Raw genomic sequence first — 42,868 nt, 5'->3', positions numbered from 1 at the left:
GTGGGGGGGGGGGGGGCCCCGGGACCCCTACGGGTTGGGGTTGTTTTTGCTACTGCAGTTTTTTCCTTTTGGGGGGGGGGGGGGGGGGCCGTTTGGTGGGTTTTTTGTGATTATTGGTTTTTTTACTCCGGGCCTTAATTATCCCTGGGTTTTTTTTTTTTTTTTTTTTGGTGGCCGCCCCCCCCCTCCCCCGCCCCCCCCCCCCCCCACTCCACACTTTCTCAGCCGTACACCTGCGCGTAGAGGTCGCGGATCTCGGCGTCGGTCGGGATCAGGGGGTTGTTGTTCGGCGACCCCGAAGCCAGGGCCTGCTCGGCCATGAGCGGGATCAGTTCGTCCCACTCGGCTTTGCCGATGCCGTAGACCTTGGGCGTCGGGACCTGCACATCGCGGCACAGTTCGCGCAGCGCTTCGACGAGGTTGTTCGCGGCGGTCGTGTCGTCGTCGGTGAGTGTCGCGACCCCGAGCGCGCGGGCACAATCGGCGTAGCGGGCTTCGGCGGCGCCCACGGAGAACGCGGTCACTGCAGGGAAGAGCATTGCATTGGACAACCCGTGCGCCACATGGAAATGCGCGCCGATCGGGCGGCTCATGCCGTGTACCAACGCGACCGACGAGTTGGAGAATGCGATGCCGGCCTGGGTGGCGGCGAGCATCATCTGTTCTCGCGCTTCGGCATCGGTGCCGTCGGTATAGACCCGTCGCAGCACCTTCCCGATCGTGCCGATGGCGATGAGCGCGAGGCTGTCGGAGAACGGATTGGCCTTGCGGCTGACGTAGGCCTCGATGGCATGAGTGAGGGCGTCGACACCGGTATCGGCGGTCAGACGCGGCGGCATCGACAGGGTCAGTTCGTAATCGATCACCGCGGCGACCGGTAGGAACGCCAGGCCGGGGCACAGCATCTTCTCGTCGTTGGCACTGTCGGTGATGACGGTGAACTGGGTTGCTTCCGAACCGCTTCCGGCAGTGGTGGGTACGGCGATGATCGGCAGGGCAGGTCCGACGTTGTTGCGTGGCGCCTTGTAGTCGCGCATCCGTCCGCCCTGTCGCCCGAGAATGCCGAGGGCCTTGGCGGTGTCCATCGGACTTCCGCCACCGAACCCGATGACCGAGTCGGCGTCGTGTTCGGTGAGCGCGGAAACGCCTGCGTCGAGGGAGTCGGTGGTGGGGTCGGGCACAGCATCGGCGAACAAGCGGGGTGTGGCGCCTGCGGCTTCGAGGTCGTCGAGCATCTTCTGAGCGGCGCCGGTACCGACCTGGAACGAATCGGTGACGACCAGCGGACGGGACAACCCGAGGCTCGAGACGACGTCGCCGATGTCGCGGACGGCTCCGCCGCCGATACGCATGATGCGGGGGAGCGCGATGGGTGCAGTCATGTTCGGATCATGCCAAAACCGCCTTCCGGACGATACGTCTCCGGGGCGAACGGTGTCAGTTGCTGTCGGGCGACGTCCCCGGACGCGTTGGTGCACGGACCTGCTCGGCGAGCGTGCGAAGCTTGGACTCCGATTCCGAACCCGGCTCGGTGGTGTAGATGAACAGGGTCTGATCTGCTTCGCCGGTCACGTCGAGCGCTTCGTAGTTGACGTCGATGCGGCCGACGAGCGGGTGTTCGAAGCGTTTGATTCCGTCGCGACGCTCGACCACCCGATGATCGGCCCACCATGTGCGGAACTCGTCGCTGTGCTCGGACAGGTCGTCGACGAGCCGGGTGAGCAACTGGTCGTCGGGGTGGCGTCCTGCGTCGAGACGCAAGGTGCCGACCATCGACGACGCGGTCTTCTCCCAGTCGACGTAGCGTCGTCGGGCCTCCTCGTCGAGAAACACCCATCGGAGGAGGTTGCGGTCGCGGGCCGGTTTGGCAGGGAAGTCGGTGAGCAGGAGCGCAGCCAGGTTGTTCATGGCCAGTACGTCGGTACGACGGCCGCGGACGAACGCAGGGTGGTCGGTGAAGGACGTGAGCAGCCTGTGCAGGGACGGGCGCACGCGCTGGACGGTCGCTGCGGGAGTGCGCCGCCGCGGGGCTGCGACGGTCCGTGCGAGGTCGAACAGGTGCCGGGTGCTGAGGTCGTCGAGTTGGAGCGCGTCGGCCAGAGATCGGAGCACCGCTTCGGACGGACGTTTGTGGCGGCCCTGCTCGAGTCGGGTGTAGTAGTCGGTGCTCACTCCGGCGAGGGCCGCGACTTCCTCCCGTCGCAGTCCCGGAACCCGTCGTCGTGCTCGTCCACCCTCAGCGGGTGAAACGAGTGCACGCCTGACCTTGAGGAACTCACCGAGTTCGCTGTCTCCACTCAACGAGAACAATCCTCCGTTTCGGTACCTGCCCCATCATGCGCCAGTCGTCGCCTGTGCGCTTTGTCTGCGGTACTCGTGGCGTCGGGGGACCGATCCTGGGTATGGCATTCCCAGGATCAGCTGGGCCCGCTCCACGCCGATTTCGGGCCCGGGCTGCTGTTGAACTGGACGGGTCCCATTCGTCGACCCGGAGCGATCCATGTCTGTGACCACCCAGCCGACACCCTCTGCCACACCCGAGCGTAATCCGCTGCTCGAACGACCCGATGTACGTCCCGCCGGGGTGCGGGATGTTCTCCGCGACGTGGGCGCTCACTACGCGGCCAACGGTGTGATCGGCTTGATCTTCTCCGCGTCCGGCCCGATCGCGGTGACCTTGGCGGTCGGAGCGGCCGGAGGCCTGACCGCCGCTCAGCTGGCCTCGTGGGTTTTCGGGATCTTCCTGTCGGCCGGACTCGCCACCGTGGCGATGTCGCTCGTGTACCGTCAGCCGCTCGGTTTCGCGTGGTCGATCCCCGGAACGGTCCTGCTCGGTCCGTCACTGCAGCATTTGTCGTTTCCCGAGGTGGTCGGGGCATTCTTCACCGCCGGGGTGCTGATCCTTGCTCTCGGCGCGAGTGGGATAGTGCGCCGCATCATGGCGGCGATCCCGATGCCGATCGTGATGGCGATGGTGGCCGCGGTGTTCCTGCGCTTCGGCACCGACATCGTCACTTCCACCCGCGACAACCCCGTTGTGGCCGCTCCGATGGTGTTCGCGTTCGTCGCCCTCACTGCGATTCCGGTGCTGGGCCGGTTCGTGCCCCCGGTGCTGGGGGCACTCGTGGTGGGCGTGGTCGCGGTGCTGGCGAGTGGCCAGTTCGCGTTCGATTCCGACGGTCCGCTGTTCGCCAGTCCGGTGTTCACTGCTCCCGAATTCACCTGGGCAGCACAATTGGAGTTGGTGGTACCACTGGCGATCACAGTGTTGATCGTGCAGAACGGCCAGGGCATCGCCGTGCTCCGTGCGGCGGGGCACCGTCCGCCCGTCAACGTGTTCGCCGTGTCGTCGGGGCTCTTCTCGGTGCTCAATGCGGGATTCGGAGCCGTGTCGGCGTGCGTGACCGGCCCGACCAATGCCCTGCTGACGTCGTCGGGTGAGAAGCATCGCCAGTACACCGGCGCGGTCGTGTACGGCGTGCTCTCTCTGGTGTGTGCGTTGCTTGCACCCACGCTGGTTCGGTTCATGCTTGCGACGCCCGAGGCGTTCGTCCTGGCACTGGGTGGGATCGCGATGATCAAGGCGCTGCAGCAGGCGTTCGTCACGGCATTCGCGACCACCTTCACCCTGGGTTCGCTGGTCACGTTCGTGGTCACGATCGCCGACCTGAATCTGTTCAACATCCACGCCGCATTCTGGGGGCTTCTCGTCGGGTATGTCGCCTCACGACTGCTCGAACGCGATGACCACGACAAAGAAGAATCTTGATGCGGTTTCGGCAGCGTCAATTACCGGAGCTGCGCACGGGGGGCACGCTGTCGGTCGACGGCACGATGGAATGCGCGAGGGCCTGGACCAGGAACTCGAGCTCGGGTGTCGGGGTCGTGCCGGTGCGCACGACACCGCACACCGGCACCCTCAGTAGGTGTCTCTTCTCGCGCATGAACTTGAGCCCCTTGCTCGGGGTCTCGGACGCCGTGCTGGCGAACAGCACCGTCCAGGCACGCGGGTTGGTGAGGACCTCGAGTGTTGCGGTGTGGTCGCTCGCGATCGCCGGACCGAGACGGACGCGTCTTCCCACCTCGACGAAGGCGTCCTCGATGACGCGGTGGAGCAGGACCTGGCTGTTCCGGGGCGGGAGGAGCAGCGGGTAATGGGCCAGTTCACCGATGTCGACGGTCGAGAACGCAGACAGTGGATGGTGGCCCGAGGTGACGACCACCAGGTCCTCGATCCCGAGCCGCACGGTTTCGAGCCCCGGTCGGTCCACCTCCCCGCGGATGAGGGCGAGGTCGGCTTCACCGGAGGCGACAGCGTTGACGCGGTCGGTGAAGTCCTTGATGACGAACTCGACGTCGATGTGGGGGTGTCGCTCGCGAACCTGGGAGATCGCGTCGAGGCTCTGCGTCGCGAAGCTCATGTTCGCGGTGATCCGGATGCTGTCGCGAGGTTCGGTGGCCACCTCGAAGGCGCGTGCTTCGAGGCTGAGAACTTCCGATGCGATCGGCATCAGCCGCAGGCCGGCAGAAGTGAGCTTGACCGATCGGGTTGACCTGTCGAAGAGGCTCGTGCCCAGTTCCTGCTCCAGTTTCGCGATCTGGTGGCTGATCGCGGACTGCGAGATGAAGCACCGCTGCGCTGCACGGGAGAAGCTGGACTCCTCGCCGACCGCGAGGAAGTAGCGTAATTGTCGGAAGTCCATCGAACCCCACTTATGAGCGAAACAGATAACAGTTTTTCGAATATCCCAGGTTACTGGATACCAACGTCCCTGGAAACCTAGGTTTGTAGTCATACAAGAACTTCAATGTGGAGGTATCGGCAGCATGGGTGGTGCAGACAAGGGAGAGACGACCGTCGTCGACCGGACCGAGGTAGTGATCGTCGGGTCCGGGTTCGGTGCCCTTGCCGTGGCGAAGAAGCTCGGCAAGGCAGGCACACCGTTCGTCCTCATCTCGGAGACCACCGAGCACTTGTTCCAGCCCTTGCTGTACCAAGTGGCGACGGGTGTCATCTCGCCCGGCGAGATCGCCCCCTCCGTCCGTGCCATCCTCGCGAAGTACCCGAGCGCCGACGTGCGACTCGGCCGCGTGGTCGACGTGAACCCCGACGACAACACCGTCGTGTACGAGGCGGCAGGCAAGCGCCACACCCTCGGCTACGAGCACCTGGTCGCCGCGACCGGCGCCCGGCAGGCCTACTTCGGCCGCGACGAGTTCGCCGACCTGACCTTCGCCCTCAAGACGGTCAACGACGCCGAGCGCCTGCGTCGCCAGATCATCCGCTGCTTCGAGGAAGCGCACATCACGACCGACGCCGAGCTCCGCAAGAACCTGCTCAGCTTCGTCGTCGTGGGTGCAGGCCCGACCGGCGTCGAGCTGGCAGGCCAGATCAAGGAGCTCGCTCAGCGCTACTTCGCGGAGTCGATCGGCAACATCAAGGGCGAGGACGTCACCGTCACGCTCGTCGAAGGCGCCGACAAGGTCCTCCCGCCCTTCGGCGGCAAGCTCAGCGAATACTCGAAGGTGTCCCTCGAGAAGGCCGGCGTCGATGTCGTTGTCGGCACCATGGTCACCGACATCGACGAGCACGGCGCAACCCTGAAGACGGCGAGCACCGGCGAGACCCGTCGCCTCACGGCCGAGACGATCATCTGGTCGGCCGGAATCCAGGCCAACGATTTCGCCGACGTGCTCGCCGAGCGCACGGGCTGCAAGACCGTCCGGAGTGGGCGACTTCTCGTCGACAACGACTTCACCGTCGGACGCGCCGACAACATCTACGCCATCGGCGACATGGTCACGCTCGACAACCTGCCGGCGCAGTCGCCGTTCGCGATGCAGGGCGGCAGGCACGTCGCGAAGCTGATCCTCGGCAAGGTGCCCGCGGGAACCGCGTTCCAGTACCGCGATAAGGGCAGCATGGCGATCATCAACCGCTTCCGCGCGATCACCCGCGTCGGCAAGATCGAACTCACCGGGTTCATCGCGTGGGTTCTGTGGCTTGCCGTGCACCTGGTGTACCTCGTGGGATTCCGTAACCGGTACATCGCGGTGATGTCGTGGTGCGGTTCGTTCCTCGGCCACCGTCGTCCGCACTTCTACTACGCACAGGAACTCGAACCGGCAGCCCCTGCAGAAGCGGAGAAGCCGGCCGATGCGCCGAAGGCGGATGCATCGAAGGCCGATGCGTCCAAGACGGACGCGGCCAAGCGCCCGAGCAAGCGGGCGAAGAGGAAGGCCGCGGCTGCGGCGCGCGTGCCTGTCCCGGTCTCGTAGGAGTTCGGCGCCCGCACGAAAAGTTCCACGAACGAGGCCCACGACGTGGCAGCAAGAGGTTCCCGGTCGTTGGACGTCGATGCCTTCGAGTGCGACGTTGGGCAGGTCGGGGCCGAGCTGGGCTGGACGCGAGGGCGACGATGTGGACGCACGTGGCGCCCCGGCTACTTCGTCTCGTTCGGGTGGCTGGTGTGGACCTGCTCCAGAAAGACCGTGCCCTCGTAGACGTAGTACCAGATGCGAGCGGTGCCCTGCGCCGTCGGCTTGTGCTGCCAGCGCTCGTGGGTCGCGCCGTGGCGCGAGATCGTGCCGAGCTCGCCTTTGAGTCGGTAGTTCGTCGCCGTGGTGACCAGGGGCGTCTGCGTGAGGAAGTCCCACGTCTCGGTCATCGGGTTGCGGATCGTCGCGACGAGGTCTCGCCATCCCTTCTTGGCGTCGGTGGTGGCGAAGCGGATTTCGTACTCGATCTTCTTCGGAGGACGGGGGACCAGCTCGCCTTTCTTGGCGGCGGCCACGATTACGGACGCTCCACGGTTTCGTCCTCGTCGAGCCATTCGAGGTCTGCGCTGCCGAGTCCCGCGGCGATGGCCGTGGCGGTCTCCTTCCATGACGTCAGCTCGGCGATCGCCAGGTGCGGCTGATTGGTGGAGAACGAGGCGCGCGCCGCGTCCACGAGGTCCTGTGCGCAGGACTCTCGGTCTGCGGGCGACAGGGCGAGCATCCACGGGAAGGCCTTGGCCATGCGTTCGGCGAGCGAGCCGCTGTCGTCGAGGGTGACGGTGATGAGCTGCGCGGCGAAGTTCAGCAGTCGTGAGCGGCCCTCGGCCTCGCGTTGCGACATCAGGACCAGTGCCTCGCCGTCGCGGCGGGTCACGGTGACGGGGTGGTCCTCGGCCTCGGCGAAGACCTCGGCGGAGTGCTTGCTCAGGTCCGAGGAGCGCCGGGTCCGGGCGGGGAGGTCTGCTGCGATGGCCATGGATTCATGGTATTCGGAACGTGTTCGGAAGTCTAATATGCGGGGTCGCGGCACGTCACGATGCTGATTGGCGAGCACGTATCGACGGGGGTTGCGGGTGTAGTCGGTCGCGCTCGACCGCGGAGGCCTTGGGCGCGCAGCCGATTGGGAAGTGTTCGGGCCGGTGGTTGCTGAGTGGATCGAGAGTGCACGGTGACCGCTGCGGTGGTCGTGCACAGCAACGATGTGGTGTGCATGCCGCGACTGGAAGACGAGAACCTGGACGAGAGTGCCCCGCGGCCCATGTGGATCGGATGGGCGCCGCAGCGGCTGCGGTATAGTTTTACACATGTCAAATAGTGAAGGTGCACGGTTGCCTCCGGAAGAGCGTCGATTCCAGATCCTCGATGTCGCCGCCGAGCACTTCGCCAGACATGGTTACGAGAGTGCGTCCATGAGTCGCATCGCGGCAGACGCCGGAATCACCCGGGCGCTCGTCTATCACTACTTTCCCAACAAGGAGACCCTGCTCGACGCCGTGCTGCGGCGGGAGGGTCAGACGTTACTGGAGGCGACGGCCCCGCAGGGTGGGACGTCGGTGAGCGACGCGCTCGGGCGAGCCCTGAAGGCATATTTTTCGCACTTCGCCTCGAGCGCAGGCGATCTGCGTGATCTGTATGCCCCCACGGCCGTGTCACCATCTGTGGTTTGGGAGATCGCCGCGTCCAACCACGAGGTCCAGGTCGAGCGGCTGATCGCCGCCACAGGCCAGAAGGACTCACCGTCTACCCGATTGGCGTTCTCCGCGTGGCTGGCATTCGTCGAGACCGCCGCTCGCGGCGCGGCGCAGAGCGGCGGCGTCGACACCGACGAAGTCCTCCGGCTCTGCCTGACCGTGTTCGAAGCATCGACCGGCCTCGATCCGGCGGCGCTCGACGCGGAAGTCACCACCACCCATCCGAACCAGGAGCAGATATGAAAATCGCATTGCTCGGTGCCACCGGCAACGTCGGCTCGCGCACCCTCGCAGAGGCGGTATCCGCAGGACACGAGGTCGTCGCCTACGTCCGGCGTCCCGAGGCCGTCCCATCCGGTCCGGGGGTGACCGTTGTGAAGGGGGAACTGGACGACGGACCGGCCCTGACCCGCGCCCTCGAAGGGAGCGAGGTCCTCATTGTGGCGGTTACCGGATCGATGAGGGATACGAGCTTCACGCAGCGCATGTACCCCACGGTGGTGAAGGCAGCAAAGGACGCGGGCGTGGCGCGACTCGTCGTCGTGTCCGTGTTCGGTGCCGGTGACACGGCAGGCAAGGCGTCCGGTATCGCCAAGCTGGTCTACCGTACTGTCTTGCGAGGGTTCCTCGGAGACAAGGCGAAATCCGAGAGTCTCGTCGTCGAATCGGGACTCGAGTGGACGCTCGTCTATCCGGTGAATCTGAAGGACGCGCCTGTGCGCGCCGAGTGGACCGCCGTCCCACTCGATCGGGTCGCGAAAGTTCCCGGGATGCCGACACTCCCGTTCGGGAATGTGGCAAAGACCTTGGTCGACCTGGCCGGCGGACGCGGAGGCTCGGGGAAGCGGATCCTCGTCACGACAGCAGACGGCTGGAAGTCTGTCTGAGATGCGGGCTACTGCGCCGCCGCCAGGACCATGTTCGTGATCCGCTGCGACAATTCGTCGGCGTCCGTTGTGAACCGAGTCGGCGGCAGGTCTGCGAACAACGCGGATTGCTGCAGCAGCGCGAGTGCGGCGCGCACGGCGAAGTCCAGATCCCGCTCGGCTGTGTCCCTGACCTCGTCCTCGATGCTGGAGAGGAGCCGCGCCGCAAGGGATTCGGAGATCGCCCGGGCCAGCTCCGCCGCCTGTTCGTACATGACCGTGTTGTCGGCGAGCAGCACGCTGCGCAGCATGTGGTGGTGTGTGTCGTAGAGCTCGACGAGTTCGCTCACGGCGGTGGACACGAACTTCTCGTCGGTCCAGTCGGCCCGTTCGGGGGAGTCGAAGGCGACGGCGATTGCGTCGACGATGCGTTGCTTGAATCGCTCGTGCACTTCGAACAGTAGCGCGTCCTTGTCGGAGAACCGCGCGTAGATCGCGGTGGGCGCGCTGCCTGCACGCTTCGAGATCTCGGTGATCGTGATCTGCTCGAACGGCTTGAAGGCCAGCAGTTCCTCTGTGGCGGTCACGATGCGCTCCATCGTGGCGCGACTGCGTGACTGTCGCGGGGCGATGACTCGCGGGTCGGTCGACTTTCTGGGCATGGGATCACTCTAACCCCTTGACTGTAACGGTAATCTCATTACAGTTTCTCTCGACAGCACTGACTGCCGCGAACCGCAGAGGGCGGAGACGACATGACACAACCGGTGATAGTGGTGGGAGCCGGGCCTGTCGGCCTGGGAACGTCCCTGGAACTGGCTCGATTCGGCGTGCCCAGCGTGGTGCTCGAGCAACGGCCGGCTCCGTCCACGCATCCGAAGACCCGTAACTTCAACACCCGCACGATGGAGATCACGCGGGGGTGGGGGTCGCTGGCCTATCCGCGTTTCCGGGCCGTCGACACACCTCCGGGTTGGAAGAGCCCGATCCGCTTCTTCGACAACGTGACCTCCCGCGAATTCGGGCATCTGGACACCGCAGGATTCGAAGGACCGGGCCCGGCAATCAGTCCCGCGTTGCCGGTCATGTCGTCGCAGGATCGGTTGGAGGCGATCCTGCGCGACGCCGCCGCCGCGACCGGTCTCGTCGATCTGCGGCTCGGTCATCGCGTGACGGCACTGCTCGCGGGGAGCGCACCCACCGACGATCACGCGACCGTGCGCGTCGAAACCGGCGACTGCGAATACGAACTCACCGGATCGGCACTTGTGGCCGCAGACGGTGTCGACAGCTTCGTCCGGAATGCGATCGGCGTGCCACTCGAGGGGCCGCAGGGCATCCACCACTTCGTCAACTGCTACTTCCACGCCGATCTCGAATCACACCTCGGTGACCGCAAAGGCGTTCTCCTCTATGTCGCAGGATCCGCCGCCGCCGGAGTTCTCCAACCGCTCGACGCACGCGGCCGATGGCTGTGCCAGATCACGGTGCAGCCCGACGACTGGGACCGCGCCAAGTGGGGCGACGAACGTGTGACCGCGTGGGTGCGGGCCGCGATGGGCGTCGACGACCTCGAGGTCGACGTGCGCAGCGTCGGCACGTGGCGGATGAACGTCACCGTCGCCGAGCGGTTCGTGCACAGTCGCGTGGTGCTCTGCGGCGATGCAGCACACCAGTTTCCGCCGACCGGTGGCCTCGGGGTGAACACCGGAATCCAGGGCATGCACAACGTGGCGTGGAAGCTGGCACTGCACGTGCTGGGTATCGCGGACCACTCGTTGCTGGACACCTACGACGACGAGCGACGCGGCCCGGCCCGGCGCACCGCGGACCAGAGTTACGAGAATTTCCAGAACGTCGCTCGGCTGGGTGCGGCGATCTACGGTTTCGGCGAGCAGGGTCTGAGTGCGGATGCGATCCTGACCGAGACACGCCGCTACGGGAACCACCTGGGCGTCGAATTCGGCACGCGATACAGTTCGGCGGCCGTCGTCCCCGACGGAACCACGCCTCCCGCAGTCGCGGACGACTACTCGGACTACATCCAGAGCGCCACACCCGGATGCCGGGCACCGCACGTGTGGATAGGCCCGGATCACGCCATCTCCACCGTCGACCTGTTCACCTCGGGCGGGTTCACGTTGCTGACCGGGAGCGACGGCGGCACCTGGCTCGACGCGGTGGCCGAGCTCCGGAGGAACCTCAGGATCCCGCTCGCGGCCTACACGATCGGTTCGGTCGGGCTCGACGACGACGGCACATTCTTCGAGACGTACGGCATCGGCACCGGCGGGGCGGTCCTGGTCCGGCCGGACGGCTATGTGGCCTGGAGATCGTCGCGCGGCGGACCGGCGAACACGCTCGTCGACGCACTGATCACGATCCTGGGAAGGAACCAGCCATGAGCGACGTCATCATCGTGGGAGCGGGACTGGCAGGCCTGGTCGCCGCTCACGAACTCACCTCGCGGGGCCGTTCGGTGACAGTGGTGGACCAGGAGAACCACCGCAATCTCGGCGGACAGGCATTCTGGTCGTTCGGCGGCCTGTTTCTCGTGGACTCACCGGAGCAGCGCAGGCTGCGCGTACGGGACTCCTTCGATCTCGCGTGGCGAGACTGGCAGGGCAGTGCACAATTCGATCGACTCGCCGACGAAGACACATGGGCGGCGCGCTGGGCGCGCGCCTACGTCGAATTCGCTGCGGGCGAGAAGCGTTCGTGGATCTCTGAACACGGTATCGAACTGACGCCGCTGGTCGGTTGGGCCGAACGTGGTGACCTGCGCGCCGGTGGGCACGGTAACTCGGTACCCCGATTCCACGTGCCGTGGGGAACCGGCACCGGCGTGGTCGAGCCGTTCATCGCGAGTGCCCGACGCGCCGCGAACACCGGAGCGCTCACCTTCGCCCACCGCCACCGAGTCGACGAGATCGTCGTCACCGCAGGCACGGTCACCGGGGTTCGTGGCAAGATACTCGCCCCCGACGACTCACCGCGCGGGGTGGCCTCCAACCGGGACGAGATCGACGATTTCGAACTCACCGCACAAGCGGTGATCGTCACCACCGGAGGGATCGGCGGCAACCATGATCTCGTACGCAGATACTGGCCCGACGACCTCGGGACGCCACCGGCCCACATGGTGACGGGGGTTCCCGCCTACGTCGACGGGCGAGGTCTCGACATCGCGGCGGAAGCCGGTGCGCGACTGGTCAACCGGGATCGGATGTGGCATTACACCGAAGGGCTCCACAACTGGGATCCGATCTGGCCCGGCCACGGAATCCGCATCCTCCCCGGGCCCTCCTCGTTGTGGCTGGACGCGCTGGGACGGCGGCTACCCGCACCGTTCTATCCCGGCTACGACACCATCGGGACACTTCGCCATCTGCGCACCACGCCGGACATCGCCGGTTACGACCACTCGTGGCTGGTGCTCACCCAGCGGATCATCGAGAAGGAGTTCGCGCTCTCCGGATCCGAGCAGAACCCCGACATCACCAGTGGCAGTAAGAAAGCCGTACTGCGGGAGCGGATCTCCAGAGGTGCCCCCTCGCCTGTCGAGGCGTTCAAGCGACACGGAGAGGACTTCGTCGTCGCCGACACCCTCGCCGAACTCGTCGCCGGCATGAACGCGCTCACCGACGAACCGCTGCTCGACCTCGCACGCGTGAAGGCCCAGATCGATGCGCGAGACTCCCAGGTCGCCAATCCGTATGCCAAGGACGCGCAGATCCAGGGCATCGCCAACTCGCGACGGTTCCTCGGCGACAAGATCAGCCGTACCGTCCCGCCGCACCGTCTTCTCGATCCGGCCGCGGGACCGCTCATCGGTGTCAAGATCCATGTGCTGACCCGAAAGACACTCGGGGGCATACAGACCGATCTCGAATCTCGGGCTCTCGGCTCGGACGGCAACCCGGTTCCGGGTCTGTACGCCGCCGGTGAGGTAGCCGGATTCGGCGGTGGCGGAGTCCACGGGTACAACGCCCTCGAGGGCACGTTCCTGGGAGGGTGCCTGTTCTCCGGTCGCGCAGCAGGTCGCGCTGCCGCACAGGAGGTCCTGTGATGGCGGGCCCGGGACTGTGGGCAATCCTGCGAGGCCTGCGAACCCCCTCCCTCGATCCGTGGCGGCACCTCGACGAGCCTGCTGCCGCGGACGAACCGGGTGCGTTGCGCGTGTCCTTCCTGGGCGTCTCGACGATGCTGCTGACCGACGGTGACACCACGATCCTCACCGATGGCTTCTTCACCCGTCCGGGACTTCTGCGGGTGAAAGCCGGAAAGGTCGCCCCGCACCGCGACACAGTTGAGTCCGCGCTGCGGCGCTTCGAGGTGGGGAAGGTCGATGCGCTGTTCGTCGTTCATTCCCATTTCGATCACGCACTCGATGCGCCACTCGTCGCCGAGTTGACCGGCGCGCGGCTCCTCGGATCGGAATCTACGCGGAACATCGCCCGCGGCTACGGTTTCCCCGATTCCCGTGTCGACGTCGTCGTTCCGGGTGAACCGATCGAGGTCGGCCGGTTCACGCTCACCCCGTTGCCGGCCGTGCACAGCCCCGGAGATCTCGCGCCGGGACGGATCGAGCAGCCGCTTGCGCCGGGCGCGAAGGCCCTGGACTACCGCACCGGCGATTGTTATGCGCTCCACATCCGGCACGACGATCGGGCGATCCTGATCCAGGCGAGTGCCAACATGCTCGCCGGCAACTTCGATGCACGCGGTGCCGAGACCGTCTACCTCGGAATCGGTGTGCTCGGCAAGCAGGACCCGGAATTCCGCGAAGCCTACTGGCGACAGTTCGTCCTCGGCACCGGGGCGAGGCGGGTCGTGCCGATCCACTGGGACAACTTCACGGTCGGTCTGGATCGCCCGCTGGTACCTTTTCCGTCGTTCTTCGACGACTTCACCGTCACGATGGAGTTCCTCACCAGGCGCGCGGCGGCGGACGGTATCGAGGTTGCCATGCCGGTTCTCGGCCGGCGCACAGATCCGTTCCGGGCACGGTCGGGGTAGCGTCCCGGCTCGTGCGCGACGGGGGCACGGCCGTGCACAAGCCGATCGGGACTCGTTCCGTGCGGCGCGCGGGACTGATGTGTGCGCCCCGGGATCCGACCGGGTATATGTATGCAAAGGGGGGCGCGCACCAGGTCACACACGGTGTTCGGTGGTCAGCACTCTCCTCCCACATCCGAGAGGAGTCGATGTGTCGATCCGATCCACGTCCGATACCGCGGCCAGGTCCCAGGCCAGGTCCCAGACCCAGCGGCCGCTGCCGCCCCGCGCCGTCGAGCACGAAGGGCCCTCGTTCACCGAGGCCATCCATTCCCGTCTGTTCTCGAACTACGAGCCGCCGCGGGGGGATCGACCCGGAGCTGCCTGACGTCGACCCGGCCGTAAGGCAGACTGTCGGAGTATGAGTGCACCGTCGAAAAACCAGAGCACACGTATCGTCCTGGCGTCTCGCCCCAACGGAACACCGACGGCCGACAACTTCCGTACCGAGGTCGTCGACCTTCCTGCACTGTCCGACGGGCAGGTCCTGCTGCGCACCGTCTATCTCTCCCTCGATCCCTATATGCGCGGCCGCATGAGTACCGCGAAGTCGTATGCCGAGCCTGTGGAAATCGACGACGTGATGGTCGGCGGCACGGTCGGCCAGGTCGTCGAATCACGACACCCGAACCTCACCGTGGGCGACTATGTCCTCGCGGGCGCAGGCTGGCAGTCGCACGCGGTCATCAGTGGTGATGAGGTGCGCAAGCTCGACCCCGACGCAGCACCGCTGTCCACGGCGCTCGGCGTGTTGGGGATGCCGGGCTTCACGGCTTACTCGGGACTGTTGAAGATCGGGCAGCCCAAGGAAGGCGAGACCGTCGTTGTCGCGGCTGCGACCGGGCCTGTCGGATCTGCGGTCGGCCAGATCGCGAAACTGAAGGGTGCCCGCGCAGTGGGTATCGCGGGTGGGCCGGAGAAGTGCAAGGCACTCATCGATGAATTCGGGTTCGACGCCGCCATCGATCACCGCGACCCCGACTTCGCGCAGAAACTGGCCGACGCGGTGCCGGACGGCATCGATGTGTACTTCGAGAACGTCGGCGGGCATGTGGCCGATGCGGTGATGCCGTTGCTCAATCTCTATGCGCGTATCCCGGTGTGCGGTCTGGCGGCCCAGTACAACGGTGTCGACCTCGACCGACGCGACCGCCTTCCGGGGTTCTTCTCTCTGGTGCTGGTCAAGAGTCTCACGATCCGCGGGTTCATCCAGTCCGAGTTCGTGTCGGAGATGTACCGCGACTTCATGAACGACGCGTCGGGCTGGGTGCGCAGCGGCGATCTGAAATTCCGCGAGGACATCGTCGACGGTTTGGAGAACGCACCCGAGGCGTTCATCGGTCTGCTCGGGGGAAAGAACTTCGGGAAGCTGCTGGTACAGGTGGCGCCGGAACAGTAGTGCTCAGCGCCGTGGAGTGGCAGTCGACCAGAGCGCCCACAGAATCAGAACGGGCTGGAAGAACAGTCGGATGAGCCGCTTGCGATCGGTGTCGAGGCCGAATGCATCGCGGCTGTGGCGGTATTGCGCCACGTTGCCGGGGAAGACCGCGAGGAAGAACAACGCGGCGATCCGGCCGATGCGGACGCGGTCGCGTGGAAGGACCGCGAGGCCCGCTCCGAGCATGATCTCGACACCTCCCGACGCCATCACCACGCCGTCCTTGTCCATCGGCACCCAATCGGGAACCTGCGCCTGAAAGTCTTTCCGGGCCCAGAAGAGGTGACTCATACCGGCGAAGACGAGGGCAGCGGCGAGGAGATTTCGAGCAATCGTCCTCGGACGAGTGGTGGCTGGTGTTTCTGTGTGCTGATCACTCATATCGCGATCGTACGGACGGGGCGGCCCCCCGCAGCGGGTTCTCGACATCTTCGCGGCGGGGGCCGGCCGGATGGATCAGGCGATGCGCTCGAATACCGCGGCGAGGCCCTGCCCGCCGCCGATGCACATCGTCTCGAGTCCGTAACGGCCTTCGCGGCGGTCCAACTCGCGCAGCAGTGTCGCGAGGATGCGCCCGCCGGTCGCGCCGACGGGGTGCCCGAGCGAGATGCCGGAACCGTTGGGGTTGAGACGGGTGTCGTCCGCGTCGATGCCCCAGGTGCGGATCACTGCGAGGGCCTGCGCGGCGAACGCCTCGTTGAGTTCGATGACGTCGATGTCGGCGAGGGTCAGGCCGAGACGGCCGAGTGCCTTCTCGGTGGCGGGGACCGGGCCGATTCCCATGGTGCGGGGCGGCACTCCGGCCACTGCCCAGCTTGCGAGCCGAGCAAGTGGACGCAGGCCGAGCTTCGCGGCCTTCTCCGCCGTCGTGACGATCGTGAGGGCGGCGCCGTCGTTCTGGCCGCTCGCGTTCCCGGCGGTCACCGTGGATTCGGGGTCGGCCTTGCCGCGGATCGGACGCAGCTTCGCGAGCGTCTCGAGAGTGGTGTCGGCGCGGGGATGTTCGTCGGTGTCGACGACCAGCGCCTCACCCTTACGTTGGGGCACTGTCACGGGCACGATCTCCTGCGCGAACACACCGTTCTTCTGTGCGGCGACGGCACGCTGGTGCGATTGGACGGCGAGCGCGTCCTGATCCGCACGGCTGATGGAGAATTCGGCGCGTAGGTTCTCGGCGGTCTCGATCATGCCGCCGGGGACGGGGAAGTCGCGGCCACCGGCGGTGACGCGGGCACGCGCGAGCCGGTCGTTGAGGGCGACTGCCTCACCCTTGACGCCCCAGCGCATCCCGGTCGCGTAGAACTCGGCCTGGCTCATGGACTCTGCGCCGCCGGCGAGGATCAGGTCGCTGCCACCGGTCTGCACCTGCATGACGGCCTGCAGAACCGCCTGGAGGCCGGAACCGCAGCGGCGGTCCACCTGGATACCCGGAACCTCGACGCCGAGAACGGCATTGAGTGCGGCGATGCGTCCGATCGCCGGGTTCTCGCCGCTCGGGGAAGCCTGTCCGAGGATGACGTCGTCGATGTCGGAGCCGGAGATACCGGTGCGCGACACGAGCTCGCGGATGACGGTGGCGGCGAGGTCTTCCGGTGCGATGTCCTTCAGGACGCCGCCGAAGCGTCCGACCGGGGTGCGAAGCGGTTCGCAGATCACTACATCGGTCATGGTGTCTCTCCGATCAATTGGTCAGGGTGCGGGCGTAATCCGATGTGATCTCGTCCGCGGTGGCAACAAGGGCAGGGACCAGCCGATCGTGCAGGGTTTCGATCGGGTAGCGGGCGGCGTGGGTGGAGATGTTCACCGCGGCCACCACGGTGCCGGATGCGTCGTGGATCGGTGCGGCCAGCGACCGCAGCCCCTCTTCGAGTTCCTGATCGACGATGCAGAATCCGTCGCGTCGCACCCTGTCGAGTTCGGTGCGCATCGTGTCGTGGGTCTGCACGGTGGCACCGGTGATCGGTGCCAGATCGGCGCGGGCCAGATAGTCGTCGAGTTCGGCGTCGGGCAGACCGGCGAGCAGGACGCGACCCATCGATGTCGCGTACGCGGGGAACCGGGTGCCCAGGGTGATCGTGACGGTCATGATGCGGTTGACCGGCACACGCGCGACGTAGACGATATCGTCGCGGTCGAGCACCGACACCGACGTCGATTCGTGGACCTTCTGGGCGAGTGCCTCGAGGTGCGGCCGCGCGACCTCGGGCAGCGACAACGCCGACAGGTAGCTGTATCCCAGTTCGAGGACCTTTGGGGTGAGCCAGAATTGGGATCCGTCGGTGCGCACGTACCCGAGTTCGGTCAACGTGAGAAGGAAGCGTCGCGCGGTGGCGCGGGTGAGTCCGGTGGCGCGCGCGACGTCGGACAGGGTGCGACGCGGATTTTCGACGCCGAACGCCTTGATGACGGAGAGGCCCCGGGCGAGCGACTGGACGTAGTCGGGAGAGGCGTCCTTGGCGGGGACGTCCTTCACGGCCGGGTCCGTGTCGGTGTCGGTCACGACCGGTTCTTCTTCAGGTGGTCGGTGATCAACTGCGTGACCTTGTCTGCCTGTTCGACGTTCGCGAGGTGCGCGCCGGGCGCCACGACGTGGAACTCGGAGGTCGCGATGCCCTCGGCGAGGGTCTGCATGACGGTGGGCGGGGTTGCGGGGTCTTCTTCGCCGGCGATCACCAGTGTGGGCGCGGTGATGCGGGCGAGGTCGTCGCGTCCGTCCCAGGTCGCGAGGGCTTCACAGCATGCGGCGTAGCCCTCGTCGGTGGTGCTCTTCACCATCGTGACGTGCCGGTCGACGAGATCCCGGTCGCTGTCGAGGAGGCCGGGGCTGAACCAGCGCGACACGATGGATTCGGCGATGGAGGCCACTCCGTCGGTGCGCACGGTCCGGGCACGATCGAGCCACGGCTGCGCGGGCAGGAACGCCGACGATGTGCACAGCAGCGTGAGTGAGCTGATGCGGTCGGGGTGGTTGGCGGCGAGCCATTGGCCGACAGCGCCGCCGAGTGAGAGTCCGATGTAGTGCGCGACCTGCACGTCCAGTGAATCGAGCACCGCGATGATGTCGGCGCCCAGCTCGCTCATCGTGTAGGGGCCCTGCGGTGTGGGCGAGGAGCCGTGGCCGCGGTGGTCGACGGCGATGACGTGCCAGTTCGCGGACAGTGCGTCGATCTGCGGCTCCCACATGGACCGGTCGGATCCGAGCGAGCCGAGGAGGAGTACCGCCGCCGCCGACGGGTCTCCGTGCTGTTCGTAGTGCAGCGTGGCAGTCAATTCGTGCTCCATTTGTTCGCGATGAGGACGGGTGGACGCTATGCGGACAAGGCTAGAACGGACCGACGTGCGAAGCAACGGTTCGGCCTCATTTTGTTCGCATTGCGGACGAGAGTTCACATTACGTACGTTGCCGGTTATTCTGGCATGCATGGACAAAGTCGTTGCCTCCGCCGCCGAGGCAGTAGCCGACATTCCCGACGGTGTGACCATCGCCGTCGGCGGATTCGGCCTGGTCGGCATCCCCGAGTTCCTCATCAACGCGCTGCTCGATCAGGGCGCCACCAACCTGGAGACCGTGAGCAACAACTGCGGTACCGATGGGTTCGGTCTCGGCCTGCTCCTCGAGAAGGGTCGAATCCGACGCACCATCTCGTCGTACGTCGGTGCCAACAAGGAGTTCGCCCGCCAGTACCTCTCGGGTGAACTCGAAGTCGAGCTCACGCCGCAGGGCACACTCGCCGAGCGGTTGCGCGCCGGTGGTGCGGGCATCCCCGCGTTCTTCACTCCCGCGGGAGTCGGCACGGCCGTCGAAGAAGGCGGCCTGCCGCTGCGCTACGACGGGCACGGAGGCATCAAGCTCGCCTCCAAGGCGAAGGAAGTCCGCGAGTTCGACGGAGAGACCTACGTCATGGAACGCGGCATCGTCGCCGACTACGCGCTCGTGCACGCCTGGAAGGGCGACCGGCACGGCAACCTCGTCTACCGGGCCTCGGCCCGCAACTTCAACCCGCCCGCTGCAGCCTCGGGCCGGGTCACAATCGCTCAGGTCGAGCATCTCGTCGAGCCCGGCGAACTGGATCCCAACGAGATCCACACCCCCGGCATCCACGTGCAGCGAGTGGTGCACGTCGGCAAGATCGAGGTCGGAATCGAGAATCGGACGGTGCGCTCATGACTCAGACCGCCAAGGGCATGACCCGCGAAGAGATGGCCGCGCGCGTCGCTGAGGAACTCCGCGACGGTCAGTACGTCAACCTCGGTATCGGCATGCCCACGCTGGTGCCGAACTTCATCGAGCCCGGCATCGAGGTCATCCTGCACGCCGAGAACGGCGTGCTGGGCGTCGGCCCGTACCCGACCGAGGACGAGCTCGACCCGGAGCTCATCAACGCGGGTAAGGAAACGATCACCGCGATCCCTGGCGCGTCGTATTTCGACTCGTCGCAGTCGTTCGGCATGATCCGCGGCGGCCAGATCGATGTGGCCGTCCTCGGTGCGATGCAGGTGTCGGCCACGGGTGACATCGCCAACTGGATGATTCCGGGTGCCATGGTCAAGGGCATGGGCGGCGCGATGGATCTCGTGCACGGCGCCAAGCGCGTCATCGTGATGATGGATCACGTCACCAAGAAGGGCGAGCCCAAGATCCTCGAGGAGTGCGCACTTCCCCTCACCGGAAAGCGGTGCGTGCAGCGGATCATCACTGATCTCGCCGTCATCGACGTCACAGACGAGGGATTGAAACTCGTCGAGACCGCACCGGGCGTGACCACCGAAGAAGTGGTGGCCGCGACGGCTGCGAAGCTCATCGTCTGACGATCCGACTCTATCGATTCGGCGTCAGCGCGCCTCCGGTCCCTCTGGGTCCGGAGGCGCTTTGCTGTCCGCGGCGGGTGGCTCCTTCGTCGGCTCGGGTTGTTCGACCAGCGCATAGCGTGTTCCATAGGATTCGACGAGAGCCTGCAGGATCGCGACCACCGGAACCGACACCAGCGCTCCGATCGGTCCGAACAGCGTCGCCCCGACGATCACCGATCCGAACGCCACGGCGGGGTGGATCGCCACCGTCCGTGCGGTGATCCGCGGATGCAACACGTAGTTCTCGACCTGTTGGTAGAGCGTGCCGAACACGATCACCCACACCCCGTCCAACGGTTGCGCTGCGGCAGCGATGATCGCGGGTAGCGCGATGGCCAGATACGTCCCGAGGGTGGGGATGAACTGCGAGACGACGCCGGTCCAGATCGCGAGTGGCAACCAGTAGGGCACACCGATGACCAGCAGGAAGATGCCCGTGAAGAAGGTGCTGAACGCGGCGAGAATGAGCCGTGAGACCACGTAGCCGCCGGCCTTGTCGACCGACGTCTCCCACACCTCGGCGATCACCTTCTGCTGACGTGCGGGGAACCAGCTCGAGATGGTTCGCCGCATCTGCGGTCCCTCGGCCGACATGTAGAAGACGAACAGAAGGATCGTCAACAGCTGGAAGAGTGTGCCGACCAGGGTGCTGACGACGCCGAGCACACCCGGTGTGAATCGCTGCGCGAGATCGCGGACCGTGTCGGGCGTGATGTGGAGCAGATCGTCGCCGGTCTTGAAGTTGGTATCGAACGTCCGGTTCGCCCAGTCCGTCACACGGGACAAGGCGTCCGGAAGCGTGGTGAGCAGCTGCGCCACCTGTTCGGCGAGGAGCGCACCGAACAACGCAAAGAACCCGACCACGAGGATGAAGAGGCTGACCAGCACGATCCCGGTGCCCGCACCTCGTCGGAGGCCGCGCCGTTCGAGCAGGTCGACGATCGGTTCGATCGTGACGCTGAAGAGCCATGCCAGGAACAGCAGGCCGAGAAAGCCTTTCAAGTTGTGGAACAGCCACCCCGACATCTGGTAGAACGCGATCGCGAAGAGCGCTGCGATGATGGTCGGGCGCAACCAGCGAGGGGCATGCGGACGGCCTGCAGCATCGTCGTCGCTCATCGCACCTCCTCGGGCGATCGGCTCTGACGCGGAATTTACCCGCCGTGTCTGCTTCGCGTGGCGGTACCGACCTCCGTGGTCCGAACGAACCGGGCGGTAAGCGCGGCCACTTCATCGGCGTGTGACCGCGGCGACCAGTGCCCGGCGTCGAGGGGCACGCGATGAAGATCGGACACCCACCGGTCGGTGTCCTCGTACCCGACGGGTCGTACGGCCAGGTCGCGGAGATTCTGGACGAGCTGGACGGGAACGTCGGTTCGACGTTCTCGCGGCCGGAACAGATGCCTCCGGATATTCGCCCGGTACAACTTGAGGCCGTGCACCATGTCGTCGGCCACTGTGGGTGAGAGCGGGCCGATCACCGACGGATCGGTCCGGTCGAAGGCGCCGACGAAGCCCGGCCAGTGCCTGGCGAACCACCACCGCAGCGCGGGGTCCGGGAGACCCGGGATCTGGAAGAGGACGGTGTACGCCGAGGCCAATGCCTGTTCGAGCGGCCCCCGGGGGTGAAATTCCCTGAGGCGTCGTCGCATCCACATCCCCAGATGGTCGAGGTTGGGTCCGGACACCGAGGTGTACGACGCGATCCGCGCGGCGGCGTCCGGCTCACACACCGCCTCCCAACACAGCACCGCGCCCCAGTCGTGCCCGAGTAGGTGGACGGGCGCGTCGGGGCTCATCGCGTCGATCACCGCGAACAGGTCGGAGGCGAGGTGCGCCAACCGGTAGTCGTCAACGTTGCGGGGGACCGTGGAGGCTCCGGCGCCGCGGTTGTCGAATCGGATGATGCGGAATTCGTCGGCAAGGTGCGGCACGACCCTGTCCCATAGGGCGTGGGTGTCGGGCCAGCCGTGGACGAGGATCAGGGTCGGGCCGCCGGGGTTTCCTTCTTCGATGACGTGCAGCTCGATCGGGCCGTTGACGACGGTGTGTGCGGGGAGCGCCATGGGGCCAGGTTAGCGTAACTGGTAGTTATAGTTAATAGGGGAACGTCAGGAGATCGACCTGAGTCGTGCTCGGTTGCTGGGAATTTCTACGATGACGTGGCCTTTGTGGTGCTCAGAAGGAGGTCGTTGCATGACCACGCTCAGTGAAGCAGTGCTCCCACTCGTCAGAACGAAGACCGACCTGCATCGGTGGAGCGCCGCGAACGCCCACGGCCGGCGAATGCACGAGGCCGTCGACATTCTCGAATCAGCGATCCCGACGACAGACGCGGTCGAGATCTACGCCGTCACCAGCAGGGCGCTCGCGAGCGCCATCAGGGTGATCGCCCGAGCCGATGACTCCAGCGGAATCATCGGTGACGCGTGTCGTCGTCTTCTTGAACTTCACCCGCGGGTTGCTGCCGTCGCGAAAACTCCACAGGGAAAGCTTGTCGACTGGATGATGAAGTTCCAGTTCGACGGCGAAGTCGACTACTTCGAGATCGATCCGGTCGCGTATGCGCCGGCTCTCGGTGACCAGGGGATGGCCGACTACCGAGCAAAGCTGCTCGAGACCGAATCTGAGCTCGGAGCGCGTCCGTCGGAGGACGAGCGCTGGTCGTCTCCGCATTCTCGCGAGTGGTTCACGCTCGACTGGAATGCGAGGCGTCTGGCGATCTTGGACCGCGACATCGAGGCAATCGTTCGTACACACGCCAGGGATCGAAAGGTCGCGGCCTGGCTGGAAGACACTGCCGAAGCGTTCGAGGAAATCGGCGAGATCGATCTTGCGATCGAGTGGGCGAAACAGGCGACCGACTTCGACCGGGGGCACCAGTCGCTCAGGGCAGCGGACTACTGGTGCGGGCTTCTCGAGAAACACCGGCCGGACGATCTGCTGGACGCGCGACTCCTGGTGTTCCGCCGCTGGCCGTCTTCGGCAGCGGCCTCTCGCGTGTACAAGTCGGCAGGCGAGGCCTGGCCCGAATACAGTGACGAGGTCCTGAGTGTTCTTGCTGCCAACCCGAGCGACTCTGTGGCCTTCGCTCTCGTGACACTTCGTGACGCGCGCTTCGCGTGGAGTCTTGCCCACTCGCTCGGCCTCGGCGACGATCGCACGTGGAACGAGTTGGCCAAGGCATACGAGAAGGTCGAACCTCTAGCCGTTCTTCCGGTTCATCGGAGACTCGTCGAGAACGAGTTGGTCGAAGCCGGAGCCCAGCACTACCGCCTCGCGGCTCGTCGCCTTGCGAAGATGCGCACGCTTGCTGCGGGGTCCGACGAGGCTGTCGCGGTGGACGACTTCATCGCAGAGCTCCGCGGGACTCATCGGAGAAGGCCGCGCCTGCAGCAGGAGTTCGACCGCGCGGGGCTTCCTCGGTGATATTCGGGCCTGCTTGCGTGCCCGTTCACGTGTACTTCGGTCGTGACGCCTCATCCTCTTCATCGGTGAGTGCGGTGTCCGCGTCAGCGAACAGTGGCCCGAGGGAAGCCCCCACTGAGGGAGAGTGCCCAGTCGACGCCGTCGGGCGCGAGGACACCGGCTCTTGAAAGTCGATTGGCGGCCTCTCCGGGCTTCATCCTCAGGGAGTCGCCGGCTTCTTGGAGTAGATTGTCGGCGAGGTAGGCGGTCTTGCCTCGTCGGACGATCTCGTCGACTCGTTGGATCCAACCCTGAATATGCAACAGTTCTTTTGCGGTCTTGCGGTCCGTTACAGCGGTATCGCTTCACGGCGGATGTCGTCGTCCAGTCGGGGCTTCAGTCCGCCGTAGTCGATCAAGTCGACTTCCCGACCGAGGATGTGCTCGATGAGCTCCTTGAAGCGGATGAACTCGAATGATGATGTTTTGTCGGGTGATTCGACGATCAGATCGATGTCGGAGTCCTCCCGTGCCTCGTGTCGTGCGACCGAGCCGAAGACGGCGAGGCGCGTGAAGCCGTAGTCTGCGGCGAGGGTTTTCAAGATCGGCGCGGCGGCTTCGATCAGAACCTCGGGGTGTACGTCGTCGAGCTCAGGGGCTGACTCGAGTTTGCTGGCTCACTGCAGGCTGCGTGATGTTCAGTGCTTCGGCGATCTGCCGCTGGCTCATGCCGGTGGCGGCCATCGCCCGCAGTGCGAGTTGGCGGCGCAACCGCGCGACGTATTCGTCGCGGCGGGCATCGCGGTACTCGGCCAGCAGAGTCATAAGGTCATCTTATCGGCGTGTGCCGGTATTGCGGCCGTCACTGGTTCGGCCACGGCATCACCGTCGGCCCCGGCCACTCGGTCTGCCACCGGGCGGCCTTCGCTTCGTACACTTCCCGAGGCGCCATCACGGGATTGGGTCGCAGCGCCATGTTGAAGAGGTCGTCGAAACCGTGCGGGGCGTATACCTGAAGACCTGCGCCGGCCTTTCGCGTTACGCCGAAACAACATGTGGTGGAAGCGAAGCCGGCGCCAGGACCTGCGGCGGACCGAACTCGGACAGCATCCCGACCTGCATCGGTTGTGCCCTTCTTCGCGCCGCTCCGCGTCGGTGAGGATCGTCATGCGGAGGACTCTGAAACCTCGAGTGCAGTTGAGGTCAAGACGGAACAGAACCGGAGGGTCGACAACAAAACCGGCCCGGACTCGTATGAGTCCGGGCCGGCGGTGGTAGCGGGGACAGGATTTGAACCTGCGACCTCTGGGTTATGAGCCCAGCGAGCTACCGAGCTGCTCCACCCCGCGTTGCATTGCTAACAGTACACGATGTTTCGGGGTGCGATTACCAGGGTCGTTCTACGCCCGATCCGAGCCCAAGGTTTCGGAGTAGTACCCGCGGATGTGACCCTCGATCCGCCGGCGTGCGAGGTCGGGGTCACCGGCTCGAACCGCCTCGACCAGCCCACGATGTTCGTGACGCAGCCGCCCGCAGGTCACCGGCCAGATCGCGAGTGGTGCCCCGGCCAGGACGTATCCCTCGATCGACTCACGCAACCCGGCCATCATCGCCGCGATCACCTGGTTTCCTGCGGCGTCGGCCATCGCGATGTGGAACTGCGAATCGAGTACCAGGAACTCGTTCGCTGCCAGCTCGGTGTCGTCCATCGCGTCGAGCAACTCCTCGGCGTTGCCGAGATCCGGTGTGGGGTTGCGAGTGGCGAGCAACTGCATCACCTCGGTTTCGAGAACGAGGCGCGTCTGTACGACGTCGGCGACCGGGAAATTCTGGGCCGCGACCTGCATACGCATGAGCATCGTCATCCCGCCCGTCGGCCGCGACACGATCATCGCACCTGAGGTGGGCCCCGACCCGGTCTGCGACTTGAGCAGGCCCAGCGCCTCCATCACGCGCAGTGCCTCCCGAACCGACGACCGCCCGACACCGAGCTCGGCGGCGAGTACACGTTCACCGGGCAGACGCTGGCCCGGGGAGAGCTCCCCGGATACCAGCATCTGCTCGAGGTGGTTCAGCACGTGTTCCCACGCGCGTGGCTCGGACTGTGACGACATGACTCGACAGCCTATGTGTCGGGGCAGGTCAGGGCAGCATCCAGGACAGCACCGGAGTCGACTGCAGGTACACCAGCACACACAGGGCCGCGAGCATGACGATGCTGTACCAGACCACCTTGCGCAACAGTTCCGGCTCACTACCGGGCCGGTCGACGGCGGTTGCCGCGATGGTGAGGTTCTGCGGACTGATCAACTTGCCGACCACACCACCGGAGGTGTTCGCTGCAACCAGCAGCGTCGGATCGATACCGGCGGTCTGGCCCGCAGCCTGCTGCAGGCGAGCGAACAGCGCATTGGCCGAGGTGTCGGATCCGGTGACGGCGGTGCCCAGCCAGCCGAGAATCGGTGAGAACAGTGCGAAGATCGCCCCGGTTCCCGCGAGCCACGTGCCGATCGCGACGGTCTGCCCGGACTGGTTCATCACGTACGACAAGCCCAGCACCGTCGCGACGGTGGCGATAGCGAGGCGCATCTTCCACGCGGTGCTCCCCAGGGTGACCACGGCCAGACGACCGGTCATCGGGAACTTTCCGGCGTGGTTCCATATCGCGTAGACGACGGTGACGATGGCGCCCGAGAGGAGCAGGAGTGTGCCCGGAGTGGACAGCCACGGCAGCGTGTAGATCGCGCCGGTCGACGCGGATCCGTCCTCGTTGAGCAGATTTCCGTACAGGCCGGGCCACTCGATCTTGATATCGGTGGAGGCCAGCCACTTCGGGATGTCGACTCCGAGGGTCCACAGCTTGGCGATGCCGAACACCACGATGACGAGCAGGTATGGGAAGAGGGCGAACATCGTGCGGGTGGGGCCGATGGCTTCGGCCGACGTCTGTGAGAGCTGGTCGTCAGGGGTGTGCGGACCCCAGAAGCGCAGCATGATCACTGCGGCGGCCAGGCCTACCAGCGAGGCGACGACGTCGGTCAGTTCGTACGAGAAGTGGCTCGAGCACCAGAACTGGGCAAGCGCGAACGCGGCACCGGTGACCAGTGCGATCGGCCATACCTGGCGGAAGCCGCGGCGACCGTCCACGAGGAACAGCAGCAGCATCGGCACGAAGAGCGCCAGCACCGGGGTCTGGCGTCCGACGACGGCGGCGATCTCGGTGGCGGGGATGCCGGTGAGGTTGCCGGCGGTGGTGATCGGAATTGCCATGGCGCCGAAGGCGACCGGTGCGGTATTCGCGACCAGGACGGTGACGGCGGCGCGGATGGGAGGCATTCCGATCGCGATGAGCATCGCACCGGTGATCGCCACGGGAGCACCGAAACCGGCGAGAGCCTCGAGCATTCCGCCGAAGCAGAACGCGATGAGCATCGCCTGCACACGCATGTCGCCGCGGCCGACCGAGTTGAACACCTGCCGGAGGTCTTCGAACCGGCCGCTGACGACGGTGAGTTCGTAGAACCAGATCGCGGTGACCACGATCCACATCACGGGGAACAGGCCGAACGCGACGCCTTGCAGGGCGGACAGTCCGGCGAGCGGGGCGGGCATTCCGAACCCGAGCACCGCGATGATCAGCGCAACTGCGAGTGCGCCGAGCCCGGAATACCAGGCCTTGAGCTTGAATCCGGCGAGCAGGACGAAGAACGTCAGCAGCGGCACCAGGCCGAGTAGCGCGGAGGCAGTGAGGCTACCGGCGACGGCGGTCGTCGACGGGGTGAAGGTCACCGCAAGCAGATCGGTTTCCACAAGGGGCTCCTGAGGTCGCGGCCGCAGTGCGCGGCGACTGGCTGTGTGGTCGGACCACGTGGTCAGACCACAGGGGAAGCTACATCATGATGCGGGTCACAATCGAGTCCGGAGGCGAAATCGGAAGAATTCGAAATCCCGTGACGGGCCCCACGGTCATCGGCTAGGGTGTGGTCAGACCACATAAACCGATGCGGAGTTCCCATGCGAGTTGCGCTGTTCGCCACGTGTCTGGGCGACACGTTGTTTCCGGATGCAGTCAAGTCCACCGCCCTCCTGCTCGCGAGGCTCGGACACGAGGTCGTCTTCCCCGAAAGGCAGACGTGCTGTGGGCAGATGCACATCAACACCGGTTACCAGCCCGACGCGCTGCCACTCGTCGAGAACTACGCCGACGCGTTCGGCGACACCGGTATCGACGCAGTCGTCGCGCCATCCGGCTCCTGCGTCGGATCGGTGCGGCATCAGCACGAGATCGTCGCGTCGCGCTACGGAAGCGCGAGCCTCTGCGGGCGTGTGGACACGGTCAAGGCCAAGACGTACGAGCTGTCGGAGTTCCTCGTCGACGTCCTCGGCGTCACAGATGTCGGTGCCTACTTCCCGCACCGGGTGACGTACCACCCCACATGTCACTCGCTGCGGATGCTCCGCGTCGGCGACAAACCCCTCCAGCTCCTGCGCGAGGTCCGTGGGATCGACCTCGTCGAACTTCCCGAGGCCGACTCGTGCTGCGGCTTCGGCGGCACCTTCGCGCTCAAGAACGCCGAGACCTCCACCGCGATGCTCGCCGACAAGATCCGCAACGTCTCGGCCACGGGCGCCGAGTTCTGCAGCGCGAGCGACTCGTCGTGCCTGATGCATATCGGCGGCGGAATGTCGCGGTTGCAGACCGGAACGCGGACGGTCCACCTCGCCGAGATACTCTGCGCCACCGAGTCGACGGCGGTGCCGGCATGACATCCACCGAACTCGGCCTCCCCTCGATCCCGCCGCGCGGGTTCGGGAATCTCCGCGGTACCGAAACCTTCCCGGCCGCGGCACATCACGAACTTGCCAACGGGCAACTGCGCCGCAACATCGGCAAGGCGACCCGCACCATCCGTGCCAAGCGACTCGACGTCACCGGCGAGATACCCGACTGGGAACAGCTGCGCGACGCAGGTGCCGCTGTGAAAACCGATGTACTGAACCGGCTTCCCGAGTTGCTCGAGCAACTCGAAGCTGCGGTGATCGCACGCGGCGGGGTCGTGCACTGGGCCACGGACGCCGCCGAAGCCAACGCCATCGTGACGCGGCTCGTCCGCGAGACCGGATCCGACGAGGTCATCAAGGTCAAATCGATGGCCACGCAAGAAATCGGGCTCAACGAACACCTCGAAGACGAGGGGATCCACGCATACGAGACCGACCTCGCCGAGCTCATCGTCCAGCTCGGACACGACAAGCCGTCACACATCCTGGTCCCGGCCATCCACCGGAACCGCACCGAGATCCGCGAGATATTTCTGCGCGAGATGGCCGGCGTGGACCCGAACCTCGACGACGATCCCGCACATCTTGCCGAAGCGGCACGCAAGTTCCTGCGCCGGAAGTTCATGACGGTTCCGGTCGCGGTGTCGGGGGCGAACTTCGGGATCGCGGAGACCGGCACGCTCGCTGTCGTGGAGTCCGAAGGCAACGGCCGCATGTGCCTGACTCTGCCCGACACACTGATCACCGTCATGGGTATCGAGAAGCTGCTGCCTTCGTATCGCGATCTCGAAGTGTTCCTGCAGTTGCTGCCCCGGTCGTCCACGGGTGAGCGGATGAATCCCTACACCTCCATGTGGACGGGTGTTACTCCCGGCGACGGACCGCAGAACTTCCACCTCGTGCTCCTCGACAACGGCCGCACCGCCGCGCTCGCCGACCGCGTGGGACGCGAAGCACTGCACTGCATCCGGTGCTCGGCGTGCCTGAACGTGTGCCCCGTGTACGAGCGCACCGGCGGGCATGCCTATGGCTCTACTTACCCCGGCCCGATCGGTGCGGTGCTCAGCCCCCAATTGGCCGGCATGAGCGAACCCGGCGACCCCAACGCGACCCTGCCGTTCGCGTCGAGTCTGTGCGGAGCCTGCTACGACGCCTGCCCGGTGAAGATCGACATCCCGTCGCTCCTGGTCGAACTGCGGCACCAAAAGGTCGAACATGCCAAGTTCGGACCTGAGGCCGCACTGATGAAGGCCGCTTCAGTGGCGATGTCGTCATCTGCGCGCTGGACCGCGGCACAGAAGGCCGCCGGAGCGTTGCGGATCGTTGCAGGTAAGAAGGGCAAGATCTCCAACCTCCCCGGCCCACTCGCGGGATGGACGGCGGCCCGCGACATCCCGGCTCCTCCGAAACAGACCTTCCGGCAATGGTGGCAGTCCGACGAGGGCGCCGCGGCGATCGCACAGGCGCGCCAGAACGGAGAGACGCAATGACGTCGCGCGAGACGATCCTGGGGCGCATCCGCGATGCCGGGGTGCTGGCGCCACCGACGCCCGTGGACATTCCACGCGAGTACCGCACCGGGCGAGTGCTTCCCGACGCTGAGCGCTACGAGTTGTTCGTAGATCGCCTCGTCGACTACAAGGCTCATGTGCATCGCAGCACCGTCGAGGAACTCCCCGCCACGATCGCGCGTGTGCTATCCGAACGAGGTGTCGGCCGTGTGGGGATACCTGCGGGACTGGATGCCTCGTGGCTATCGGAATTCGACGGTGAGATTGTCGTCGACAGCCCCGACGTTCCGGCGCCGGAACTGGGAAATCTCGACGGTGTCGTGACCGCATCGACGGTGTCGTGTGCGGAAACCGGCACGATCTTCCTCGACGGCAGCCCCGACCAGGGACGACGGGCCCTGACGCTGGTGCCCGACCTGCACGTGTGTGTCGTGTCGATGAGCAGCGTCGAGGTGGGGGTACCGGAGGCGCTGGCCAGGTTGGCCCCGGAACGGCCGACGACGATGATCAGCGGTCCGTCGGCGACATCCGACATCGAACTCGAACGTGTCGAGGGGGTGCACGGCCCGCGGGCCCTCGACGTCGTGATCGTCTGACGGGAGGGCCGGCCGCAGCACTGCGGTCAGGAACGATCGATCCGTAGGCGCAGTAGCTCGACGCCGTCGCCGTCCAGTTCGTCGAGCACCGCGGTTCCGTCGATGGTTTGAACGTGTTGCCGAGGGGGAGCTTCTGGGGCTGTCAGCGCACTGGACCGTCCACGGCTTCGTCAGTCGTTACCGTACTCAGGTTCCCAGTAGTCTCCGACATCCGTCCTGGCCTCGAAATCTGCTGGCAACCCCAGGGCCTCGATGAGTTCGTATGAGTCGAGAACGAGGTGGCATTCGCTACAGCTGAAATAGTCAGCGCCGACGGTCAGGTCCACCCAGGCGTCGTAGTCATCTTCCGAGATCTGTTCGTAGTGTGTTTTGGCACTATCCACGTCCTCGCCCTCTAAGAGCCCCACTCCGCTGCACGCCGGGCAAGTCGCCGATCTCGAGTATCTCAGCTCAACGGTCAAAGACTTAGTGCGCCTTACCCATTCATCCGCTTCCGTTGCTCGCATCTGTCCGGATTTGAACTGCGCCAGTCGCTGACGCGCACGCTCGACGAGCATCTCAGCTCGGTGTTCGATGTTCTTCTTGTTTCGGGCCAGGTGTCCCTCGACCTTTGACTCGTACTCGGCACCGACAAATTCATCCATGTCCTCGTCGCAAGCATGGACGAGGATGCGCGCCTGGGCCCAGTATCGCGGCCACCACGCGTCGGGCGGTATGGGAGCGAAGGACGCCGCCGCACCGTGCAGGTACTCGTTGCGAGCGTTGGCAATTGCCTGGGCTTCTTTCTCGCTGAATGGCTTGAAGGCTTTCGCGCAGCGCGAGAACAGCGTCCTCGCCTGTATCGATGTGAACCGTGCCTCTCCCTGAACGAGCCCGCTGGCGACGAGCAGGTTGTGACCGTCTTCGTTCGGGACCGCGATCAACAGCGGGGACACTCGTGCAAGGGCTGACTTTGCCAGCAACTCAAGCGCCAGCGATGCCCACAGCGCTCGTTCGTCGAAGTCTCGCGGTTCATCGTCATCCAGTGCATGGTTGATGAACAACTTGGCCTTGAGCCAGAGGGCATCGGGGTTCCACGGAGCTGTCATTCGCCTCTCCCAAATCTGAATGCCACTCGGCGCAGGACACGACCTTTGTCATCCGCTGACAACTGGGCACGAGCATGCAAGGTGATCCGGTTGTCGATCAGAAGCACCTCCTGGCATGAATCCCATGCGTGGGCATGGGCGTCATTCAGCGCGTCATCGAAGAACCCGGCGACACGCCGTGCTCGTCGGTCGCAGGGCGTCATACATCCGGGGTCGTATCGGATTTGGCCGTGGCTCACGGCGACCGCGTGAACCCTCTGGCTGCCGGACGACACCAGGAACACGCCGTGCCGCAGTGCGGACCAGGGAACTGCCTGACTGAGTCGCGCCGTGGTGTTGGCGGCGGTCCAGAGGCGGGTCGCAGTCCGGTTGGGTGTTTGGGCCTGGAGTACCACGATCTCCGGAGGAAGGGGTAGATGCGCCCCGTCGGTGTGGAGCGGCTGAGCTCCCAGTCCGTACTGGGCGCTGAGCGACCTGGGATGTGCCTTGCGTGCTGGCGCGGGGTACAGCTCGAACATGGGCTCGTCGCCGATTCGGGCAGGAACCTCGTGCCATCCCAGCGAGCGCGCAACCCCCCTCAATTCCTGCAGGTCAGCCCTCGCTGTGACCCATCCATTCACCGCGGCCTCGGCCGCCAACTCATTCAGCGCCAGGCTCATCTCCTTGCCTGACTTTCCGGGGTAGCGAAGAACAGTGAGACGTCGATGTCCGGTTGACCGGTCGGGGGCAGCAGGAACGGCTGGCCGGGACGGATTCCCACAGCAGCTTCTCGGGCATCGATGGTGGGCGCGTACTCGAGCGCCACCGGGGAGGTCAGCGTCTGGCGGCTACGCCGCGCATAGGACATCCGCCATGCGTGTGTCCCTCCGCGCTGTTCCACAGCAACACACACTGCCACAACACACCAACATTTTACGGAAGGCCGGATCTGCCCACCATCGCCAGCGTGAGTGCCTCGCCCGAACCACGCACGTCAGGCCCGTCGCCTCGCTCCCACTGCAGGTCGGTCGCGACGAGGCGGAGTTCTCGGACGTAGCGCCGGGTTCGGGCGAACAGGTCCGGGTGATCGAGCACGAGCCGGAGCCGGTCGGGGTCGATCGTCCGCGGAAGACCCAGAGGCCTCAGGACATTCACGACTCGGCGTCGGCCACGCCCGACGTCACGGTCAGCCGTTCTTCAGCTGCCACTCCGCGAGATCGATTGTGCTCGAAATTGATTCGATGAGAAAAGTGAGTCTCTCCTCGGGGCCTGGCGCGCTGAGTATCGCGTAGCGATCGGCCTCGCCCATCGGGATGTGCCGAGCAAGAGCGAACATGCGGGCGCCGGGATCATCCGGAAGATCGTCCGGTGGGGGCGTCGCACGACCCTCGGTGAGCTTGTCGAGCAGACCGTAGAGCCGGCCCAGATGCACGGTGAGTTCGCTCAGGTCGACGGGGCCGGAGTCCGTGTCGGGCCATGGCTCGACCTCCGCCCGCGGGTACGGATCGTCGGGCAGCCACTCGAGAATTCGGATGCGTTCTTCGGCAAGGCATTCCAGGGTGTGTCGTCCGCCGCTGAGTTCGGTGTCGACCATGATACGGGCGACGGTGCCCACGTCGGTGCGCTGTTCACCACCGCCCACCTCGTGCCCGCGGGAGATGAGCACGACACCGAATCGCGGGCCGTCGGGTGACGCCATACAGTCGCGGACCAGTTCCTGATACCTCGGCTCGAACACCCGCAGGGGGAGGTGGTCTCCGGGAAGCAGTGCTGTACCCAGTGGAAACATGGGGAGAATCGGCATCAGGGCATCCTCAACCGCGGTGTCGGAGGTTCGGGGATCGGCTCGCCGCGTTCGATCTCGGTGAGCAGATGGTCGGCCCACGCGGAGAGCCCGTCGATGTCGAGGCCGTGTGGTGGTTCGTCCTCGTAGTGACGTATTCGCGCCTGCCCCTGTTTCAGCACTGACGTCGCGCCCTTCTGATTACCGCGCAGCAGATGGGTGAGGCCGACGGAGAGTTGGGCGAGTCCCTGCCACAGGGGGCGTTCCTCGGGTTCGCACGTCTTCCAGACCGCCTCGAACACCTCGTGGGCGTGGAAGGGATACCCGTGGTCGAGGAGCCGTTGACCTTCGGTGATCGCTTCGTCCGGGTCGAACTGTGCGTCCTCCTGGATTCCCTCGACCCCCTCTTCGCCGTAGGGGAGGGGGCGGCCCAATGCGTCGCGAGGTCGCGCGTTCTGGGGTTTCCCCTCCGGGGTGCGGTCCCGATCAGACATGTACTCAGGTTAGACGACGTGTCGGCTTGGGGAAGGTAGCCGCGAGGACGTTGGCTTCCCACATCAGCAATTGCAGCCGCGGGAAACGAATCCGCGCGCGAGTACGCGTCGACCTCGAACCACTGGGCTGCGTCACGCGCGGTGAGGCGCCAGGATCGGCAACAGCCTTTCTCTAGCGAAGGAGGCCAGATCCTCCCTTGCCTGCAAGGGGACCAGTGCCTGGGGGGTGAGGACGACGGAGTGCGCCACCCGCACGACGACTTCTGCACGGCCGACGAGATCGTCGACAGGTGGCAGAAGGCCGGACCTGACTGCATCGTCGAGAATCGCCACCGCGGCGTGTATAGCGGTGGTCAGAAGTGTGCCGCCCTCTGTGGTCAGCCGGGGGAGTGCGCTGTCCGTCTCGAGGGACAGCATCCGGTTCCACACCGGGTGCTCGCGCATCCGCGTGACGGTGGTCGCGAACACGTCACCGACGAGTTCGTCGATCGTCCCAGCCGCCTCCGCACTGGCGACGACCTCGTCGATCAGGCGGGCGGCGCTGCGCGCCGTGACGGCCTGCGCTATCTCGTCGCGGCTGCCGATGCGCCGGTAAACGGTCACCCGCCCCACTCCGGCGCGTCGTGCGATGTCGTTGACGGTTGTCAGTCGTACCCCGACCTCACTGAACTGCGCCTCGGCCGCGTCGAGGATCGACTCGATCTCGGGCGGATTGGTCGCGCTGATCGCCGGTGGCGATACGGCAGTGGAGGGTTGTTCGGCTGGCATCGGTCCAGGTTATCCGGTTTCCAGAAGAAACATTGAAACATCTCATGTACATATGTATCTTCTCTGTATCGAATGGTTACACGTACCGACCGAGGAGACAAAGCATGCCGTCACATCACGGCGCTCCGACGCCCTATACCGAGGAAGCACTGGCGATCAACGCCCGTAATGTGCGCTTCGACTGGTCTGGGGTGCCACTGCAGTACGTCCCCGGCGACTCGTACGCCACACAGTTCTGGAACGTCATGCACCTCGTGCTCCCCGAGGGGGAACGTGCCATGGCCGACGTCTTCGGCCAGTCCCTGGCCTACATCGACGACCCGCGCCTGCACGAAGAGGTCGTCGGGTTCGTCGGCCAGGAGGCCACCCACGCGACCTCACACGAGAGCTTCCGCAAGTACCTCATCGCCCACGACGTCGACATCGCCCCCGTGCTGGACCGCATCGGATACATCGTCGACCAGATCTTCGGCGACCACGGCCTCGAGGGCCGCGCGGGACGGATCTGGCTGCGCGAACGCCTCGGCGTCTACGCCGCAGCCGAGCACTTCACCGCCGTCGTCGGCGAGTGGCTCATCGACAATGCCCCGTTCGACCGGCGCGGCGTCGACCCGACGATGCTCGATCTCCTGCGGTGGCACGGCGCAGAGGAGATGGAACACCGCAACGTCGCCTACGACGCGTTCCAGTACGTCGACGGCAGCTACGCGCGCCGCGTACGCACCGCGTTCATTGCGTTCGCGGGTCTGGCGATCCTGTGGTTCAGCACCACCGCTTACCTGTACCGCATCGACACCACCGAAACCCGGCGACTGTCCTGGCCGCGCGCCTACCGGCGCTCGGCGAAGGCGTCGATGATCCCGACCCTGACCTTCCTCGCGAAGCAGATCCCGCCGTACCTGAAGCGCGACTTCCATCCCTCGCGGATGGGTGACATCGACAAGGCCGTCCGCTACCTCGCGCAGTCGCCCGCAGCCCGGGAGGCCGCGGCATGAGCACCGTCACCACACCGTCGCCGTTCCTCGGCGCGGTGATGCACGCGACCCGCGCCTACTCGAAGCTGTTCAGCGAGAGCAGGTTCGCGCCGATCCTGTCGCGGCCCGCCCCCGTGCGGCATACCGACTACGACCGGCTGCTCCACGTCGAGACCCGCACGGTCGAAGCAGACGGAGTCGTCTCCCTGACACTGGCCGCGCTCGACGGTCGGCCACTGCCCGCCTGGATTCCCGGCGCGCATCTCGACGTCTTCCTGCCGTCGGGACTGCAGCGCCAGTACTCGTTGTGTGGAGACCCCTCGGATCGAGGCCGCTATCGCATCGCTGTGCGGCGCGTCGACGACGGCGTCGGATCCGCTGAGATCCACGATGAGGTCGGCGAAGGCGACACATTTCGAATACGTGGTCCCCGCAATGCCTTTCCGATTGCCGCCGCGCCGTCCTACCTCTTCGTCGCCGCAGGCATCGGGATCACCCCGATCCTGCCGATGATTCGAGCCGCTGCTGCCGCCGACATCCCGTGGAAGCTGATCTACCTCGGCCGTTCCCGCGACACCATGCCGTTCCAGGGTGAACTGTCGGCACTCCCCGGTGGCGACGTCCTGATCCGGCCCGACGACGAAGTCGGCATCACTCCGATCACCGAGATCCTCGGCCACGCCCGGCCGACCGGCGCCATCTACCTGTGCGGTCCGTCGCCCCTCATCAAGGACGCATACCAGCAGGCCCCTCTCGTGGCACGGACCTGCTCGCTGCACACCGAACGATTCAGCCCGCCGCCCGTCGTCGGAGGAGAACCGTTCGTACTGCGTCTCGCACGGACCGGGACCACCGTCGACGTCGCAGCGGACGAGACCGCCCTCTCGGCACTTCGGCATGCCGTCCCGTCCGCGACCTATTCATGCCGGCAAGGCTTCTGCGGAAGCTGCAAGGTGCGTGTGCTGTCCGGCGACGTCGACCACCGCGACACGCGTCTCCTCGACGAGGAGCGCGCAGAATCGATGCTCCCGTGCGTGTCGCGCGCTGCCGGATCCACACTCGAAATCGACCTGTGAAACGAGTCGGACCATGACTGACACACACCTGCGCGTCGCCATCATCGGTGCAGGATTCGGCGGTCTGGGGACCGCAATCAGACTCCAGCAGGACGGAATCCACGACTTCGCGGTCTTCGAACGCGCGGAGACCCTCGGCGGAACCTGGCAGGCCAACACCTACCCGGGCGCCCAATGCGACATACCGTCGATCCTCTACTCGTTCTCGTTCGCGCCCAAACCCGACTGGAGCAGGCTCTACCCGCTGCAGGAAGAAATTCAGCAGTACCTCGAGGACTGCGCCGACAAGCACCACCTCCGCCCCCACCTGCATCTGGGGACCGAGGTGGTCGAGGCAGCCTGGAACGACGCGGCGAAGCACTGGCGCGTGGAGACCGATCGCGGGACGTACACCGCCGACATCCTCGTCGCCGCCATGGGCCCGTTCAGCGAACCTTCCGTGCCGAACCTTCCCGGCCTCGACTCGTTCGACGGTGCCACCTACCATTCGGCCGACTGGAACCACGAGCACGACGTCGCCGGGCGGCGCGTCGCGGTGGTCGGCACCGGAGCATCTGCCGTGCAGTTCATTCCGCGCCTGCAACCGCAGGTTGAGCACATGACGGTGTTCCAGCGGACCCCCACCTGGATCCTTCCGCACCCCGACCGTCCGGTCGCTCCCCGTGTGCAGCGACTCTTCGCGAAAGTGCCGGCCACTCAGCGTGCCGCCCGCAAGGCCCTGGATCTCGTCCAGGAAGCCCTCGTGCCCGGGCTCGTCTACCGCCCCGGATTGCTCAGCGGCGCTGCTGCACTCGGACGGTGGCACCTGCGCCGCCAGGTACAAAATCCCGAACTCGTCGACAAGCTCACGCCCACCTACGCTTTCGGGTGCAAGCGTCCGACCTTCTCCAACAAGTACTATCCGGCGCTGGCGGCGCAGAACGTCGACGTGGTCACCTCGGGCATCGATCATGTGGAACACGACGCAGTGGTGACTACCGACGGTGTCCGGCACGAGGTCGACACCATCGTGTTCGGCACCGGTTTCAAGCTCACAGGCAACAGCGGCTTCTCGCGACTGCGCGGGCGCGACGGCCGGCTGTTGGCGGAGCAGTGGGCGGGCGGGGAGATGACCGCCTATCTGGGAACCACCATCGAGAACTTCCCCAACCTGTTCATGCTCCTCGGCCCGAACTCCGTTGTCTACACCTCGCAGGTCGTGACCATCGAAACGCAGATCGACTATCTGATGGCAGGACTCGACGCGATGCACTCCCACGGCATCGACAGTGTCGAGGTGCGCGCCGAGGTACAGCAGGACTTCGTGGAGGACACCGATCGGCGACTCGCGGGGTCGGTGTGGAACTCCGGCGGGTGCAGCAGTTACTACCTGAGCCCCTCGGGCCGTAACTTCACGTTCTGGCCGGGGTTCAACGCATCGTTCCGTCGACGGATGTCGAGGTTCGACCTCGCCGATTACCGGCTCGGGAAGGTTCTCGACCCTCCCGCGCGTGCCGTATTGGAGGAGGCGTCGATATGACACGTTCTCTGAACCTCGCTGGAAGGGTCGCTCTCGTGACCGGCGCTGCCCAGGGCATCGGATTATCCATGGTCCGCGAACTTCTCGGGCGCGGCGCCCGCGTGGTGCTCGTCGACCGCGACGAGATCACGCTGAAGAAGGCCGCCGAGACGCTCGATGCGAACGCGACCCTCGTCGCGGTCGCCGACGTCACCGATCGCGACGCGATGGCCGAGGTGGTCGCTCGCTCTTCGGCCCAGTTCGGGCCGATCGACGTGGTGATCGCCAATGCCGGTATCACCCCACCGCCCGCGACGATCCGCACCTCGAACCTTGCCGACTTCGACCGCGTGATGGCGGTCAACCTCACCGGTGTCCTGAACACCATCCACCCGACCCTCGAGGGCATCGTCGCACGCAGTGGCCATATCGTCGTCGTCGCGTCGGCCGCTGCGTTCAGTCCGGGCCTCGGTGGCTCCGCGTACATGTCGAGCAAGGCCGCCGTCGAACAGGTCGGGCGCGCGTTGCGTCTCGAACTCGCCCACACCCCCGCGACCGTCACCGTGGCGTACTACGGCTTCGTCGACACCGAACTCGCCCGCAATACCCTCGATCGCGATCCACTGGGAGCACGTGTCGGCGAGTTGCTTCCGTGGCCGATGAACCGGCGGGTCAGCGCGGAGCATGCCGCCGCCGTGACCGTCCGCGCGATCGAACGGCGGGCGCCTCGCGTCGTCACCCCGAGGCTGTGGAGTGCGTACTCGGCCCTGCGCGGGATCGTCAACCCGGTGATCGACGAGTGGATCGTGCGAAATCGCACGGTGCACACCCTCATCGGAGACCTCGAGCGGCGCGAGTCGCTCGACCGGTGAACGCGCGGGAAGGCGTCGGAAAAATGTGAGTCGTTGTTCTATCGACTTCCTTACGGAATGGTATACGGTATGGGTGTCCGGGCACGTGCGGATCAGCGCGGTCCAGTGCTCCACCCATAGCTTCATCGCCATAACCAACCGGTATCCGGAGGTAGCATGAGCAACGTCTCCACTGCGTCGACTCGGCCGTACCACTCGCTGGACATCTCCGCATCGTCGTTCTGGGACCTGGACTTCCTCGAGCGCGAGAAAACCTTCGCGCAGCTGCGCGCACTCGACGGGCTCACGTGGCATCGCCCCACGGAATCGCTTTTCCCGCACGAGGAGAAGGGGTACTGGGCCGTCACTCGTCACGCCCGATATCCGTTATGTGAGTGCCCATCCCGAACTGTTCTGCTCCTCGGCGGGCATCAGCATGGACCCGATGCCCGCCGAGATCCAGAAGGGCATCAGCTTCTTCCTCACCATGGATCCCCCGGAACACACTCGCTATCGGCGTTTGATCAGCATGGCGTTCACGCCCAAGCAGGTGCGCACGATCGAAGAGCAGATCATTGCGAACTGCAAGGAGATCGTCGACGAGTTCCTCAGCGATCTCGACTCGGGCGAACCCGTCGACTTCGTTCAGTCGGTGTCCAAGAAGCTGCCGATGCGGACCGTGTCGCAGATGATCGGGATCGATCCGGCCAACCACGAAGCGGTCGCATACGCAGCGGAAGCGCTGTTCAGCACCAGCGACGACGAATACGCGAACATTGAAGAGCGCGCAACGCACATGATGGCCCAGCTCGGCGTGCTCACGCAGGTCGGAGTCGAACTCGCCCAGAAGCGCAGAGCCGACCCGCAGGACGACCTGATGACCAACATCGTGCAGGCCGAAGTCGACGGTCACCGACTCACCGACGACGAGGCCGGATCGTTCATGGTCCTCCTGGCCTCTGCAGGCAACGACACCACCAAGCAGGCGACCTCGCACGCATTCAAGGCGCTGACCGACAATCCCGAGAAGATCTCGTGGCTGCTCGAAGACTGGGACGAGCGCGGTCCGGACGCCGTCGACGAGTTCGTCAGGTGGTCGACCCCGGTGATCGAGTTCGCGCGTCACGCGGTGGTCGACACCGAGGTCGCGGGCACCCAGGTCGAGGCCGGCGAGAAGCTCGTACTGTTCTACTGCTCCGGCAACTTCGATGCCGATGTCTTCGACCGTCCACTCGAGTTCGATGTGGGGCGAACACCCAATCCGCACGTCGGCTTCGGTGGTGGCGGGCCGCATTTCTGTCTCGGCAAACAGTTGGCCGTCCTGGAACTGAAGCACCTGTTCCGTGAGCTTCTGACGCGGCTCCCGAAGGTCGAGGTATCCGACCCCGAATACGTACACAGCGATTTCGTTCACGGCATCAAGAGGATGTCGGTCAGAAAGCTCTGACCCCCTTCAGCGATCTACTTCCTCAACCGGGGTGGGGCACTGCCACCCCCTGATCATGCGAGGTTCCGTTCATGCGAGGTTCAACCGTGCCGCAACCCGTCATCGTCGGTGCGGTCCGCACCCCGATCGCGCGTTCGTTCAAAGGTTCTCTGGTCAACACATCGGCGGAGGAACTGGCCACGGCCATCCTCCCGGAAGTGATCCGCCGCTCTCGGCTCGATGTTGCGGACATCGACGACATCATCCTGGCCGAAGCCAACTACGGCGGCGGCGACCTCGCCCGGTACGCCGCGGTTGCCGCAGGGCTGGAAGGTGTTCCGGGGCAGGCCGTCAACCGTCACTGCGCGGGCAGCCTGACCGCGATAGGAAACGCCTCCGCGCAGATCGTTTCCGGTATGGAGCGTGCCCTCATAGCCGGGGGCGTCCAGTCGCTCTCGACCGGTCCGCTGATGAAATGGCGTGTCCCCACTCCCGGCGGTACCGAATTCAGGGAACCCTGGATCCCGCCGAGCCATCCCGAGACCCCCGATGCTCCGACCATGGACATGGCGATCACCGTCGGCTGGAACACCGCGAAGGCCGTCGGCATCTCCCGCGAGGACATGGATGCGTGGGCCGCGCGATCACATCAGCGTGCCGTTGCCGCAATCGATGCCGGGAAGTTCGTCGACGAGATCATGCCGCTCAAAGTTGCCGGTGCCGACGGTTCGCTCATCGATTTCAGTGTGGACGAGCATCCGCGTCGCGACACCACGGTCGAGCGTCTTGCGGGACTTCGCGTCCTGCATCCGGAGATCGAAGGGTTCTCGGTGACCGCGGGCAACAGCAGCGGAATCAACGACGCTGCAGCTGCTGTTGCTCTTGCGAGCAGCGACCACGCCCGCGACAGGGGACTGACGGTCCTCGGCACCGTGAAAGCGTGGGCGGCGTCCGCGGTACCGCCGCGCGACTGCGGGCTCGGGGCGCTCGCGGTGATCGGCAAGGTACTCGACCGCGCCGGGCTCGCCGTGTCCGACGTCGACCTGTGGGAGATCAACGAGGCGTTCGCGTCCGTCCCGATCGCTGCGTGTCGCGAGTTCGGTATCGACGAAGACATCGTGAATGTGTCCGGAAGCGGTTGCAGCCTCGGTCATCCCATCTCGGCGTCGGGTGCACGCATGGTGACGACGATGGTCTACGAACTGGCACGCCGCGGCGGAGGAATCGGCGTCGCAGCGATGTGCGCCGGTGGCGGCCAGGGCGGCGCCGTGGTGTTCGAAGTCGAAGGCTGAGAGGAGCCGGAATGTCCGACGAAGTACTGCTCGAGCGCCGAGGGCGCATCCTGATCATCACGATCAATCGGCCGGAGGCGCGTAATGCTGTGAACCTGGCCGTCAGTCAGCAGCTCGCCGACGCAATGGACGAGCTCGACGACAGCGCGGATCTTTCCGTCGGCATCCTGCAGGGGGCAGGTGGGAACTTCAGTGCGGGAATGGATCTGAAGGCCTTCGCTGCCGGTGAGATCGTCGCGATCGAGGGGCGCGGACTCGGGTTCACCGAGAAGCCGCCGAAGAAGCCGCTGATCGCGGCCGTCGAAGGAAACGCCTTGGCGGGAGGAACCGAGATCGTCCTCGCCACCGATCTCGTCGTCGCGTCGAAGGACGCGAAGTTCGGTCTGCCGGAGGTCAAGCGCGGCCTCGTCGCAGGCGGTGGCGGACTCCTCCGGCTGCCCGACAGAATCCCGTACCAGAAGGCTGTCGAGCTGGCGTTGACCGGCGACACGTTCAGCGCGGAGGAAGGCGCCGGCTACGGGTTCGTCAACGTGGTCGCGGAACCGGGACAGGCTCTGGACGAGGCGATTCGCCTGGCCGAGCGCATCACCGAGAACGGCCCGTTGGCCGTTGCCGCAACCAAGCAGATCCTTGCCGAGTCGCGGGGCTGGTCGGACGAGGAGAAGTGGAAGAAGCAACTCGACCTCCTCATCCCGGTCTTCATGTCGAAGGATGCCGCCGAGGGTGCGAAGGCCTTCGCGGAGAAGCGGAAGCCGAACTGGACCGGTAGCTGAATCCCGGAACGAACCAACCGATCACGCAGGAGGGGAACACATGTCTTTCGAAGGTGAAGTCGTACTGGTCACCGGTGGTGCCGGGGGTCTGGGGGCGGCGACCGTGCGGAAGCTGCACGCAGAGGGGGCGTCGGTGGTGATCGCCGACATCGCCGACGAGCAGGCGCAGAAGTTGGCCGACGAACTCGGCAACAAGGCCGTGTACGTACGGACCGACGTGCTCGACGACGACTCCGTGGAGGCGACGCTGGCGAAGGCCGACGAGCTGGGCACACTCAGGTACGCGGTCATCGCCCACGGCGGTATCGGGGTGCTGGAGAAGGTGGTCAATCGTGACGGCACCCCGCATTCGCGCAAAGGGTTCACCGACACGATTTCGCTCTACCT

42 protein-coding genes, 1 tRNA gene and 3 pseudogenes (1 of these 46 running past the window's edge) are annotated in these 42,868 nt (G+C 65.6%); 22 read left to right on the top strand and 24 right to left on the bottom strand.

The genetic code is table 11. The annotated features are described in order from the left end of the window. Positions 1–221 precede the first annotated feature (221 nt). Both ACFWB0_RS11840 and ACFWB0_RS11835 read right to left on the bottom strand, forming a co-directional pair. Positions 222–1,382 carry an iron-containing alcohol dehydrogenase gene (locus ACFWB0_RS11840; protein WP_378490628.1) on the bottom strand — a complete coding sequence of 387 codons (1,161 nt, stop codon included), beginning with the start codon at positions 1,380–1,382 and terminating at the stop codon, positions 222–224. A gap of 55 nt (positions 1,383–1,437) precedes the next feature. Continuing rightward, positions 1,438–2,301, bottom strand: coding sequence for a helix-turn-helix transcriptional regulator (locus ACFWB0_RS11835; protein WP_378490627.1), 864 nt, complete (start codon positions 2,299–2,301; stop codon positions 1,438–1,440). A 199-nt stretch (positions 2,302–2,500) separates the two neighbouring features. On the opposite strand from ACFWB0_RS11835, the gene ACFWB0_RS11830 reads away from it, so the two are divergent. Further along, entirely contained in the window at positions 2,501–3,769 is a 1,269-nt protein-coding gene (locus tag ACFWB0_RS11830; protein ID WP_378490626.1) for a benzoate/H(+) symporter BenE family transporter, read from the top strand. A gap of 16 nt (positions 3,770–3,785) precedes the next feature. Here the strand turns inward: ACFWB0_RS11830 and ACFWB0_RS11825 are convergent, their stop codons facing one another. Further along, a complete protein-coding gene (locus ACFWB0_RS11825; RefSeq protein ID WP_378490625.1) occupies positions 3,786–4,703 on the bottom strand; it encodes a LysR substrate-binding domain-containing protein in 918 nt (305 codons plus the stop codon). 124 nt (positions 4,704–4,827) lie between these two features. Here ACFWB0_RS11825 and ACFWB0_RS11820 point away from each other — a divergent pair, with 124 nt between their 5' ends. After that, positions 4,828–6,279, top strand: a complete 1,452-nt coding sequence (locus ACFWB0_RS11820; protein ID WP_378490624.1) for an NAD(P)/FAD-dependent oxidoreductase — start codon at positions 4,828–4,830, stop codon at positions 6,277–6,279. A gap of 164 nt (positions 6,280–6,443) precedes the next feature. Here the strand turns inward: ACFWB0_RS11820 and ACFWB0_RS11815 are convergent, their stop codons facing one another. Next, positions 6,444–6,833, bottom strand: a complete 390-nt coding sequence (locus ACFWB0_RS11815; protein WP_378490623.1) for a hypothetical protein — start codon at positions 6,831–6,833, stop codon at positions 6,444–6,446. Then, positions 6,797–7,255 carry a prevent-host-death protein gene (locus ACFWB0_RS11810; RefSeq protein WP_378490622.1) on the bottom strand — a complete coding sequence of 153 codons (459 nt, stop codon included), beginning with the start codon at positions 7,253–7,255 and terminating at the stop codon, positions 6,797–6,799. The genes ACFWB0_RS11815 and ACFWB0_RS11810 overlap by 37 nt, the downstream gene beginning before the upstream one ends. 328 nt (positions 7,256–7,583) lie before the next feature. Here ACFWB0_RS11810 and ACFWB0_RS11805 point away from each other — a divergent pair, with 328 nt between their 5' ends. Both ACFWB0_RS11805 and ACFWB0_RS11800 read left to right on the top strand, forming a co-directional pair. After that, a complete protein-coding gene (locus ACFWB0_RS11805) occupies positions 7,584–8,213 on the top strand; it encodes a TetR/AcrR family transcriptional regulator (protein ID WP_378490621.1) in 630 nt (209 codons plus the stop codon). Beyond that, on the top strand, positions 8,210–8,857 hold the full coding sequence (locus ACFWB0_RS11800) for an NAD(P)-dependent oxidoreductase (RefSeq protein ID WP_378490620.1): 648 nt from the start codon (positions 8,210–8,212) through the stop codon (positions 8,855–8,857). The genes ACFWB0_RS11805 and ACFWB0_RS11800 overlap by 4 nt, the downstream gene beginning before the upstream one ends. 8 nt (positions 8,858–8,865) lie before the next feature. On the opposite strand, the gene ACFWB0_RS11795 is transcribed toward ACFWB0_RS11800, so the two are convergent. Next, positions 8,866–9,498 carry a TetR/AcrR family transcriptional regulator gene (locus ACFWB0_RS11795; protein WP_378490619.1) on the bottom strand — a complete coding sequence of 211 codons (633 nt, stop codon included), beginning with the start codon at positions 9,496–9,498 and terminating at the stop codon, positions 8,866–8,868. 93 nt (positions 9,499–9,591) lie between these two features. Here ACFWB0_RS11795 and ACFWB0_RS11790 point away from each other — a divergent pair, with 93 nt between their 5' ends. From ACFWB0_RS11790 to ACFWB0_RS11775, 4 genes are all read left to right on the top strand, one after another. Beyond that, on the top strand, positions 9,592–11,241 hold the full coding sequence (locus tag ACFWB0_RS11790; RefSeq protein ID WP_378490618.1) for an FAD-dependent monooxygenase: 1,650 nt from the start codon (positions 9,592–9,594) through the stop codon (positions 11,239–11,241). Beyond that, the gene (locus ACFWB0_RS11785) at positions 11,238–12,905 is read left to right on the top strand and encodes an FAD-binding dehydrogenase (RefSeq protein WP_378490617.1); all 1,668 of its coding nucleotides are present in this window, start codon (positions 11,238–11,240) and stop codon (positions 12,903–12,905) included. The genes ACFWB0_RS11790 and ACFWB0_RS11785 overlap by 4 nt, the downstream gene beginning before the upstream one ends. After that, complete coding sequence (locus ACFWB0_RS11780; protein ID WP_378490616.1) at positions 12,905–13,855, top strand: MBL fold metallo-hydrolase; 951 nt, start codon at positions 12,905–12,907, stop codon at positions 13,853–13,855. Before ACFWB0_RS11785 ends, ACFWB0_RS11780 begins: the two co-directional genes overlap by 1 nt. Before the next feature lie 400 nt (positions 13,856–14,255). Continuing rightward, positions 14,256–15,293, top strand: a complete 1,038-nt coding sequence (locus ACFWB0_RS11775; RefSeq protein WP_378490615.1) for an NADP-dependent oxidoreductase — start codon at positions 14,256–14,258, stop codon at positions 15,291–15,293. Positions 15,294–15,296: 3 nt separating this feature from the next. On the opposite strand, the gene ACFWB0_RS11770 is transcribed toward ACFWB0_RS11775, so the two are convergent. The 4 genes and pseudogenes from ACFWB0_RS11770 to pcaD form a co-directional block, all read right to left on the bottom strand. Further along, complete coding sequence (locus tag ACFWB0_RS11770; RefSeq protein WP_378490614.1) at positions 15,297–15,713, bottom strand: hypothetical protein; 417 nt, start codon at positions 15,711–15,713, stop codon at positions 15,297–15,299. A gap of 75 nt (positions 15,714–15,788) precedes the next feature. After that, positions 15,789–17,000, bottom strand: coding sequence for an acetyl-CoA C-acetyltransferase (locus ACFWB0_RS11765; RefSeq protein WP_378490613.1), 1,212 nt, complete (start codon positions 16,998–17,000; stop codon positions 15,789–15,791). A gap of 13 nt (positions 17,001–17,013) precedes the next feature. Continuing rightward, positions 17,014–17,832, bottom strand: a complete 819-nt coding sequence (locus ACFWB0_RS11760) for an IclR family transcriptional regulator (protein ID WP_378490612.1) — start codon at positions 17,830–17,832, stop codon at positions 17,014–17,016. A gap of 14 nt (positions 17,833–17,846) precedes the next feature. Beyond that, a pseudogene (gene pcaD, locus ACFWB0_RS11755) lies at positions 17,847–18,602 on the bottom strand (3-oxoadipate enol-lactonase); the annotation flags it as partial. A 151-nt stretch (positions 18,603–18,753) separates the two neighbouring features. On the opposite strand from pcaD, the gene ACFWB0_RS11750 reads away from it, so the two are divergent. Both ACFWB0_RS11750 and ACFWB0_RS11745 read left to right on the top strand, forming a co-directional pair. Beyond that, positions 18,754–19,500 (top strand): CoA transferase subunit A, encoded by a 747-nt coding sequence (locus ACFWB0_RS11750; RefSeq protein ID WP_378490611.1) that lies wholly within the window; start codon positions 18,754–18,756, stop codon positions 19,498–19,500. Continuing rightward, positions 19,497–20,141 carry a CoA transferase subunit B gene (locus tag ACFWB0_RS11745; protein WP_378490610.1) on the top strand — a complete coding sequence of 215 codons (645 nt, stop codon included), beginning with the start codon at positions 19,497–19,499 and terminating at the stop codon, positions 20,139–20,141. The genes ACFWB0_RS11750 and ACFWB0_RS11745 overlap by 4 nt, the downstream gene beginning before the upstream one ends. Positions 20,142–20,165: 24 nt before the next feature. Here the strand turns inward: ACFWB0_RS11745 and ACFWB0_RS11740 are convergent, their stop codons facing one another. Both ACFWB0_RS11740 and ACFWB0_RS11735 read right to left on the bottom strand, forming a co-directional pair. Further along, entirely contained in the window at positions 20,166–21,302 is a 1,137-nt protein-coding gene (locus ACFWB0_RS11740) for an AI-2E family transporter (protein ID WP_378490609.1), read from the bottom strand. Between the two features lie 35 nt (positions 21,303–21,337). Further along, positions 21,338–22,249: an alpha/beta fold hydrolase gene (locus tag ACFWB0_RS11735; RefSeq protein WP_378490608.1), complete on the bottom strand. Its 912-nt coding sequence runs from the start codon at positions 22,247–22,249 to the stop codon at positions 21,338–21,340. A 130-nt stretch (positions 22,250–22,379) separates the two neighbouring features. Here ACFWB0_RS11735 and ACFWB0_RS11730 point away from each other — a divergent pair, with 130 nt between their 5' ends. Then, on the top strand, positions 22,380–23,612 hold the full coding sequence (locus tag ACFWB0_RS11730) for a DUF6880 family protein (protein WP_378490607.1): 1,233 nt from the start codon (positions 22,380–22,382) through the stop codon (positions 23,610–23,612). A gap of 328 nt (positions 23,613–23,940) precedes the next feature. On the opposite strand, the gene ACFWB0_RS11725 is transcribed toward ACFWB0_RS11730, so the two are convergent. The 6 genes and pseudogenes from ACFWB0_RS11725 to ACFWB0_RS11700 form a co-directional block, all read right to left on the bottom strand. Next, entirely contained in the window at positions 23,941–24,192 is a 252-nt protein-coding gene (locus ACFWB0_RS11725; RefSeq protein WP_378490606.1) for a nucleotidyltransferase family protein, read from the bottom strand. Positions 24,193–24,241: 49 nt separating this feature from the next. Further along, positions 24,242–24,415 (bottom strand): helix-turn-helix domain-containing protein, encoded by a 174-nt coding sequence (locus ACFWB0_RS11720; protein WP_378490605.1) that lies wholly within the window; start codon positions 24,413–24,415, stop codon positions 24,242–24,244. Positions 24,416–24,452: 37 nt separating this feature from the next. Then, positions 24,453–24,650: pseudogene (locus tag ACFWB0_RS11715) on the bottom strand (nucleotidyltransferase family protein); the annotation flags it as partial. A gap of 212 nt (positions 24,651–24,862) precedes the next feature. Further along, positions 24,863–24,939: transfer RNA gene (locus tag ACFWB0_RS11710), tRNA-Met, on the bottom strand. A gap of 51 nt (positions 24,940–24,990) precedes the next feature. Then, positions 24,991–25,704, bottom strand: a complete 714-nt coding sequence (locus ACFWB0_RS11705) for a FadR/GntR family transcriptional regulator (RefSeq protein ID WP_378490604.1) — start codon at positions 25,702–25,704, stop codon at positions 24,991–24,993. A gap of 28 nt (positions 25,705–25,732) precedes the next feature. Then, on the bottom strand, positions 25,733–27,400 hold the full coding sequence (locus ACFWB0_RS11700; RefSeq protein ID WP_378490603.1) for an L-lactate permease: 1,668 nt from the start codon (positions 27,398–27,400) through the stop codon (positions 25,733–25,735). A 204-nt stretch (positions 27,401–27,604) separates the two neighbouring features. Between ACFWB0_RS11700 and ACFWB0_RS11695 the strand changes: the two genes are divergently transcribed. The 3 genes from ACFWB0_RS11695 to ACFWB0_RS11685 are packed head-to-tail and all read left to right on the top strand — an operon-like array spanning position 27,605 to position 30,479. Next, positions 27,605–28,357: a (Fe-S)-binding protein gene (locus ACFWB0_RS11695; RefSeq protein ID WP_378490602.1), complete on the top strand. Its 753-nt coding sequence runs from the start codon at positions 27,605–27,607 to the stop codon at positions 28,355–28,357. Then, entirely contained in the window at positions 28,354–29,862 is a 1,509-nt protein-coding gene (locus ACFWB0_RS11690; protein ID WP_378490601.1) for a LutB/LldF family L-lactate oxidation iron-sulfur protein, read from the top strand. Before ACFWB0_RS11695 ends, ACFWB0_RS11690 begins: the two co-directional genes overlap by 4 nt. After that, positions 29,859–30,479, top strand: coding sequence for a lactate utilization protein C (locus ACFWB0_RS11685; protein WP_378490600.1), 621 nt, complete (start codon positions 29,859–29,861; stop codon positions 30,477–30,479). Before ACFWB0_RS11690 ends, ACFWB0_RS11685 begins: the two co-directional genes overlap by 4 nt. Positions 30,480–30,649: 170 nt before the next feature. Here the strand turns inward: ACFWB0_RS11685 and ACFWB0_RS11680 are convergent, their stop codons facing one another. The 6 genes from ACFWB0_RS11680 to ACFWB0_RS11655 all read right to left on the bottom strand — a co-directional run bounded on the left by ACFWB0_RS11680 (position 30,650) and on the right by ACFWB0_RS11655 (position 34,591). Next, on the bottom strand, positions 30,650–31,567 hold the full coding sequence (locus tag ACFWB0_RS11680; RefSeq protein WP_378490599.1) for a hypothetical protein: 918 nt from the start codon (positions 31,565–31,567) through the stop codon (positions 30,650–30,652). 655 nt (positions 31,568–32,222) lie between these two features. Beyond that, complete coding sequence (locus ACFWB0_RS11675; RefSeq protein ID WP_378490598.1) at positions 32,223–32,414, bottom strand: hypothetical protein; 192 nt, start codon at positions 32,412–32,414, stop codon at positions 32,223–32,225. 65 nt (positions 32,415–32,479) lie between these two features. Beyond that, positions 32,480–32,701 (bottom strand): hypothetical protein, encoded by a 222-nt coding sequence (locus ACFWB0_RS11670; protein WP_378490597.1) that lies wholly within the window; start codon positions 32,699–32,701, stop codon positions 32,480–32,482. Positions 32,702–32,732: 31 nt separating this feature from the next. Then, positions 32,733–33,350, bottom strand: coding sequence for an LON peptidase substrate-binding domain-containing protein (locus ACFWB0_RS11665; protein WP_378490596.1), 618 nt, complete (start codon positions 33,348–33,350; stop codon positions 32,733–32,735). Then, entirely contained in the window at positions 33,350–33,823 is a 474-nt protein-coding gene (locus ACFWB0_RS11660) for a DUF309 domain-containing protein (RefSeq protein ID WP_378490595.1), read from the bottom strand. Before ACFWB0_RS11660 ends, ACFWB0_RS11665 begins: the two co-directional genes overlap by 1 nt. Positions 33,824–33,955: 132 nt before the next feature. Continuing rightward, positions 33,956–34,591 (bottom strand): TetR/AcrR family transcriptional regulator, encoded by a 636-nt coding sequence (locus tag ACFWB0_RS11655; RefSeq protein ID WP_378490594.1) that lies wholly within the window; start codon positions 34,589–34,591, stop codon positions 33,956–33,958. A gap of 104 nt (positions 34,592–34,695) precedes the next feature. On the opposite strand from ACFWB0_RS11655, the gene ACFWB0_RS11650 reads away from it, so the two are divergent. From ACFWB0_RS11650 to ACFWB0_RS11615, 8 genes and pseudogenes are all read left to right on the top strand, one after another. Further along, entirely contained in the window at positions 34,696–35,586 is an 891-nt protein-coding gene (locus tag ACFWB0_RS11650) for a metal-dependent hydrolase (RefSeq protein WP_378490593.1), read from the top strand. After that, a complete protein-coding gene (locus tag ACFWB0_RS11645; RefSeq protein ID WP_378490592.1) occupies positions 35,583–36,641 on the top strand; it encodes a PDR/VanB family oxidoreductase in 1,059 nt (352 codons plus the stop codon). The genes ACFWB0_RS11650 and ACFWB0_RS11645 overlap by 4 nt, the downstream gene beginning before the upstream one ends. A 13-nt stretch (positions 36,642–36,654) precedes the next feature. Then, on the top strand, positions 36,655–38,160 hold the full coding sequence (locus ACFWB0_RS11640; RefSeq protein WP_378490591.1) for a flavin-containing monooxygenase: 1,506 nt from the start codon (positions 36,655–36,657) through the stop codon (positions 38,158–38,160). Further along, entirely contained in the window at positions 38,157–39,011 is an 855-nt protein-coding gene (locus tag ACFWB0_RS11635) for a short-chain dehydrogenase/reductase (protein ID WP_378490590.1), read from the top strand. Before ACFWB0_RS11640 ends, ACFWB0_RS11635 begins: the two co-directional genes overlap by 4 nt. 156 nt (positions 39,012–39,167) lie before the next feature. Then, positions 39,168–40,437, top strand: a pseudogene (locus ACFWB0_RS11630) (cytochrome P450). A gap of 86 nt (positions 40,438–40,523) precedes the next feature. Next, positions 40,524–41,708, top strand: coding sequence for a thiolase family protein (locus tag ACFWB0_RS11625; protein ID WP_378490632.1), 1,185 nt, complete (start codon positions 40,524–40,526; stop codon positions 41,706–41,708). 11 nt (positions 41,709–41,719) lie between these two features. Then, a complete protein-coding gene (locus ACFWB0_RS11620) occupies positions 41,720–42,481 on the top strand; it encodes a crotonase/enoyl-CoA hydratase family protein (protein WP_378490589.1) in 762 nt (253 codons plus the stop codon). Between the two features lie 40 nt (positions 42,482–42,521). Next, positions 42,522–42,868, top strand: the 5' portion of a protein-coding gene (locus ACFWB0_RS11615; RefSeq protein WP_378490588.1) for an SDR family NAD(P)-dependent oxidoreductase. 424 nt of this gene lie beyond the right edge of the window; 347 of the gene's 771 nt are visible here — the first part of the coding sequence; it begins with the start codon at positions 42,522–42,524; its stop codon lies beyond the right edge, outside the window.

Origin of the sequence: Rhodococcus sp. NPDC060086 (assembly GCF_042730275.1) — a bacterium.
Lineage (GTDB): Bacteria > Actinomycetota > Actinomycetes > Mycobacteriales > Mycobacteriaceae > Rhodococcus.
The sequence above is the reverse complement of the archived record's forward strand: the minus strand, read 5'-3'. Positions and strand labels throughout refer to the sequence as shown.

Coding starts and splice junctions, on each gene's coding strand:
- ACFWB0_RS11650 (WP_378490593.1), top strand. CDS start 34,696: ATGCCGTCACATCACGGCGCTCCGACGCCCTATACCGAGGAAGCACTG.
- ACFWB0_RS11825 (WP_378490625.1), bottom strand. CDS start 4,703: ATGGACTTCCGACAATTACGCTACTTCCTCGCGGTCGGCGAGGAGTCC.
- ACFWB0_RS11840 (WP_378490628.1), bottom strand. CDS start 1,382: ATGACTGCACCCATCGCGCTCCCCCGCATCATGCGTATCGGCGGCGGA.
- ACFWB0_RS11785 (WP_378490617.1), top strand. CDS start 11,238: ATGAGCGACGTCATCATCGTGGGAGCGGGACTGGCAGGCCTGGTCGCC.
- ACFWB0_RS11795 (WP_378490619.1), bottom strand. CDS start 9,498: ATGCCCAGAAAGTCGACCGACCCGCGAGTCATCGCCCCGCGACAGTCA.
- ACFWB0_RS11800 (WP_378490620.1), top strand. CDS start 8,210: ATGAAAATCGCATTGCTCGGTGCCACCGGCAACGTCGGCTCGCGCACC.
- ACFWB0_RS11675 (WP_378490598.1), bottom strand. CDS start 32,414: ATGTCCTATGCGCGGCGTAGCCGCCAGACGCTGACCTCCCCGGTGGCG.
- ACFWB0_RS11815 (WP_378490623.1), bottom strand. CDS start 6,833: ATGGCTCGACGAGGACGAAACCGTGGAGCGTCCGTAATCGTGGCCGCC.
- ACFWB0_RS11775 (WP_378490615.1), top strand. CDS start 14,256: ATGAGTGCACCGTCGAAAAACCAGAGCACACGTATCGTCCTGGCGTCT.
- ACFWB0_RS11820 (WP_378490624.1), top strand. CDS start 4,828: ATGGGTGGTGCAGACAAGGGAGAGACGACCGTCGTCGACCGGACCGAG.
- ACFWB0_RS11720 (WP_378490605.1), bottom strand. CDS start 24,415: ATGACTCTGCTGGCCGAGTACCGCGATGCCCGCCGCGACGAATACGTC.
- ACFWB0_RS11780 (WP_378490616.1), top strand. CDS start 12,905: ATGGCGGGCCCGGGACTGTGGGCAATCCTGCGAGGCCTGCGAACCCCC.
- ACFWB0_RS11765 (WP_378490613.1), bottom strand. CDS start 17,000: ATGACCGATGTAGTGATCTGCGAACCGCTTCGCACCCCGGTCGGACGC.
- ACFWB0_RS11635 (WP_378490590.1), top strand. CDS start 38,157: ATGACACGTTCTCTGAACCTCGCTGGAAGGGTCGCTCTCGTGACCGGC.
- ACFWB0_RS11685 (WP_378490600.1), top strand. CDS start 29,859: ATGACGTCGCGCGAGACGATCCTGGGGCGCATCCGCGATGCCGGGGTG.
- ACFWB0_RS11705 (WP_378490604.1), bottom strand. CDS start 25,704: ATGTCGTCACAGTCCGAGCCACGCGCGTGGGAACACGTGCTGAACCAC.
- ACFWB0_RS11645 (WP_378490592.1), top strand. CDS start 35,583: ATGAGCACCGTCACCACACCGTCGCCGTTCCTCGGCGCGGTGATGCAC.
- ACFWB0_RS11640 (WP_378490591.1), top strand. CDS start 36,655: ATGACTGACACACACCTGCGCGTCGCCATCATCGGTGCAGGATTCGGC.
- ACFWB0_RS11790 (WP_378490618.1), top strand. CDS start 9,592: ATGACACAACCGGTGATAGTGGTGGGAGCCGGGCCTGTCGGCCTGGGA.
- ACFWB0_RS11805 (WP_378490621.1), top strand. CDS start 7,584: ATGTCAAATAGTGAAGGTGCACGGTTGCCTCCGGAAGAGCGTCGATTC.
- ACFWB0_RS11740 (WP_378490609.1), bottom strand. CDS start 21,302: ATGAGCGACGACGATGCTGCAGGCCGTCCGCATGCCCCTCGCTGGTTG.
- ACFWB0_RS11830 (WP_378490626.1), top strand. CDS start 2,501: ATGTCTGTGACCACCCAGCCGACACCCTCTGCCACACCCGAGCGTAAT.
- ACFWB0_RS11730 (WP_378490607.1), top strand. CDS start 22,380: ATGACCACGCTCAGTGAAGCAGTGCTCCCACTCGTCAGAACGAAGACC.
- ACFWB0_RS11665 (WP_378490596.1), bottom strand. CDS start 33,350: ATGCCGATTCTCCCCATGTTTCCACTGGGTACAGCACTGCTTCCCGGA.
- ACFWB0_RS11735 (WP_378490608.1), bottom strand. CDS start 22,249: ATGGCGCTCCCCGCACACACCGTCGTCAACGGCCCGATCGAGCTGCAC.
- ACFWB0_RS11620 (WP_378490589.1), top strand. CDS start 41,720: ATGTCCGACGAAGTACTGCTCGAGCGCCGAGGGCGCATCCTGATCATC.
- ACFWB0_RS11750 (WP_378490611.1), top strand. CDS start 18,754: ATGGACAAAGTCGTTGCCTCCGCCGCCGAGGCAGTAGCCGACATTCCC.
- ACFWB0_RS11690 (WP_378490601.1), top strand. CDS start 28,354: ATGACATCCACCGAACTCGGCCTCCCCTCGATCCCGCCGCGCGGGTTC.
- ACFWB0_RS11810 (WP_378490622.1), bottom strand. CDS start 7,255: ATGGCCATCGCAGCAGACCTCCCCGCCCGGACCCGGCGCTCCTCGGAC.
- ACFWB0_RS11660 (WP_378490595.1), bottom strand. CDS start 33,823: ATGTCTGATCGGGACCGCACCCCGGAGGGGAAACCCCAGAACGCGCGA.
- ACFWB0_RS11745 (WP_378490610.1), top strand. CDS start 19,497: ATGACTCAGACCGCCAAGGGCATGACCCGCGAAGAGATGGCCGCGCGC.
- ACFWB0_RS11770 (WP_378490614.1), bottom strand. CDS start 15,713: ATGAGTGATCAGCACACAGAAACACCAGCCACCACTCGTCCGAGGACG.
- ACFWB0_RS11655 (WP_378490594.1), bottom strand. CDS start 34,591: ATGCCAGCCGAACAACCCTCCACTGCCGTATCGCCACCGGCGATCAGC.
- ACFWB0_RS11680 (WP_378490599.1), bottom strand. CDS start 31,567: ATGACAGCTCCGTGGAACCCCGATGCCCTCTGGCTCAAGGCCAAGTTG.
- ACFWB0_RS11695 (WP_378490602.1), top strand. CDS start 27,605: ATGCGAGTTGCGCTGTTCGCCACGTGTCTGGGCGACACGTTGTTTCCG.